Annotated in this window: 51 protein-coding genes and 7 tRNA genes (2 of these 58 only partly in view); 31 read left to right on the top strand and 27 right to left on the bottom strand. The window is 55.9% G+C overall.

Going from position 1 to position 56,709, the window contains the following annotated elements:
- The 8 genes from V8L70_RS02875 to V8L70_RS02840 form a co-directional block, all read left to right on the top strand.
- On the top strand, window positions 1-55 hold the end of the coding sequence (locus V8L70_RS02875; protein ID WP_133731170.1) for a hypothetical protein. The gene continues 149 nt to the left of window position 1, outside the view; the window shows 55 of its 204 coding nt (coding positions 150-204); its start codon lies off the left edge, out of view; it ends in the stop codon at window positions 53-55.
- 38 nt (window positions 56-93) lie between these two features.
- Window positions 94-297 (top strand): hypothetical protein, encoded by a 204-nt coding sequence (locus V8L70_RS02870; RefSeq protein WP_336268770.1) that lies wholly within the window; start codon window positions 94-96, stop codon window positions 295-297.
- Window positions 297-554 carry an ogr/Delta-like zinc finger family protein gene (locus tag V8L70_RS02865; RefSeq protein WP_336268769.1) on the top strand — a complete coding sequence of 86 codons (258 nt, stop codon included), beginning with the start codon at window positions 297-299 and terminating at the stop codon, window positions 552-554. Before V8L70_RS02870 ends, V8L70_RS02865 begins: the two co-directional genes overlap by 1 nt.
- 45 nt (window positions 555-599) lie before the next feature.
- On the top strand, window positions 600-3,266 hold the full coding sequence (locus V8L70_RS02860; protein ID WP_336268768.1) for a toprim domain-containing protein: 2,667 nt from the start codon (window positions 600-602) through the stop codon (window positions 3,264-3,266).
- Window positions 3,267-3,286: 20 nt separating this feature from the next.
- Window positions 3,287-3,682, top strand: a complete 396-nt coding sequence (locus V8L70_RS02855) for a DUF7673 family protein (protein ID WP_336268767.1) — start codon at window positions 3,287-3,289, stop codon at window positions 3,680-3,682.
- A 2-nt stretch (window positions 3,683-3,684) separates the two neighbouring features.
- On the top strand, window positions 3,685-3,900 hold the full coding sequence (locus V8L70_RS02850) for a TraR/DksA family transcriptional regulator (RefSeq protein ID WP_336268766.1): 216 nt from the start codon (window positions 3,685-3,687) through the stop codon (window positions 3,898-3,900).
- A complete protein-coding gene (locus tag V8L70_RS02845) occupies window positions 3,890-4,183 on the top strand; it encodes a hypothetical protein (protein ID WP_336268765.1) in 294 nt (97 codons plus the stop codon). The genes V8L70_RS02850 and V8L70_RS02845 overlap by 11 nt, the downstream gene beginning before the upstream one ends.
- Before the next feature lie 357 nt (window positions 4,184-4,540).
- Window positions 4,541-5,707 carry an Arm DNA-binding domain-containing protein gene (locus tag V8L70_RS02840; protein WP_336268764.1) on the top strand — a complete coding sequence of 389 codons (1,167 nt, stop codon included), beginning with the start codon at window positions 4,541-4,543 and terminating at the stop codon, window positions 5,705-5,707.
- Window positions 5,708-5,796: 89 nt separating this feature from the next.
- Here the strand turns inward: V8L70_RS02840 and V8L70_RS02835 are convergent.
- The 6 genes from V8L70_RS02835 to V8L70_RS02810 all read right to left on the bottom strand — a co-directional run bounded on the left by V8L70_RS02835 (window position 5,797) and on the right by V8L70_RS02810 (window position 9,759).
- Window positions 5,797-5,884: transfer RNA gene (locus V8L70_RS02835), tRNA-Ser, on the bottom strand.
- 106 nt (window positions 5,885-5,990) lie between these two features.
- Window positions 5,991-6,500, bottom strand: coding sequence for a YiiD C-terminal domain-containing protein (locus V8L70_RS02830; RefSeq protein WP_336268763.1), 510 nt, complete (start codon window positions 6,498-6,500; stop codon window positions 5,991-5,993).
- A 2-nt stretch (window positions 6,501-6,502) separates the two neighbouring features.
- Window positions 6,503-7,063 (bottom strand): nitroreductase family protein, encoded by a 561-nt coding sequence (locus V8L70_RS02825; protein WP_336268762.1) that lies wholly within the window; start codon window positions 7,061-7,063, stop codon window positions 6,503-6,505.
- An 88-nt stretch (window positions 7,064-7,151) separates the two neighbouring features.
- Window positions 7,152-7,985, bottom strand: coding sequence for an NADPH-dependent 7-cyano-7-deazaguanine reductase QueF (gene queF, locus V8L70_RS02820; RefSeq protein ID WP_336268761.1), 834 nt, complete (start codon window positions 7,983-7,985; stop codon window positions 7,152-7,154).
- 35 nt (window positions 7,986-8,020) lie between these two features.
- Window positions 8,021-8,794: an ABC transporter permease gene (locus V8L70_RS02815; RefSeq protein ID WP_290693196.1), complete on the bottom strand. Its 774-nt coding sequence runs from the start codon at window positions 8,792-8,794 to the stop codon at window positions 8,021-8,023.
- Window positions 8,791-9,759, bottom strand: a complete 969-nt coding sequence (locus V8L70_RS02810) for an ABC transporter ATP-binding protein (RefSeq protein ID WP_336268759.1) — start codon at window positions 9,757-9,759, stop codon at window positions 8,791-8,793. Before V8L70_RS02810 ends, V8L70_RS02815 begins: the two co-directional genes overlap by 4 nt.
- A 280-nt stretch (window positions 9,760-10,039) precedes the next feature.
- On the opposite strand from V8L70_RS02810, the gene V8L70_RS02805 reads away from it, so the two are divergent.
- Window positions 10,040-11,668, top strand: a complete 1,629-nt coding sequence (locus V8L70_RS02805) for a methyl-accepting chemotaxis protein (RefSeq protein ID WP_101146120.1) — start codon at window positions 10,040-10,042, stop codon at window positions 11,666-11,668.
- Window positions 11,669-11,841: 173 nt separating this feature from the next.
- Here V8L70_RS02805 and V8L70_RS02800 read toward each other — a convergent pair.
- The 6 genes from V8L70_RS02800 to V8L70_RS02775 all read right to left on the bottom strand — a co-directional run bounded on the left by V8L70_RS02800 (window position 11,842) and on the right by V8L70_RS02775 (window position 12,629).
- Window positions 11,842-11,916, bottom strand: a tRNA-Gly gene (locus tag V8L70_RS02800).
- 30 nt (window positions 11,917-11,946) lie between these two features.
- Window positions 11,947-12,022: transfer RNA gene (locus tag V8L70_RS02795), tRNA-Glu, on the bottom strand.
- Window positions 12,023-12,136: 114 nt separating this feature from the next.
- A tRNA-Gly gene (locus tag V8L70_RS02790) sits at window positions 12,137-12,211 on the bottom strand.
- Between the two features lie 42 nt (window positions 12,212-12,253).
- Window positions 12,254-12,329, bottom strand: a tRNA-Glu gene (locus V8L70_RS02785).
- Window positions 12,330-12,424: 95 nt separating this feature from the next.
- Window positions 12,425-12,499: transfer RNA gene (locus tag V8L70_RS02780), tRNA-Gly, on the bottom strand.
- A 54-nt stretch (window positions 12,500-12,553) separates the two neighbouring features.
- A tRNA-Glu gene (locus V8L70_RS02775) sits at window positions 12,554-12,629 on the bottom strand.
- Window positions 12,630-12,761: 132 nt separating this feature from the next.
- Between V8L70_RS02775 and V8L70_RS02770 the strand changes: the two genes are divergently transcribed.
- The 6 genes from V8L70_RS02770 to htpX all read left to right on the top strand — a co-directional run bounded on the left by V8L70_RS02770 (window position 12,762) and on the right by htpX (window position 19,216).
- The gene (locus V8L70_RS02770; protein ID WP_336268758.1) at window positions 12,762-13,622 is read left to right on the top strand and encodes a TRAP transporter large permease subunit; all 861 of its coding nucleotides are present in this window, start codon (window positions 12,762-12,764) and stop codon (window positions 13,620-13,622) included.
- Window positions 13,623-13,649: 27 nt separating this feature from the next.
- The gene (locus V8L70_RS02765; RefSeq protein WP_101146119.1) at window positions 13,650-15,236 is read left to right on the top strand and encodes a gamma-glutamyltransferase family protein; all 1,587 of its coding nucleotides are present in this window, start codon (window positions 13,650-13,652) and stop codon (window positions 15,234-15,236) included.
- Between the two features lie 127 nt (window positions 15,237-15,363).
- Entirely contained in the window at window positions 15,364-15,762 is a 399-nt protein-coding gene (gene msrB, locus V8L70_RS02760; protein WP_101146118.1) for a peptide-methionine (R)-S-oxide reductase MsrB, read from the top strand.
- Between the two features lie 97 nt (window positions 15,763-15,859).
- Complete coding sequence (gene ylqF, locus V8L70_RS02755; protein ID WP_101146117.1) at window positions 15,860-16,816, top strand: ribosome biogenesis GTPase YlqF; 957 nt, start codon at window positions 15,860-15,862, stop codon at window positions 16,814-16,816.
- A gap of 94 nt (window positions 16,817-16,910) precedes the next feature.
- Window positions 16,911-18,158: a pyridoxal phosphate-dependent aminotransferase gene (locus V8L70_RS02750; protein ID WP_008958415.1), complete on the top strand. Its 1,248-nt coding sequence runs from the start codon at window positions 16,911-16,913 to the stop codon at window positions 18,156-18,158.
- 152 nt (window positions 18,159-18,310) lie between these two features.
- The gene (htpX, locus tag V8L70_RS02745) at window positions 18,311-19,216 is read left to right on the top strand and encodes a protease HtpX (RefSeq protein WP_008958416.1); all 906 of its coding nucleotides are present in this window, start codon (window positions 18,311-18,313) and stop codon (window positions 19,214-19,216) included.
- Between the two features lie 256 nt (window positions 19,217-19,472).
- Here htpX and pdxB read toward each other — a convergent pair whose 3' ends face one another.
- Window positions 19,473-20,627, bottom strand: coding sequence for a 4-phosphoerythronate dehydrogenase PdxB (gene pdxB / locus V8L70_RS02740; protein WP_101146116.1), 1,155 nt, complete (start codon window positions 20,625-20,627; stop codon window positions 19,473-19,475).
- A gap of 113 nt (window positions 20,628-20,740) precedes the next feature.
- Between pdxB and V8L70_RS02735 the strand changes: the two genes are divergently transcribed.
- Window positions 20,741-21,022, top strand: a complete 282-nt coding sequence (locus V8L70_RS02735) for a hypothetical protein (RefSeq protein ID WP_101146115.1) — start codon at window positions 20,741-20,743, stop codon at window positions 21,020-21,022.
- Window positions 21,023-21,034: 12 nt separating this feature from the next.
- On the opposite strand, the gene V8L70_RS02730 is transcribed toward V8L70_RS02735, so the two are convergent.
- Window positions 21,035-21,370, bottom strand: a complete 336-nt coding sequence (locus V8L70_RS02730; protein WP_008958420.1) for a glutaredoxin family protein — start codon at window positions 21,368-21,370, stop codon at window positions 21,035-21,037.
- Window positions 21,371-21,399: 29 nt separating this feature from the next.
- Window positions 21,400-23,637 (bottom strand): bifunctional 23S rRNA (guanine(2069)-N(7))-methyltransferase RlmK/23S rRNA (guanine(2445)-N(2))-methyltransferase RlmL, encoded by a 2,238-nt coding sequence (gene rlmKL, locus V8L70_RS02725; RefSeq protein ID WP_101146114.1) that lies wholly within the window; start codon window positions 23,635-23,637, stop codon window positions 21,400-21,402.
- Window positions 23,638-23,988: 351 nt separating this feature from the next.
- Here rlmKL and rmf point away from each other — a divergent pair, with 351 nt between their 5' ends.
- Window positions 23,989-24,198, top strand: a complete 210-nt coding sequence (gene rmf / locus V8L70_RS02720; protein ID WP_007111057.1) for a ribosome modulation factor — start codon at window positions 23,989-23,991, stop codon at window positions 24,196-24,198.
- A gap of 125 nt (window positions 24,199-24,323) precedes the next feature.
- On the opposite strand, the gene V8L70_RS02715 is transcribed toward rmf, so the two are convergent.
- The 5 genes from V8L70_RS02715 to V8L70_RS02695 all read right to left on the bottom strand — a co-directional run bounded on the left by V8L70_RS02715 (window position 24,324) and on the right by V8L70_RS02695 (window position 33,196).
- Entirely contained in the window at window positions 24,324-25,340 is a 1,017-nt protein-coding gene (locus V8L70_RS02715) for a quinone-dependent dihydroorotate dehydrogenase (RefSeq protein WP_336268757.1), read from the bottom strand.
- Window positions 25,341-25,450: 110 nt separating this feature from the next.
- On the bottom strand, window positions 25,451-30,274 hold the full coding sequence (locus V8L70_RS02710) for an NAD-glutamate dehydrogenase (RefSeq protein WP_101146112.1): 4,824 nt from the start codon (window positions 30,272-30,274) through the stop codon (window positions 25,451-25,453).
- Between the two features lie 171 nt (window positions 30,275-30,445).
- The gene (gene trmA / locus V8L70_RS02705; protein ID WP_101146111.1) at window positions 30,446-31,567 is read right to left on the bottom strand and encodes a tRNA (uridine(54)-C5)-methyltransferase TrmA; all 1,122 of its coding nucleotides are present in this window, start codon (window positions 31,565-31,567) and stop codon (window positions 30,446-30,448) included.
- 135 nt (window positions 31,568-31,702) lie between these two features.
- Entirely contained in the window at window positions 31,703-32,500 is a 798-nt protein-coding gene (murI, locus tag V8L70_RS02700; protein WP_101146110.1) for a glutamate racemase, read from the bottom strand.
- Window positions 32,501-32,650: 150 nt separating this feature from the next.
- Window positions 32,651-33,196 carry a hemerythrin domain-containing protein gene (locus V8L70_RS02695; protein WP_101146109.1) on the bottom strand — a complete coding sequence of 182 codons (546 nt, stop codon included), beginning with the start codon at window positions 33,194-33,196 and terminating at the stop codon, window positions 32,651-32,653.
- Between the two features lie 238 nt (window positions 33,197-33,434).
- Between V8L70_RS02695 and V8L70_RS02690 the strand changes: the two genes are divergently transcribed.
- Window positions 33,435-34,769, top strand: a complete 1,335-nt coding sequence (locus tag V8L70_RS02690) for a replication-associated recombination protein A (RefSeq protein WP_101146108.1) — start codon at window positions 33,435-33,437, stop codon at window positions 34,767-34,769.
- A gap of 98 nt (window positions 34,770-34,867) precedes the next feature.
- Here V8L70_RS02690 and lolA read toward each other — a convergent pair whose 3' ends face one another.
- Window positions 34,868-35,533, bottom strand: a complete 666-nt coding sequence (gene lolA / locus V8L70_RS02685; protein ID WP_101146107.1) for an outer membrane lipoprotein periplasmic chaperone LolA — start codon at window positions 35,531-35,533, stop codon at window positions 34,868-34,870.
- Between the two features lie 170 nt (window positions 35,534-35,703).
- On the bottom strand, window positions 35,704-38,943 hold the full coding sequence (locus V8L70_RS02680) for a DNA translocase FtsK (RefSeq protein WP_101146106.1): 3,240 nt from the start codon (window positions 38,941-38,943) through the stop codon (window positions 35,704-35,706).
- A gap of 194 nt (window positions 38,944-39,137) precedes the next feature.
- Here V8L70_RS02680 and aat point away from each other — a divergent pair, with 194 nt between their 5' ends.
- The 3 genes from aat to infA all read left to right on the top strand — a co-directional run bounded on the left by aat (window position 39,138) and on the right by infA (window position 41,006).
- A complete protein-coding gene (aat, locus tag V8L70_RS02675; protein ID WP_101146105.1) occupies window positions 39,138-39,884 on the top strand; it encodes a leucyl/phenylalanyl-tRNA--protein transferase in 747 nt (248 codons plus the stop codon).
- Between the two features lie 37 nt (window positions 39,885-39,921).
- Window positions 39,922-40,656, top strand: coding sequence for an arginyltransferase (locus V8L70_RS02670; RefSeq protein ID WP_101146104.1), 735 nt, complete (start codon window positions 39,922-39,924; stop codon window positions 40,654-40,656).
- Between the two features lie 131 nt (window positions 40,657-40,787).
- Window positions 40,788-41,006, top strand: coding sequence for a translation initiation factor IF-1 (infA, locus tag V8L70_RS02665; RefSeq protein WP_007111068.1), 219 nt, complete (start codon window positions 40,788-40,790; stop codon window positions 41,004-41,006).
- Window positions 41,007-41,168: 162 nt separating this feature from the next.
- Here infA and clpA read toward each other — a convergent pair whose 3' ends face one another.
- From clpA to V8L70_RS02650, 3 genes are all read right to left on the bottom strand, one after another.
- The gene (gene clpA / locus V8L70_RS02660; RefSeq protein WP_101146103.1) at window positions 41,169-43,445 is read right to left on the bottom strand and encodes an ATP-dependent Clp protease ATP-binding subunit ClpA; all 2,277 of its coding nucleotides are present in this window, start codon (window positions 43,443-43,445) and stop codon (window positions 41,169-41,171) included.
- A 139-nt stretch (window positions 43,446-43,584) separates the two neighbouring features.
- Window positions 43,585-43,893 carry an ATP-dependent Clp protease adapter ClpS gene (clpS, locus tag V8L70_RS02655; protein WP_008958433.1) on the bottom strand — a complete coding sequence of 103 codons (309 nt, stop codon included), beginning with the start codon at window positions 43,891-43,893 and terminating at the stop codon, window positions 43,585-43,587.
- 286 nt (window positions 43,894-44,179) lie between these two features.
- The gene (locus V8L70_RS02650; protein WP_101146102.1) at window positions 44,180-46,414 is read right to left on the bottom strand and encodes an NADP-dependent isocitrate dehydrogenase; all 2,235 of its coding nucleotides are present in this window, start codon (window positions 46,412-46,414) and stop codon (window positions 44,180-44,182) included.
- 213 nt (window positions 46,415-46,627) lie between these two features.
- Here V8L70_RS02650 and V8L70_RS02645 point away from each other — a divergent pair, with 213 nt between their 5' ends.
- The 9 genes from V8L70_RS02645 (at window position 46,628) to V8L70_RS02605 (ending at window position 55,548) form a co-directional block, all read left to right on the top strand.
- Window positions 46,628-47,263: a pseudouridine synthase gene (locus V8L70_RS02645; RefSeq protein WP_101146101.1), complete on the top strand. Its 636-nt coding sequence runs from the start codon at window positions 46,628-46,630 to the stop codon at window positions 47,261-47,263.
- Window positions 47,260-47,700, top strand: a complete 441-nt coding sequence (locus V8L70_RS02640; protein ID WP_101146100.1) for an NUDIX domain-containing protein — start codon at window positions 47,260-47,262, stop codon at window positions 47,698-47,700. Before V8L70_RS02645 ends, V8L70_RS02640 begins: the two co-directional genes overlap by 4 nt.
- An 88-nt stretch (window positions 47,701-47,788) precedes the next feature.
- The gene (mnmA, locus tag V8L70_RS02635; RefSeq protein WP_431313178.1) at window positions 47,789-48,955 is read left to right on the top strand and encodes a tRNA 2-thiouridine(34) synthase MnmA; all 1,167 of its coding nucleotides are present in this window, start codon (window positions 47,789-47,791) and stop codon (window positions 48,953-48,955) included.
- Window positions 48,952-49,593: a high frequency lysogenization protein HflD gene (gene hflD / locus V8L70_RS02630; protein WP_008958438.1), complete on the top strand. Its 642-nt coding sequence runs from the start codon at window positions 48,952-48,954 to the stop codon at window positions 49,591-49,593. The genes mnmA and hflD overlap by 4 nt, the downstream gene beginning before the upstream one ends.
- A gap of 81 nt (window positions 49,594-49,674) precedes the next feature.
- Window positions 49,675-51,060 carry an adenylosuccinate lyase gene (gene purB / locus V8L70_RS02625; protein WP_101146098.1) on the top strand — a complete coding sequence of 462 codons (1,386 nt, stop codon included), beginning with the start codon at window positions 49,675-49,677 and terminating at the stop codon, window positions 51,058-51,060.
- 77 nt (window positions 51,061-51,137) lie between these two features.
- The gene (locus V8L70_RS02620; protein WP_101146097.1) at window positions 51,138-52,328 is read left to right on the top strand and encodes a cupin domain-containing protein; all 1,191 of its coding nucleotides are present in this window, start codon (window positions 51,138-51,140) and stop codon (window positions 52,326-52,328) included.
- On the top strand, window positions 52,328-52,753 hold the full coding sequence (locus tag V8L70_RS02615) for a GNAT family N-acetyltransferase (RefSeq protein WP_101146096.1): 426 nt from the start codon (window positions 52,328-52,330) through the stop codon (window positions 52,751-52,753). Before V8L70_RS02620 ends, V8L70_RS02615 begins: the two co-directional genes overlap by 1 nt.
- A gap of 421 nt (window positions 52,754-53,174) precedes the next feature.
- Window positions 53,175-54,773, top strand: coding sequence for an isocitrate lyase (locus tag V8L70_RS02610; RefSeq protein WP_101146095.1), 1,599 nt, complete (start codon window positions 53,175-53,177; stop codon window positions 54,771-54,773).
- A 304-nt stretch (window positions 54,774-55,077) separates the two neighbouring features.
- The gene (locus V8L70_RS02605; RefSeq protein WP_101146094.1) at window positions 55,078-55,548 is read left to right on the top strand and encodes an outer membrane lipoprotein; all 471 of its coding nucleotides are present in this window, start codon (window positions 55,078-55,080) and stop codon (window positions 55,546-55,548) included.
- 113 nt (window positions 55,549-55,661) lie between these two features.
- Here V8L70_RS02605 and V8L70_RS02600 read toward each other — a convergent pair whose 3' ends face one another.
- Window positions 55,662-55,943: a hypothetical protein gene (locus V8L70_RS02600; RefSeq protein ID WP_101146093.1), complete on the bottom strand. Its 282-nt coding sequence runs from the start codon at window positions 55,941-55,943 to the stop codon at window positions 55,662-55,664.
- Window positions 55,944-56,118: 175 nt separating this feature from the next.
- Between V8L70_RS02600 and V8L70_RS02595 the strand changes: the two genes are divergently transcribed.
- Window positions 56,119-56,601, top strand: a complete 483-nt coding sequence (locus V8L70_RS02595; protein WP_071695751.1) for an FKBP-type peptidyl-prolyl cis-trans isomerase — start codon at window positions 56,119-56,121, stop codon at window positions 56,599-56,601.
- 69 nt (window positions 56,602-56,670) lie between these two features.
- Here V8L70_RS02595 and nikR read toward each other — a convergent pair whose 3' ends face one another.
- Window positions 56,671-56,709 carry the final stretch of a nickel-responsive transcriptional regulator NikR gene (nikR, locus tag V8L70_RS02590; RefSeq protein WP_101146092.1) on the bottom strand. Its footprint extends 363 nt past the window's final position, so the window shows 39 of its 402 coding nt (coding positions 364-402); the start codon falls outside the window, past its right edge; it ends in the stop codon at window positions 56,671-56,673.

Below are 56,709 nucleotides of genomic sequence, written 5' to 3'. Positions count from 1 at the left end.
GACGCTAGGCGTTGCTGATCTCTCTGTTAGCACTATGCCCCAGCAGGCGTCGTAAACGCAGGCCCTTTTGAGGGCCTCAAGGAGCACTGAAGTATGGCTGACCAACCCGCCCGCAGCGATCTACGCCTTCCGCTGGATGACCAGCTGGAGGCGGTGCTGCAGCAGGTATGCGAACAGCAGGATTTGCAAAGCCTGGATGACGCCGCCGAGTGGCTACTCCGCAGGCGCTTACGCAAAGGCACCCAAGGACTCACCGGCCGTGGCCGCGCCCTTTACCCCATTGAGAGAAAACATTGATGACAGCTAGCAAACACCGCATTCCTTGCCCGCACTGCGACCAGAACCTGCGCATTCGTAAAAGCCAGGGGCTTACGCCGCTATACCGCGAGGCGATCGCGGAATGCCGCAATGACGACTGTGGGTTTCGGGCGAAGGCGCGCATAGAGCTGTGCAACACGTTAACGCCTAGCGATATGCCCAACCCGGCGATTGATCTGCCGTTTACGCCCACCTTGCTTAGCCAGGCGATCAAGCAGGCGCAACGGACATCGTAAACGCCTAATCGGCCCCGCTACTGACTGTGACATAAGGAGGCGAGCGTGAATATATCGCTGCGCCAGGACATTGTTGCGCGCTTAATCAGCGATTTTGAGGCGATTGAGCGCGGCCCCTACCTGCAACGGGTGCGCTGCCCCGAGTGCGGTAAGCGCGAGGCGTACATCAACGCCGATACGCCTTGGATGCTGAAGTGCGGGCGGGAAAACAACTGTGGCGCACAAATCCACGTCAAAGCGCTGTTCCCGGATCTATTTCGTTCCTGGAGCGAGCGCTACAGCACTAAGGTGGGCGAAAAGCCCACCTCTCAAACACCCGTGGCCGATGGCTACCTGCGCGATGGCCGCGGCTTCGAGCTTGCCCGTATTCAGGGCTGGTACACCCAAGAGAGCTACTGGAAGCCGGAGATCGGCGGTACCGCCACCGTCCGCTTCGCCCTGCCCGGCGGCGCTTACTGGGAGCGCCTGCTGGATAATCCGGAGCGCTTTGGTAAGCAGAAAGCCAATTTCGTTGGCCGCTATAAAGGCCAGTGGTGGTGCCCGCCTGCACTCACCGCAGCGGATCTGGTCGCCGCCGGTGAAGTGTGGATTGTAGAGGGCATCTTCGACGCGATCGCCCTCTACCACCACGGCATCGCCGCGGTTTCCGCCATGAGCTGCGGCAACTACCCGGATGAAGCCCTAAATGCCCTGGCGGATGCCGCCCATCAAGCCGGTACCAGCCGCCCCACCCTCGTGTGGGCGCTGGATAACAACCGTGCTGGCCACAACGCCATTCACAAGCATGTAAGGCGCGCCCGTGCGGCAGGCTGGGATTGTGACGCCGCACAGATCCCCAACGGTGACCACGACTGGAACGATGCCCACCAGCGCGGCGAACTGACCGAGAAGCACCAGGAAACCTACCGCTACCACGGCGACCTGCTATTGGCCCCCACGGCCATGGCGAAGGCGCTGCTGATCTACAAGCGCCGCGAACAGCGGGAGTTCTGGTTCGAGTTCAAACGCCAGCTGTGGTGGTGGAAGTTGGACATGGACGCCTTCGACCGCGCCCTGCGCGCCGATGGGCTGGACGGTGAAGACCAGCGTCAAATCGACCCCGCCCTGCGCGATGCCGCCCTGGAGCAATCCGGCAGCGTGAAACGGATCTGCACCTGTTACCCCACGGCGCTCTACTACCAGGCGAACGCGGTGACTGATGAGAGCTGGTACTACTACCGCGTGGAGTTTCCCGACGGCCGCCCGCCAATCAAGAACACCTTTAGCGGTGGCCAATTGGCCTCCGCCTCTGAGTACAAAAAGCGCCTGCTGGGCATTGCGCCAGGTGCCGTATGGACGGGCACTAGCCAGCAACTGGATAGCCTGCTGCAGGATCAGATCGGCAACATCAAAACCGTCGAGACGATCGACTTCATCGGCTACAGCAAGGAGCACGGCGCCTATGTGTTCGGCGATCTTGCCGTAGCCGGTGGCAAGGTGGTGCCGATTAACAGCGAGGACTTCTTCGAGCTTGGCCCCCGTCGCCAACTGAAAACCCTCAGCCAATCCGTGGCGCTACATATCAACCCCGACCGCAAGGCGTTCAACACCGAGTGGACACAGCAGCTGCTCGGCGCGTTTGGCACCCGCGGCGTGATCGCCCTGGGTTACTGGCTGGGCAGCCTGCTGGCCGAGCAGATCCGCGCCGAGATGGGCAGCTTCCCGTTTTTGGAGATCGTCGGTGAAGCCGGTGCGGGTAAATCCACGCTGATCGAGTTTCTGTGGAAGCTATGCGGACGCCGTGACTATGAAGGCTTCGACCCCAGCAAGGCCACCATGCCGGCACGCTCGCGCAACTTCGCCCAGGTAAGCAACCTGCCGGTGGTGCTGATTGAATCCGACCGCGAACAGGAAGGCGGTGCTAAACAGAAGCAGTTCGATTGGGATGAGCTCAAAACCGCCTTTAACGGCCGCTCGATCCGTGCCCGTGGCGTGAAGAACAGCGGCAACGACACCTACGAACCGCCCTTTCGCGGCAGCATCGTGATTAGCCAGAACGCCCCAGTGCAGGCAGGCGAAGCCATTCAAACCCGCATCTGCCACCTGCACTTCACCCGCGAAGGCCAGAACAAACAGACCAAGGTACTCGCCGAGGCGCTGGAACGTACCGAGATCGAGCATGTTAGCCAGTTCGCCCTGGCAGTGGCCCAACGTGAGGCCGCGCTACTGGCATTGATCACTAAGCGCGCCCGCCACTACGCCGACCAACTGGCAGATGACCCGGATATCAAGGTGCTGCGCATCGCCAAGTGCCACGGCCAACTGATGGCCCTGGTGGAGTGCCTGGGGCCGGAAGGCTTGGATCTCTTCGACCAGCAAACCCTGGATATCGCCCTGGGCCATATCAAGCAGATGGCCCGGGAGCGTCAGCAATCCATCAACGCCGACCACCCGCTGGTCGCTGAATTCTGGGAAGCCTTCGACTACATCGAGGGGCTACGCGACGAGCCCATGCTGAACCACTACGGCAAGGGCAGCGACATGATCGCGATCAACCTTAAAGACTTCGAGCGCACCTGCGCCGAATACAAGCTGCGCACCCCGGAGGTGCGTGAGCTGAAGCGTTACCTGAAGAGCAGCAAGACCCGCAAGTTTATCGATTCCAACCGCACCGTGAACTCCCGCGTCCGCCTCAACGGCGGCAGCGTGAAGTGCTGGGTGTTTCAAGCGTGATAACGCCAAAGGAGCCCGTAATGACCACTCAATCAAATATGCCCCGTGTTTCAGAACGCCTAAGCCAGCGCGACCACGAAGCCCTGGAAGCGCTGTTTGCCGAGGAAGACGAAACCGACCTTAAGCGTGAACAACTCGACGAAAAAGGCCCTGAAGCGTTGCTGCGCCTTGTAAAGGTCGCCGACGGATCGTCGGGCCAGAGCCAACATTGCCGCCGCGTACTTCTATCCGTTTACAACGGAGCCGCCTGGCCACTCGACCCCACCCGCTTACGCGTGATCGATCGCGAACTACAGGAGGCTGCACTCACGCTCATTGAGTGGAGCATTCACGCCTTCGATGAGCCCCACACCTATATCCGCAACGGCGACCACGTGATGCAGGGCTATGCCGCTATTGAACAAGAGGAGCAATAACCATGGCAGATAACGCCGACATCGCCGCCGAGCTGATGGAACGCCGTATGGAGGCCGCTTTGAGCAACCGGCTTTCTCTTTACATTCCCAATCCAGACCCAGAGTGCGAAGACTGCGGCCAAGAGATCCCCCAGGCACGCCGCGATGCCCTGCCGTGGGCCACTACATGCATCGAGTGTCAGGGGATTCGTGAACAACGGAGGCGGCATGTGCGCTGAACAACCCAAGGGCGGGAAGCTTGCTCGGCAAGCCGCCATGCTCTGCCAGGATAGCGCCTTTCGGCTCTACCTGGACCGCCGCCGGCGCGCCAAACACGGCATGACAGATTTCCAGTTACCCGACGGCACCCACAACACCGAAGACGCCCGCGACTGGCTCTGCGCTGCTTGCCAAATCCAAAGCCGGGCCGAACTAGATCACAACCCTCGTGCAGCGGGCATGTTTCATGTTATTCGTAAACGTTATCAACAATATCGCTTAAAGCAGAATAGAGATTTATGAGTAGCAACCCGATTGATCAGATCTTAGCAAAATCGTTACGAGGCCCTTTGACCAAAGAGGAGCAAGCCCGGTTATCAGCTAGTTTTAATGCATTAAGAAAGCAGGCGCCGACCCCTACTCGTACGGAGGCAAGCTTGATACGCGAGATAACTCATTTAAGGGAGGAGCTAGCTCGGTGCCGAGAACTCATCCGCAAATACGATATCAACGAAAATATGGACTGATAGTTTCGCATGTCGCCGCACCAAGCGGCGGCTTTTTGCCTTTATAAAAATAACGGTATAAGACAACCAAGCTTTTCAGACCCTTTCAAACTGGAATAAACTGTATATCTTTACAGTTTTAAAGGGATGCAACATGGCTGAGGGGGTCGAAATACGCGGCAATGCCGTGCGCGTTTATTTCCGCTGGGATGGTGAGCTTTGTCGGGAATCCCTACCCGGCCCAGCCACGGAAAAAAATATCGAACATGCCAAGCGCTTGGCCACCATCATTAACTACGAAATTGAAGCCGGTACGTTCGACTATGCCCGCCACTTTCCTGAATCCAGGCGCCTGGCAGAGAATCGCTTTGGTCACTACTTGGATATATGGCTGGCCATCAAGAAAAACGAACTCGCCTACTCCAGTTATCGCGGCATTCTCTCCAAAGCAGAGACCCACGTTCGACCCAAATGGGGCGAAGTGCAAGCCGATACAATCGACCACATAGAGCTGCAGAGCTGGATTCAAAATGAGCTTTCGGCAACGCTGGCCAACAAGACGATCAAAGAGATCGTCAGCATCATGCGGCAAACCTTCCGGCTTTATGCCACACGCAATAAGAAAGCTTTCGATCCCACCAGCGGCATTACCATCCGGCTGCCGGATGATGAAGATCCAGACCCGTTTACACGCAGTGAAATCAAGCTGATTCTGGAAACCCCGACTAATCGTGAGCAAGAGCTGAACCTGATCAAGTTTGCACTTTTCGATGGTCCACGCATTTCAGAAGCGCAGGCACTTGCCTGGGAAGACATACTGGATGTGGATAAGGGGATTATTCGCTATCGGAGGGCGGTAGTACGAGGGCGTTTTAAGGTGACTAAAACCAAGCGCTCTACTCGCGTACATCACTTGCTAAAACCAGCGCGTGAGGCACTGCAAGCGCAGTATGCTATTACCAGCAAGCTAGAGCCTCGCGTTTACGAGGTGGTCGATCGGGACAACCGCACCGTGCGGAAAGAGAAACTACGCCTGGTGTTTTTGAATTCCCGCAATAATGAGCCCTTCTACGAGAATGCTATCCGCGAGCGCTTCTGGAAAACCCACCTGAAACGCGCCGGCGTTCGCTACCGCGGCCCCAACCAGTGCCGGCACACTTTCATAAGCCAGCTGCTCTCTCTGGGTGTGGTGCCGCTGCACTGGATCTCCAACCACGTTGGCCACGCCACGATCACCATGATCCAGCGCCGCTACGGCAAGTGGATTCGCAGCGACGGCCCAGATATTCCAGCGCTCATCGAGAAGCAGTTAGACCTTTAGTATTCCCAGGACTGTTCCCAAAACCGCTCCCAAAGCCCAGAAACGAAAAAGGGAACCAAGCTAAATGCTTGATTCCCTTCAAAATTCTGTGGCGGAGGGGGAGGGATTCGAACCCTCGAAGCCTTGCGGCTTACACACTTTCCAGGCGTGCTCCTTCGACCACTCGGACACCCCTCCGCGTTTTGGCGCTGTAGAAAGGCTTTACCTTTCGCGACAGAACGGCGCACATACTATGGGCTAAGCCTCGAAATAGCAAGCCTTTTCAGGCCGATTACCGCTTCGGTTAGCGTGACGGCAACACCGCGTAATTGCCACTGGCTTCCAGACAGAGCGTCTCACCACAATAAAGCTGATGGGTTAACGCAATGCGTCCTTTCCCACGCTCCTCAAGCTGCTGGGCTAGTTGAGAAGAGCCTTCAGGTTCAGCAGGTGTGCATACCAAACGGTAATTATCGGTGACCGGTGCTAGAAAGCGTTGGGTGGCCTCGGCAACCACCACATCGCGGGCGATGCCCTGTTCGCGCAGCCATAAGGTGACCCAACACCAGCCTTGTAACGTGGTTTGCGCGGATAGCGCCCCACCAAACCCGGTGCCTTTGTCGTTAAGGCTAGGCTCCAGCGCTAACTGCCAGGTCAGCTGATCGCTTTGGCGCGACATTTCGCTAATGCCTAGCGAACTTACCATGGGAATGGCGTCACTCAGCCACTGCTGAAAGACTGCTAAGTCTTCCTGCTGGCCTTCCGGTAGCGGCAGACGTGGGTGCGGGATGCCTGGCTTACGGGGCAGATTCATAGCTAGTCCCAACGCTCCACAAAGTCAGCAACGTTATGTTGTGCCACGGGCTTATGCCGTCCGCCCAAGGTGCCCAAGTAGATAAAGGCGACGACTTCATCTTCTTCATCCAGGCTTAATCCTTTGCGTACCACCGGGTCAAACGCGTACTTGCCACTGCGCCACATGGCGCCAAGACCCAGCGCATGGGCGGCGAGCAGAATACCGTGGGCGGCGCAGCCAGCGGAAATTACTTGCTCCATTTTGGGCACTTTTTCGAGTCCAGGCGTGACCTTGGCAATCACGGCGATAATCATCGGCGCCCGCAGCGGCTTTTTGCGCGCTGAGTTGAGCGTATCGTCGTCGGCGCTAGGCTTTTCCTGGAACTCCGCCTCGGCAAATAGTTCGCCCAGGCGCTCACGCCCTTCCCCGCTGAACTCTATAAAGCGCCAGGGGCGCAGCTCTTTATGGTCAGGCGCCCGCAAAGCGGCTTGATAGATGTCGCTTAGCTGTTCGCTGCTAGGCGCTGGCTCAATCAGCTTGCCCATCGAGCTGCGTTCGTGAAGTAGCGTGAGTGCGTCCATTAATAACTCCAAATCCAATCGGTGGGCTACTGAGTACCGCCATTGATAGCATCGTCATTTATAACATTGTCACTTATAACATTGCCGTTTACTGCCTTGCTAGGCGCAGCGGCGTGGGCGGCGTTAGACCAGGCGTTGCGCGCCAGGGGCTAATGTCCAATCCACCGCGACGCACGTAACGCGCCAGCACCAGCAGTTGCGTTGGCTTTGCATGGGTCATTAGGTCGGTGAAGATGTGCTCAACGCAATGTTCGTGAAAATCCTGATGCTGACGAAACCCAATCAGGTAACGCAGTAACCCTTCGCGATCGATTTTGGGCCCTTGATAGCGAATCAACACGCTTCCCCAATCCGGCTGGCCAGTAACGGGGCAGTTAGATTTCAGCAGATGGGAATAGAGGGTCTCTTCGACGATCTCGTCCCCTACCGAGAGATGTGCGCTGCTTGGCGTATAATCGTTGATGGCAATATCCAAATCGTCCAAGCATTCACCCGGCAACTGCTGTGGTGAAAGCTCTGAGGCATCCACATCAAACAGCTCGACACTCACCTCAGCCCCCGCCGCCACGGCAAGGTCATTGGCCATCGTTTCCATGACTTCCTGACGGCTATAAAACCGGGATTGATTAAAGCTATTGAGGTAGAGCTTCCACGATTTGGATTCAATTAGGTTGGGCGAATGCGCAGGCAACCGAAAGCGCGCCACAGCCACAATCGGTTTGCCGCGGCTGTTGAGCCAGGAGACTTCAAAGGCGTGCCACTCATCTTCGCCCCCAAACGGTAAAACGCCCTTATCAATCCCCAGTGGCGCCCGGTTGGCCGCCCGGGGGATAGGGTAGAGAAGCCCCGCGTCGTACTGCTCAGGGTAAGCGGAGTCACGCCCCAGTGGGGCGTGTTCTAACGTGTCTGGACGATGCGCCATTAATAATTACTCTCTCTTACTGTGCGGTATAACCACTAGCTGCGAATACCTTTACCACGCTCTAGCATGGTTAACGCCACCACAAATAACACGATGATGAAGGCGAAAATAGCAGTCAGTGCCCAACCAACGGGGATATCCGAGACACCCAGAAAGCCGTAGCGGAAGACGTTAACCATGTACAGAATGGGGTTGAGCATGGAAACGCCCTGCCAGAAGTCTGGCAGCATCGAGATAGAGTAAAACACCCCACCCAGGTAAGTCAGCGGCGTGAGAATAAAGGTCGGCACGATAGAAATGTCATCGAACTTGTTCGCCAGCAAGGCGTTGATAAAGCCACCTATGGAGAACAGCGCCGAGGTGAGTACCACCACTAATACCGTGAGCAACGGATGCTCCATGGTCAAACGCGTAAAGAACAGCGAAACGACCGTCACAATCAGCCCAACGCCTAAACCTCGTGCCATGCCACCCAGGATAAAGCCAGCCAAAATCACCCAGTTGGGCATTGGCGAGACCATCATCTCTTCAATCGAACGCTGAAACTTGTTCGAGAAAAAGCTCGATGCCACGTTGGAGTAGCTGTTGGTAATCACCGACATCATGATCAGCCCCGGGACGATAAAGTCCATGTAGCTGAAGCCATCCATGTCGCCAATCCGCGAACCAATGAGATTACCGAAGATGATGAAGTACATGGCCATGGTGATCGAAGGCGGCAGCAGCGTTTGCGGCCAAATGCGCGTGAAGCGCTTGATCTCTTTGAGCACCAGCGTCCATAGTGCGATCAATGTTTGCGTAGCGTTCATACGCGTTCCTCCTTCTTCTCGACGCGCTGGTCTATCGCCCCTTGGCCGCTACCTTCTACCATCGACACAAACATCTCCTCCAGGCGATTGGCCCGGTTACGCATGGATACTACTTCGATACCCTGTTCGCTCAACGCTTTGAACACATCGTTCAAGCGCTGCCCACGATGAACCAGCAGAGAAAGCTGGGTGGGCTCTATCTGGTGCAATTCAAACCCTTCGATGTGGGGCACTTCTGCGATTGGCTCAGCCAAATCGATCAGGAAGGTCTCGGTATCAAGCTCGGCCAGTAGCTCCCGCACGCTGGTATTGCGCACAATGTCGCCATTATTGATGATCGCCACATTGCGACAGAGACTCTCGGCCTCTTCCAGGTAGTGCGTCGTCAGAATGATGGTGGTGCCTTCATCCTGGTTGATCCGCCGCATGTACTCCCACATGCTGCGCCGCAGTTCGATATCCACGCCTGCGGTTGGCTCATCGAGAATCAGCAGTTTGGGGCGATGCATCAGCGCCCGAGCGATCATCAGGCGGCGCTTCATACCACCGGAGAGCATGCGCGCGTTGCCGTTGCGCTTTTCCCATAGGCCAAGGTCGGTCAGCAGCTGTTTAGCGCGAGGCAAGGCTTCGCGACTGGTCATGCCGTAATAGCCCGCTTGGGCCAGCACGATATCGAGCACTTTTTCGAACTGGTTGAAGTTGAACTCTTGCGGCACGACACCCAGCTGGTACTTAGCTTTGGCGAAATCTTTATCGACATCAATGCCAAATATGGTGACCTTTCCCGCCGTCTTTTGCACCAGCGAGCAGACCACACCTAACGTGGTGGATTTACCGGCGCCATTGGGGCCCAACAAAGCAAAAAAATCGCCCTGTTGGACGTCGAGATCAATACCTTTGAGTGCCTGAAAGCCGTTGCCATACACTTTGGTAAGGCCACGGATCGACAATGCCGGTTCGGCCATAAACATGTCCTGTCAGCAAAATAAGAAGCACAAGTAAGTGCGTTAGAGGGAGAGATATCGGGGCAATCATATGTTTTTCAAGCCATCCCACTGCTCCACGTAGCCTGCTATTTGCTAGCGCGCTCTAGATTCAGGGGAATATGTACATTAAATGACACTTTGCCACGCTTTTGATGCAGAAGCACTAATATTAATACTTTAGTATTAGCGTCGTGCTATGTAGGGATGACTTCCGCTTGGCATACAAGGGAACCAAACACATAAGAGAGTTAAACACATAATGAGCGCCACCGTTTCTCACCACTCAAAGGCTTTAATCAGTTTTCCATCGACTGCTTCGCCTAAAGCCATGAAGGGCCTAGCCGCTCTACCCCTGCGACGTCAGCGCCTTATTGGAGTCATCGTACTCTGGTTAATTCTTGCCATCATGATTGTTGTTAATGCATGGCAAAGTCGTGCCTTGCTATATACCGAACGCGAGCAACGCATGGTCACTGCCGTGGATATAGCGGTTTCGACCATGGAACATTTTGACGTACTGGCCCAGCAGGGCGACATTACGCTAGACAAAGCTAAAACCCTCGCTTTTGAAACCATTCGCGACGTGCGATTCGGGGAAGAAGATAACTATCTATTCGCGTTTAGTGACGATCTGAAAATGCTTGCCCACCCTAAACGGGCTCGGGGAGAAGACCTAGCCCAGGTTACCGATCCTGAAGGCACGCGTATTTTCCAAGCCATTCTAGATAACACACGAGGCACGGGAGGCGGCTTTACTGAGTACTACTCTAATTTCGCAAGAGGAAGCGATGCACAACCGCTGGTACGCACCTACGCTGAAGTTTATGCGCCCTGGGATGTCTATATTGCCAGCGGTGTCTTCATGGGAGATGTGAACAGCGCAATCATGAGTCAACTTATCGAAAGTGTAGTAGTAGGTATACTTGCTGGCGTACTGGTCACCCTTGCGTTCTGGAGCATGATTTCATTCATTCTACGCCGCCTTGGCGGTGAGCCTAGTTACGCAGCGAGCGTCGTCGGCCGCATTGCTCAAGGCGACTTATCCGCGACCGTGGCACTCAAACAGAATGACTCCAGCAGCTTATTGCACGATATCCAAGAAATGCGTAATAAGCTGCACGATACAATGCAGGAGATACAAGCCACCAGCAGAGCCGTTGATCATAATGCAGGCGAGATTGCTTCGGGCAACCAAGAGCTCTCATCACGCACCGAGCAACAGGCCGCCGCGCTACAACAGACCTCTTCTAGCATGGAAGAAGTCACCGCCACGGTGCGCCAAAATGCCGACAGCGTAGAACAAGCCAAAGAGTTAGTACGCAGTGCAGGCGAAACATCTCAAGCAGGCCAACAAGCCATTGGCGAAGCTGCGACTTCGATGCAAGCCATTAACGCAGAAGCTGCCAAAATTACCGAGATCGTCACATTGATCGACGGCATTGCATTTCAAACTAATATTCTGGCGCTAAATGCTTCCGTGGAAGCCGCGCGGGCGGGTGAACATGGTAGAGGCTTTGCCGTAGTCGCCGGAGAAGTGCGCCAGCTGGCTAACCGTTCAGCAAGCGCAGCTCAGGAGATTAAAACGCTGATCGACACCTCGAACACACAGGTAAGCCAAGGTGCTTCGCTGGTGGGCACGGCGAAAGAGCGGATGCAAAAAATTGACCAGCAGATCCAACAGGTTAATGATTTATTTACCGATATTACTGCGGCTACCCATGAACAGACCCGAGGCATTGAACAAATTAACGTAGCGATCGCTCAATTAGATCAGGCAACCCAGGATAATGCTTCCATGGTTCAGCAAACGGCATCCTCAGCCAACGATCTTACCAAGCGCTCACAGACATTAAACGATGTCGTAAGCCACTTCACACTCGCCAACTAACTACTTAGGAACATTCTTCTGCGCCCAGCCCAATGTTGAACTTGGGCGTAGATCATTACCGATTTAAGAGCACAAAAAAGCTCGCCCAGGATAGGCGATCAACACTAACGCTTAACGCTAGAATGCATACAGAAGGAATAAAGGCGGGCAAAGAAGAAATATAAGAGTTTACATGGAGCGGGAAAGGAGATTCGAACTCCCGACCCTCGCCTTGGCAAGGCGATGCTCTACCACTGAGCTATTCCCGCAACGCAAACAAAACGACGTATAACGCTTGATGGCGTCCCATAGGGGGTTCGAACCCCTGTTACCGCCGTGAAAGGGCGGTGTCCTAGGCCACTAGACGAATGGGACTTATTGGAGCAGGAAAACAACTTAATCCGGCACCTAAAACTGGAGCGGGAAAGAAGATTCGACCGGGCTGGCGCTCCAGCTCCCGACCTCGCCTGACTAACCACACGCCTAAACTGGAGCGGGAAAGGAGATTCGAACTCCCGACCCTCGCCTTGGCAAGGCGATGCTCTACCACTGAGCTATTCCCGCTTATAGAACACTTGCTTAGCTTTTTACCTAACCTATCGGAAGTGGCGTCCCATAGGGGGTTCGAACCCCTGTTACCGCCGTGAAAGGGCGGTGTCCTAGACCACTAGACGAATGGGACACTATAATTACTTCAACTACTTTGGAGCGGGAAAGTAGATTCGACCGGGCTGGCGTTCCAGCTCCCGACCTCGCCTGACTTACCACACACCTAATTGGAGCGGGAAAGGAGATTCGAACTCCCGACCCTCGCCTTGGCAAGGCGATGCTCTACCACTGAGCTATTCCCGCATTCCGATAACCCTGACGACCGCTTACCCTAAAAACCAAATCTTTAAAAATAAGTGGCGTCCCATAGGGGGTTCGAACCCCTGTTACCGCCGTGAAAGGGCGGTGTCCTAGACCACTAGACGAATGGGACGTTGCTTGCCTCGTCGAGGTGGCGCGTATGTTACTCAGACCTTATTGAGCTGTCAAGCTCTCTACCCTTCACCAACCTAATTGGCCAGCTTTCAATTACCTACAAGCAAAGCATGGGGGTTACATCACAGCCATGCACGTTGAAAGTGCTCAGCGTGATAATTCGGCGTCGGCGCTGCTACGCCGAGGCTACTCTAAAACACTTGCGACCGGGATGATCTGCGCATCCGGCACCTTAGGTCAGATTATTCCGCCTAGCTTGGTGCTAATCCTATTGGCAGAAATTTTGAGTGAATCGGTCGGCACGATGTTCGCCGACGCCATGGTGCCGGGGCTAACGCTAGCGGCGATGTATATTTGGGCCCGCCGGCAGGCTTGGTGTTTGCGGTACTGGGCTCGATTATCGGCGGTATTGCCGCGCCTACCGAGGCTGCCGCGATGGGCGCTGGGGGCGCTGGTATTTGTCGCCTGCTTGGGGCAGTTAACCTTCACCCTACTCAAGGAGGTCGCCAAGGCCACGCTGGTGATTTCGGCGATGGTGTTCTTTATCTTGATCAGTGCGCAGGTATTCGGGCTGGCATTCCGTGGCCTGGGTGGCGAGCATCTTGTCGCCCGCATGTTTGACTGGGTGCCCGGTGGCGAACTAGGTGCGCTGCTGTTTATGCTGCTGCTGATGTTTGTGCTGGGTTTCTTCCTGGAGTGGATTGAGATCAGCTATATTGCCCTGCCGCTGTTTTTACCGTTTTTTGTCCAGATGGGCGTCGATATGGTGTGGCTGGGCGTTCTGGTGGGACTGGTGCTGCAAACCTCGTTTCTTACCCCACCCTTTGGCTGGTCGCTGTTTTTCCTCAAGGGCGTGGCCCCAAAAGAGGTCACCACGCTGGATATTTACAAAGGCGCCCTACCGTTTATCGGGCTGCAGTTTTTAGCCGTTGCGCTGGTGTTTATTTTTCCCAGCATCGCCACTTGGCTGCCGAACGCCATTGGCTGGTAACCATGATCAATAACAAAGGAATTTAAGATGCTTCACACCCAACGTAGTTACGGCGGCAGCTGCGTCGCCCCGCATCACCTGGCGGCCAGCGCCGGGCGAGATGTGTTGAAACAGGGCGGCAACGCGGTGGAAGCCATGGTGGCAGCCGCCGCGGCCATTGCGGTGGTTTATCCGCATATGAATGCCCTGGGTGGCGACGGTTTTTGGTTAATTCATGAGCCCGGCAAAGCCCCCGTTGCCATAGACGCCTGCGGCCCGGCAGCGGGCCTCGCCAATGCGGATTTCTACGCCGGTGAGACGCAGATTCCCGAGCGTGGCCCTAAAGCTGCTCTGACCATGGCGGGCACGATTGGCGGCTGGCATGAAGCGCTGAACGTAGCGTCGAGCTGGGGAAAGCAGCTGCCTCTGACCACGCTGTTGGCCGACGCCATTCATCATGCCGAAGCGGGTATTTCGGTCACCCAAAGCCAGGAAGCCCTCACTGCCAAACACGTTGAACGCCTGTCTCAAAGCCCTGGCTTTAGTGACTCCCTGCTGCTTAACGGCCAGGTGCCCCAGGAGGGTGAGCGCCTGCGCCAGCCACGCTTAGCGGCCACCCTCAAGCGATTAGCGGAAGCCGGATTAGATGATTTCTATCGCGGCGAACTGGCTGCTAGCATGGCGAAAGATTTGGAAGCAGTGGGCAGCCCCCTGCGCTTGGCTGACTTTCACGCCTACCGCGCCCAGCGCGTCACGCCGCTGGAAGTCACCCTCCAGGATGCCATGCTGTACAACCTGCCAGCGCCGACCCAAGGCATGGCGTCGTTAATGATTTTGGCCATTTACGAGCGCTTGAAAGCCGCCGAGCCCAACGGTTTTGATCACCTGCACGGGCTGATTGAAGCGACCAAGCGCGCCTTTATCCTACGTGACCAAAATGTGACTGACCCGGGCCGTGTCCCCACACCACTGCAGGCGTTACTCAGCGAGGCGAATATTGGTCGGGAAGCGGCTCAAATTGACCCACAACGCGCCCTGCCCTGGCCACACGAGCCAGCCCCTGGCGACACCATTTGGATGGGCACCGTCGATAGCGAAGGCCGTGCAGTAAGCTTTATCCAGAGTATCTATTGGGAGTTCGGCAGTGGCGTGGTGCTGCCGGAAAGCGGCGTGTTGTGGCAGAACCGCGGCATCAGCTTTTCGCTTAATCCCGACGACCTGCGCGGCTTAGCCCCTGGCCGCAAACCTTTCCATACGCTCAACCCGGCAATGGCCAAGTTTAACGATGGTCGTACCATGGTCTACGGCACCATGGGCGGTGAAGGCCAGCCGCAAACCCAGGCGGCGGTATTTTCCCGCTATGCGCTGCACGGCATGCCGCTTCAGCAGGCGATAACCGCGCCCCGCTGGCTGCTGGGTCGTACTTGGGGTGAAACCAGCACTAACTTAAAACTCGAAGCGCGTTTTGACGATGCCCTTGTAACCGCCCTAGCGACAGCCGGCCACGATGTGGAAGTGTTGCCTGAAGCCTTCAGCGACACCATGGGTCATGCGGGCGGTATCGTGCACCACCCGCATGGATTGATAGAGAGCGCTCACGATCCGCGCAGTAACGGCGGCGCGGCCAGCGTATAAACACATCTTGGGGAGTTTCATCCATGCTGAACTTGAGCAGGCGACTCGCTGTCACTCATGAGAGTGTTAAGCTAGCCTGCTTAATAAGCCTCTGAAGAGTGGCCAACCAGAGGGAGAGGAGAACCCCATGGCGAAAATAGAAAAATCCCCCGACGAGTGGCAAAAGCAGTTAACGCCAGAGCAGTACCGCGTGGCACGCGAGAAAGGCACTGAACGCCCTTTCACCGGGGATTATCAGGTGCGCGATGCTCAGGGTATTTACCACTGTGTGTGCTGTAATGCGCCACTGTTTGAGAACGAGCACAAGTTTGATGCTGGCTGCGGCTGGCCCAGCTTTGACCGGCCGCTGGGTAGCCGCTGCGTTGAAGAGCATACAGATACCACTCACGGCATGCAGCGCACCGAGGTCGTCTGTTCTCACTGTGATGCACACCTGGGCCACGTTTTCCCCGACGGGCCACCCGAGACCACCGGCTTGCGCTACTGCATCAACTCGGTGTCGTTAGAGTTTCACCCCGACGAGTAATCCTTGCTAAAAGGAAGCACAGCAAGGCGGGCGCCATCTGTTAGAATGGTCGCCCGCTTTTTTGTGCCTCTATTTTTTGTACTTTCAGGAGAGACCCATGCTCGGCTGGTTCCCCGGACATATGAACAAGGCCCGCCGCCAGATTAAGGAGGTGCTGCCTGAAATTGACGTAGTGATCGAGGTCCTCGACGCGCGTCTGCCCTACTCCAGCGCCAACCCGATGCTGGCCGAGCTAACCCGCCATAAGCCGGTGCTGAAAATTCTCTCCCGCGCCGATCTCGCCGACCCAGAGCGGACGGCCGAGTGGGTCGAATTTTTCGATGCCCAAGAGAACATGCGTGCCTTAGCCGTTACCACGACCAATACCCGTGAGCTGAAGAAAATCCCCAAGCTGTGTCATGAACTGGCCGGTGCCGTGCGCGCTGACCGCGATGTGCGCGTGATGGTGATGGGTATACCGAATGTCGGGAAATCCACGCTGATTAATGGCTTGGCTGGGCGCAAAATCGCCAAGACCGGTAACGAGCCTGCGGTCACCAAGCGTCAACAGAAGGTGCGTATCGATGGGCGTGTAGCCCTTACCGACACCCCAGGCGTGCTGTGGCCCAAAATCGAAGACCAGGCCAGTGCTTATCGTCTCGCTGCTACCGGCGCCATTCGCGATACCGCCATTGAGTACACCGATGTGGCGATTGTCACCAGCGCGGAGCTTGCCAAGCGCTACCCCGAAGCGCTCACCGAGCGCTATAAGCTCAAAGAGCTGCCGCCTTACACCGCGCCGGACCTCCCCCACGATATTGATGCGGACGGTCCGAAAAAGCCTGATTTTCTCGCTATTGCTGGCTTCGACGGTAACGCCATCTTAAAAGATATCGCTGCCCGCCGTGGCGGCCTGCGCCCCGGCGGCGCGGTTGATCTGCACCGCGGCGCCGAAGTACTGCTTCACGAACTTCGCGACGGCAAGCTGGGCAGGCTAACGCTTGAAACCCCGGCAGATATTCCGCCACCTCCGGTGCAAAACGACGAAGACAATCAAGGCCTTTCCGACGCATAATGAGCCGAGCACTGCTAAGTCACCCTTTGACCTAGTAAACACATAATGACGTTGGATACTTTTGGGCTTCTAGCTACTTTTGGACAAACACCTCATGGATACCCCGCAGTCGCACGAATCACAACCGCTAAAGAAATCTCATAAGCTGCACAATGTCTGCTATGACATTCGCGGCCCGGTACTCGACCACGCCAAGCGCTTGGAAGAGGAAGGCCAACGAATTCTCAAGCTGAATATCGGCAACCCCGCGCCCTTCGGCTTCGAGGCGCCGGAAGAGATTCTCCAGGATGTGATGCGTAACCTGCCCACTGCCCAGGGCTACTGCGACTCCAAGGGGCTCTACTCTGCGCGCAAAGCGATTATGCAGGAGTGCCAGCGCAAGCAGATTCCCGGCGTGGGGATTGAGGATATCTTCATCGGTAACGGCGTCTCTGAGCTGATCGTGATGGCCATGCAGGCGCTGCTCAATGACGGCGACGAAGTGCTGATTCCCGCACCAGACTACCCACTATGGACCGCGGCCGCTCACCTTTCCGGTGGCCATGCGGTGCACTACCTGTGCGACGAGCAGGCCGACTGGACGCCCGACATGGCGGATATTCGCGCCAAAATCACCAGCCACACGCGCGCCATTGTGCTGATCAACCCCAATAACCCGACCGGTGCAGTCTATCCGCCCGCAGTGGTCAAAGAGGTACTGGCGATAGCCAAACAGCACAATCTGGTGGTGTTCTCTGACGAGATCTACGACAAGATTCTGTACGACGGCGTCGAGCACACCGCCACGGGCGCGTTAGCGGACGATGACCAATTAGTCATCACCATGAACGGGCTCTCCAAAAGCTATCGCTGTGCGGGCTTTCGCTCGGGCTGGATGATTATCTCCGGCACCTTGGCCAAATTGAACGCTCAGGACTATATCCAGGGGCTGAATATGCTGGCTTCCATGCGTCTGTGCGCCAACGTGCCCGCCCAGCACGCGATTCAAACCGCGCTGGGGGGCTATCAGTCGATTAACGATTTAATCCTGCCTGGCGGGCGGCTGTTGGCCCAGCGTGACATCACGGTAGAAAAGCTGAACGCGATCCCCGGCGTCTCCTGCGTGAAGCCAAAAGGCGCGCTCTATGCGTTTCCGCGTCTGGACCCAAAAGTTTTCAACATCAAAGACGATCAGCAGATGGTGCTTGATTTGCTGCTGCAGGAAAAAATATTGCTGGTACAAGGGACCGCCTTTAACTGGCCAGAGCCGGATCATGTGCGCATTGTGACCCTGCCCTGGGCAGACCAACTCGGTGATGCATTGGACCGTTTTGCCAACTTCCTATCCCGCTACCGGCAGTGAGCCTAGCTAGGTGAATATGCCGATTAAAACAGCTATTTGACGCAGCGTGACTTGAAACTGCCACGAACAGTACGTATTTAAGCAACTATTCTGTGACCATTTCACTGGCTGTGTATGAACCGGTTTCTAAACGTTGAGGGAGAACCTGCACCATGATGCGAATTCTGCTGTTTTTAGCGACCAATATAGCGGTCTTGCTGGTCGCCAGTATCACCTTGCGCTTGCTCGGTGTAGAGGGCTACCTGCGCGGCCAGGGCATCAACTTCACCAGCCTGCTGATCTTCTGCTTTGTGTTCGGCATGGCGGGTTCCATCATCTCGCTCTTCATTTCCAAATGGATGGCCAAGCGCAGCACCGGCACGGTGATCATCGAAACGCCCTCCAACTCGACCGAACGGTGGTTGCTGGACACGGTCGCGGAGCTCTCCCGTGAAGCGGGTATTAAAACCCCGGAAGTGGGCATCTTTCCGGCACAGCAATCCAACGCCTTTGCTACGGGCTGGAACAAGGACGATGCACTGGTGGCCGTCTCGGCAGGCTTGATGAATCGCATGCGACCGGAAGAAGTGCGGGCGGTACTGGCTCACGAAATTGGCCACGTTGCCAATGGCGACATGGTGACACTGGCGCTGATTCAAGGCGTGGTGAACACCTTCGTGATGTTCTTTGCCCGGGTAGTGGCACACTTGGTCGATAACTTCCTGCGCAGCCGTAGCGATGGTGAAGGCGGGCTCGGTTTTATGGGTTACTTCGCAGTAGTCATGGTCGCTGAGATTGTGTTCGGCATTTTGGCCTCGGCCATCGTCGCTTGGTTCTCGCGCTATCGCGAATACCGCGCCGATGAAGCGGGCGCGCGCTTGGCAGGCACTAACGCTATGGTCAGCGCGCTGGCACGCTTGAAAACCGAAACGGAAATGCCCGATCAAATGCCTGACACGCTGCGCGCCATGGCCATCACCAAAGGCCAAACGCGCTCGCTGGTGGAAAAGCTATTTGCCAGCCACCCGCCGCTGGATGAGCGCATCCGTGCGCTGAAAGAAGCCGCTTATCGTCAGTAAGTCGCTTGGGGCCACCGCAGACCGGTGGCTCTTTCACGTCGTTGCGAACTCCGCTAAGTAGTCTGGAGTCGCTTTTTCTGTCATTGCGAGCGTAGCGAAGCAATCTCGGGGTCGCCTTTTCTGTCATTGCGAGCGCAGCGAAGCAATCTGGGGATGTGCCTCCGCGGGTACAGATTGCCGCGTCGCTTCGCTCCTCGCAATGACAATGCTGGAGCAACTCGTTATGACAAGAGACAAGCGTCTCCAATGACAATAGTCAGAAATCCTCACTATGACTGCAGGGAAACCCCGCCCCACGCAATAAGCCTTCCAGCGCTACCGCCTCCCCTGACAGCTGCACACTGAGCGTGGCGAATTCGCGCCGCAGCGGGTAGTTGGCGCGGCAGTCGTCAAAGCCTTTGTGCATGCAGTGATGCAGCGTTTGGCGCTGGAGAGCATCGTGGTCGCGGCGCACGTCGTACACCGCTCTCATGCAGAGCCTTAGCGCATCTTCTGGCGGTAGCGCGTGCTGCAAATGCAGCGATGCCAGTGCGGGCGGCGGGCAAATATCGGCGAACGTAAATTCACTGGGCTGGCCGCAGTGACGCGCTAGCGCCTGTTGAATCATCCACGTGCCGCGTAGCTTGCCATCCAAACTGTGCCCCGCTATATGCGGTGTTGCTATAGAAACCAGATCACGCAAGCCAGCATCAATATCCGGCTCCGCTTCCCACACATCCAACACCGCCTTAATGTCCCCTTTACCCGACAATCGGCTGCGCAGCGCCAAGCCATCCACACAGTCGCCCCGCCCAGCATTAAGCAGCACACTGCCCGGCGCTAACTCACCGATACGTTGAGCATTGAGTAGTTGATACGTCGCGTGTGGGCCTTCGCGGGTTAGTGGGGTATGCAGGCAGAGCACATCACAGCGCTCGATCAGGGCATCTAACGAGTGAAAGCCTGTCTGGCCCTCCTCGTCGGCTCTGGGCGGATCACAGGCCAGCGTTGCGACGCCCATGGCGGTTAGTCGCGCCTGCAGTCTGCTGCCGACATTGCCCACCCCCACAATCCCCACGGCTCGCTCGCCAAGAGCCCAGCCATCGCGCTCCGCCAGGGTCAGCAAGCTGCTCAATACATAATCAACCACCGCTTCGGCGTTGCAGCCTGGTGCACTGGCGAAGTCGATATTGCGCTGCGCCAGCGCCGCCTGGTCGATATGGTCGGTGCCAATGGTGCACGTACCCACAAAACGTACGGGGCTATCGGCAAGCAGCTTATCGTTGACCTGGGTAATGGAGCGCACGATGAGCGCGTCGGCATCCCGAAGGTGGGCGGCGTTTATCTCCCGCCCTGGCACGCGGGTGAGCGTACCGAAATGGCCGAAGCAGTGCTCGGCAGCGGGGATATTGGCGTCGATGACAAGTTTCATAGGCGTTTGGGTATCCGGGCTTTACAATACCGCCCGCGACGGCTTGATGGGCAGGCGAGTTTAAAGGCTATCTTTTAAAGGCTATCTTTTAAAAGCTAAGTAAGGAGAGTGTTGTGATCGTACGCTGGGAAACCAACCATGACTATGTGTTGGTTCATATTCACCAGGATATGTTTGGTGACTGGATTTTCAGCCGCGCCTGGGGGCAAATCGGCACTCAGTTTGGCGGTCTAAAGCATCAGCTAGCCGACACGCTGGAGCTGGCCCAGATGTGGCTTGAGGACGAAACCACCATCCAGTCCTCGCGGGGTTTTCGCAAGGTACTGGACGTGGCCGATCATACTCCCGAGGGCCAGGAGGCCATGCGCCAACTATCGCTACTGGATACACTTTAGGGCCGCTAGGGGTTAGCCCAGAAAGCGCCGCCCGTCACGCTCATGCGCCCCTTTGGGGGCGGAGGTATCGGGTGGTGCGGTAAACGCTTCCAGGGCCGCTTCATCCAGCCAGCCGCGTTCACGCAACCAATCGCTTAAGCGTTCTAGCTCAAAGCCACGATCCAACTCATTTCCATCGCTATCCACCAGCACCGGTATCCGCACGCCGTAGCGCTCGACAAGCGCATCGTCATCACTGATTTCGATATGGTGCAGCCACACCTTCTGATTGGCGAGTGTCGCCACCAGCCCTTCCAATTGAGTGCATAGGTGGCAACCCAGCGTGGTGTAAAGCGATAGATGAATCATGCAAAGACTCTTTTCATACGATGGCTCTCTTACGCCGCTTTGTGGCGCAGTATAAACACATGGTGAAGATTCGTACGCCGCTGGAAATCGGGGTCGAAGCTACGCCCGGTGATGTCCTCGACCGCATACTGCTGGTAAAGCGCTTCATCGAGTTTAAAACGCCGTTGATTATTCGAAAACACTAACGTGCCACCCGGTGCCAAGCGCGCCATGGCGAGTTCCACCAGTCGCGGATGGTCACGCTGCACATCAAGGGTATCGCGCATTTTCTTGGAGTTGGAAAAGGTCGGCGGATCCATAAAGATCAGGTCGAACTCGGCGTTGGCCGTTTCCAGCCAGCGGAAACAGTCGTCGCGAATCACACGATGCAGCCGTGTATCGAGTTTGTTCAGCGCAAAGTTGTCCTTGGCCCACTCCAGGTAGGTGTTGGACATATCCACGCTCACACTGTCACTGGCTCCACCCAAGGCCGCCTGTACGGTCGCGGTGGCGGTATAACAGAACAGATTTAAAAAGCGCTTACCGCTGGCCATTTCGCCCAGCATGCGCCGAACCGGCCGATGGTCAAGGAACAGCCCGGTATCCAGATAGTCACGCAGGTTGACCCATAGCCGTGCTGCGCCCTCCTGCACCTCAAAGCGTTCACCGCTGGCGGCCCGCTTCTGGTACTGGGCGCTGCCGGTTTGGCGTTCGCGGCGTTTGATATAGATTTTGCTGGCATCAACGTTAAGCGCCTCGGGCATGACTTCCAAGGCATCGTACAAGCGCTTTTGCGCCTGGGCTGGGTTGATCGAGCTAGGTGCCGCGTACTCTTGTACATGTACCCGATCACCGTAACGATCCACCGCCAGGGCGTATTCCGGCATATCGGCATCATAAACGCGATAGCTGGTTTCACCGCTCTGCTTCAGCCATTTCTTCAAGCGCTTCTGATTTTTAATCAGTCGATTGGCGAACATCTGCGCATTGTCTTGATTTTTGTGGGCGGCTTGCTCTTCGCTCACCTTATCACTAGGCGTCGCCACTGCACTACTCTCGCTCTGAACAGGCTTTGTATCGCTCGCGGCAGGCGCATGCTCAGTGCCACCAATCTCCATAAGCAGTAGCTTGGCATCTAGCGCGCCGTTTTTAAGCGCGTACTGCTTGTGCGCACGCATGCCCAGCCGGTGGCCTAGATCCGGGTTACCGGTAAATACCGCCAGGGTCCAGCCGGGGAATAGCGCTTTGGCTTTCTCACCAAGCTGGGCGTATAGACGCACCAGTTCTGGTAATTCACCCAACCGCTCGCCGTAAGGGGGATTGGTGATCAGCAGGCCGCTCTCAGCCGTCAGTGTTTCGGGTCGCGTCAACTGGACAAGGCTTTGACCATGCAGGCTTATCAAGGCTGGAATACCCGCGCGCATGGCATTGGATTTCGCTGCCGTCAGTGCTGCGGGGCTCTGATCAAAGCCGAGTAGCTGGGCTTTACAGCGCTTGCGACCAATCGACGCGCGCGCATCGGCTTCGCGCTTCTGTTCCTGCCAAGCGAGATCATCGTGGCCTGCCCAGCCGTGAAAACCGAACCGCTCACGATTCAGGTTAGGCGCTTGGTCAGCGGCCATCATGGCGGCTTCGATCAGCAGCGTGCCTGCACCGCACAGCGGATCAATCAACGGCTCTCCCGCTTTTAAGCGCTCGGGCCAGCCTGCGCGCACCAGCAGTGCCGCCGCCAGATTCTCTTTTAGCGGTGCATGGCCTACGTCACGGCGATAACCACGGCGGTGGAGACTCTCACCTGAGAGATCCAGCCCAATGGTTAAATTCATCCGGTGCAGGTGGGCATAGACGCGCAAATGTGGGGTTTTGGTATCCACATTGGGGCGTTCCTGCCCGGCCAGTTGAAGCGCATCGACAATGCCGTCTTTAACGGTTTGCGCGCCAAAGCGGGTGTGGCGAATGTGTTCGCTGCGGCCATGGAAATCGACGGCCAGCGTTTTGCCCGGTGCCAGGTGCTGTGGCCAGGCAATGCGGGCGACCACATCGCGCACTTGCTCGGCGGTATCGATCATCGATTCGCGTACCAGGGTCAAAATGACCCGGTTGGCTAACCGAGACCACAGGCAAACACGATAAGCGATCGCTTGGCTGGCAGTGAAATAGACGCCTGCCACGGTGGTTTTACCCGGCGTGGCGCCCAGTGCTATGAGTTCGTCGTGGAGCAGGCCTTCGATGCCTTTGGGGCAAGTGGCGAGCAAGTTCAGGGCAGCGGTTTGGTTCGACTCGGTCATGATAATAGCGGCGCGTAAAGGCGCGATATCCCTGTATATAGCAAATGAGTTTACGTTTTATGACAATTTGATAGTCGACAGATGACCCCATCATGGTCTAACAATAAGAGAGTAGCTACTGAAAAACGCATGCGTTGCTTGTCAGGGTCAGTCTAAGACTTGGCCTATGGCTTGTAAGTGTTCTTTGCTAGAGATGGCCGCTCGGCTCGTTCAGCCCGTGAGCGCCTGACGTCTAGGTTGAAGCGGCATCTCGCTCTTGAAGCAAGTTCTCGGAATAGCGGCTGTTATTGATAAATTTTGTTAATAACATCCTATTTCTTATCAAAGGCTTTCGTGAAAAGAGGTTAGCCAATGAAACGGCAAAAACGTGATCGCTTCCAGCGGGCTTATGTCCACGGCTACAAAGCGGGTGTATCGGGTCGTTCTCGTGACGACTGCCCGAGTCAAGATATTAATTTACGCGAATACTGGATGAGCGGTTGGCGTGAAGGTCGCGGCGACCAGTGGGACGGGATGACCGGCATTTCCGGTATCCACAAAAACCCCTTAGTCATGGCCTAACGTTTTTATTTTTCAAGATTCTAAAAGAAAGATTTTAAGCGAGAGGTTTTCAGTGAGCCCACTTTTTCAAGTGGGCTTTTTAGTGCGCATTGATATCCACACTGCTTTGCTAATCATCTGCACGCTCAACCGTTAGCTTTCAGTGCCCTTGCACACTCACCGACCAGTTTAGGCCCTTGATAGATCAACCCCGAGTAGAGTTGCAATAAATCTGCGCCCGCCGCGATTTTGGCCTGGGCTGCAGCGGCACTATCGATTCCACCGACACCGATGATAGGTAGCGATGGTAGATGCTCACGTAACTGGCGAATAACGCGATTTGATGTCTCGAAGACAGGTTTTCCAGAAAGCCCACCCGCCTCCTCCGCTTGTGAGTCACCCTCTACTCCCGCGCGGGAAACCGTCGTATTGGTAGCAATCACGCCATCAAGTGCATTGCGCTGAATGCTTTCTGCCATCAACGCCACTTCTTCCGCGCTCATATCCGGGGCGATCTTAATCAGTAATGGAGTTTTTCTGCCCGCTTGAGCATCAAGCTCGTTGGCGCGAGCGCGAATAGGCCCCAGCAACGCGTCCAGCTGTTCACCAAACTGTAAGGTACGCAGCCCAGGGGTATTCGGCGAGGAGACGTTAACGGCAATGTAATCCGCATAAGGGTGCACCGCATCTAGACATACCAGGTAGTCATCCAGTGCGTTCTCTACTGACGTCGTCAGGTTTTTACCAATATTGATGCCTACAATGCCACCGTAGTGACGCTGTTTAACCTGCTGGATCAGATGCGCAACCCCTTTGTTGTTAAAACCAAAGCGGTTGATGATCGCTTCATGCTGCGCTAAGCGAAACAGCCGAGGCTTAGGATTCCCTGGCTGCGGCTTAGGCGTCACTGTTCCGACCTCGACAAAGCCAAACCCCAGCGCGCCCAGCGCATCCAGGTGGTCGGCGTTCTTGTCCAACCCCGCGGCGAGACCTACTCGATTGGCAAAGCGCAGCCCCATCAGTTCGACGGGATCCTCGACCGGCTGGCCAAATAGCCGTGTAACGCCCCCTACCCGATGCAGTGCATCCAACGCACCCAGCGCCATACCGTGAGAGGTTTCTGGGTCAACGCGAAAGAACAGTGAGCGGGCGAGGTTGTACATAGCGGATCTCTTGAAGCGGGGACTGAAAACGGGCACTAGTATAACGCAATAAAGCGCGCCCTGGTGGAGAACCAGGACGCGCTTTTGCAGAGCGGAATCACTAGGTAAATTTAGGCTTCGCTATCGCTTTCAGCCAGATCTACCAGTTCGCGTACCGCCACGGCGAAGAGCGCAAAGCCCCCTTCACTGCCGCCACGCACCTCTTCAATCAAACGACACCAGCGGCGATGCAGATCGGCGTGCTGATCCAACCATTGTGCCACCCGCTCTTGGGTATCGCGGCTTCCCGCATCGAGCTTCAGCACGCTGGTGGTCAACGCCAACTGCTGGCGTTCGATGTCGTCGCGAAAGGTTTCCCGCGCTTGAGCCTGCCAAGCATCACGCACTTCCAGTTGGGTTACCTGTTGGATCATCCAGGGTAGTTCCAGACGGCTGCCAATTTCGTAGAGCACTTCCGCCACCCGCTGCGGTTTCTCATTGGTCAGGCGCGCGGCCTGGATAATACCCAGCCCCGCATAGAGGCTCGATGACGCCGCCACGGTAGAGGCGAGAGCATCCGGCACACCGGCCTCCAATAGCTCATCACGGCGAGTGTTCCAGGCGCTCAGTTCTTCGCCACTGAGCAGCTCACCAATGCCTTCCTGCAGCTGGGCCAGGCGGGGAGCAAAATACTCAATGGTATCCTGCGTAGAGAGCCCTAAATGCTGACGCACGAACCAGCGCGTGGCACGGCGGATCAAGCGCATCAGATCGAGCATCATCGAATACTGAATGCGGTTGGGCACTTGGTTATCGAGGGCTTCGATTTGCGCCCACAGCCCAGGCAGATTAAAGCTGTCACGGGCCACGATATAGGCGCGGGCGATATCGGCGCGCCCCGCGCCGGTGGAGTCCATCAGGCGGCGTACAAAGACGATACCCATATGATCGACCAGATCGTTAGCCACCTGGGTCGCGACGATTTCACGCTTCAGACGGTGTTCGTACATTTCATCTTTAAAGCGTTCCACCAGCACCGAGGGGAACAGGCGTTCCAGGTGGCGGTGAATATACTGATCGTCAGGTACGTCCGAGGTAATCAAGTCGCCTTTCAAGGTACTTTTGGCGTAGGAGATCAGAACCGACAGCTCAGGCAAGCGCATCCCTTGGTCATTACTGGCGCGCTCTTTTAGCACCTCATCGGTGGGCAGGAACTCCAGCTCACGATCAATCTGCCCGGTGGCTTCCAACTCGCTGATAAAGCGACGGTAGGGACCCATCGATTGGTCGGAGAGGATCGCCGATAGATCCAGCGCCTGGCTTTGGCGGTAATTATCCAGAATCACCAGCTCTGACACTTCATCGGTCATTTCCGCCAGCAGCTGATTACGCTGTTTATCGGTCATGTCACCGCGTTTGACGACTTCATCGATCAATATCTTGATATTGACCTCGTGGTCAGAGCAGTTCACCCCGCCCGCGTTGTCAATGAAGTCCGTATAGACGCGCACGCCTTTGGCGGCGGCTTCCATACGGCCACGCTGGGTCAAACCGAGGTTACCGCCCTCACCCACTACGCGGCAGTTCAGATCGTTGCCATTGATACGCAGGGTGTCATTGGCTTTGTCACCGACATCCGCATCGGTTTCATCGGAGCCTTTCACATAGGTACCGATACCGCCGTTCCAGATCAAATCCACTTTGGATTTGAGCATCGCGCGGATCAATTCGTTAGGCGACAGGCGTGACTCCTGAATGCCAAACACCTGCTGCATTTCCGGGGTGATGGTGATTGACTTAGCACTGCGACTAAAGATGCCGCCGCCTGCAGAGATCAATTCCTGGCTGTAGTCTTCCCAGCTGGAGCGTGGCAGTGCGAACAACCGATTGCGCTCGGCAAACGATGCTTCTGCATCCGGATTAGGATCAACAAAGATGTGCAGGTGGTTGAAGGCGCCGACTAGTTGGATCTTGTCGGAGAGCAGCATGCCGTTACCGAACACATCGCCGGCCATGTCACCAATCCCGACCACGCTGAACAGATCGCGCTGGGTATCCACATCCAGATTCTTGAAGTGGCGCTTAACCGATTCCCAAGCACCGCGGGCGGTGATGCCCATTTTCTTGTGGTCATAGCCGTTGGCACCGCCGGAGGCAAAAGCATCACCCAGCCAGTGGCCATACTCTAGGGAAATCTCGTTGGCGATGTCCGAGAAGGTCGCCGTGCCTTTGTCGGCAGCCACTACCAAATAGGCGTCATCTTCATCGTGGCGAACAACGTTTTCCGGCGGCACCACATCGCTACCCACCAAGTTGTCGGTAACATCCAGCAGCGCGCGGATAAAGATTTGGTAACAGGCGATACCCTCTTTCTGAACGACATCGCGGCTGGCGTTTTCCGGCATGCGCTTGCACACGAAACCGCCTTTTGCCCCCACCGGCACAATAACGGCATTTTTTACTTGTTGCGCTTTTACCAGGCCCAACACTTCGGTGCGGTAATCTTCAAAGCGATCCGACCAGCGCAGACCACCGCGAGCGACTTTGCCGCCACGCAGGTGAACACCTTCCACCCGCGGCGAGCAGACGAAAATCTCGAACATCGGGCGCGGCTTGGGCATGCCGGTCACTTTGGAGGGCTCGAGTTTGTAAGCGATATAGTCTTTAAAGCGCCCGCCCTCGACGAGCTGGTAATAGTTGGTACGCAGCGTAGCGAGAATCAGCTCCATAAAGCGGCGCAGCAGCTGGTCATCGTTAAGACTGGCCACGCCTTCAAGGCGCTCATTCAAGCTGGCGACACATTCATCAGTGGCATGATCCTGCTGCTCAGGATCAAATTGAAGACGGAATAGTTCGACCAGCTCGCGCGTGATGGCCGGGTAGTTGGCCAGCGTCGCGGCAATATAGTCCTGGGACATGCCAAAGCGTATCTGCTTCAAATAGCGCGCATAGCCACGCAGCATGGCGACTTCACGCCAGTCCAGCCCGGCGCCGATAATCAAGCGGTTGAAGGCATCGTTGTCGGCTTCGCCGGACCAGATACGCTTGAACGCCTCTGTAAACACGTCACGCATATCGCCCAGGCTGACATCCGCACCGCTGTGCTCTAGTTCAAAATCGTGAATCCAGTAGCGCTGTTCAGGGGCGTTGATATCGTAAGGGCGCTCGCCAATCACGCGCAGGCCGAGGTTTTCCATCATCGGCAGCACATCAGAGAGCGGAATTTGCGATTCGCGATGGAACAGCTTTAGGTTAACACCCCCGCCCTGCTCTTCCAGCGGGCGATAGAGCGACAGCGATAAATCGTCGCCGTTGTTCAGGGTCAAGAGATGCTGCACATCGAACACGGCGGTGCGTGCCGAGAAGTCTTCACGGTAGCTGGCTGAGAATGCTTCGCGGAAGTGATCCATGAGGCTGTTGGCACGCTCTTCGCCGAACCCTTCCACCATGGCGTTGTGTAGCTCGTCGCGCCAGCTACGCGCCAGCCGCGCCACTTTGCTCTCCAGGCGCTTGAGATCGTATTCACTGGGCGCATCGCCGTTGAAACGCAGAATCAACTGAATGCGCGCCAGTACCGACTCGGATAAGTAGGTATTGAAGTCGCCAAAGTGGGCATCCAGTTCATCGCATAATACGTTCTGAATTCGCTGACGCAGATCCGTCGAGAATACGTCACGCGGTACAAACACCAAGCAGGAGTAGAACTTGCCGCTGATATCGGCGCGGATAAACAGACGCACCTGGCGGCGCTCACGGATATTGAGAATGCCCAGGGAAGTACTGGCCAACGATTCGGTGTCGATTTGGAACAAGTCATCGCGGGGGTAGACTTCCAACACCTGGAGCAGCTGCTTGCCGTTATGGCCCTGGGGGTTGAACCCGGCAATATCCATCACCGCTTTTAGCTTACGGCGCAGCAGCGGAATATTACGCGGAGATTCGTTATACACCGTTGAGGTGAACAGACCAAAGAAGCGTCGTTCGCCGATCACATTGCCGTCGTCATCGTAGCGATCAACGGTGATGTAGTCTGGGTACGTAGGACGATGCACCCGTGAGTGGTGAGCACTCTTGGCAAACGAGAGCAGTTGCGGCACCAGCACATAGTCGTTGTGCTCGTCGACGCCCTCTTCGGTACGGATACGTTCGCAGTAGCGCGGTTGTTCCAGGCGGAAAACGCCCAGAACGCTATCTGCATCGCGCTTCAATTCGCCGCTTTCGAGCAAATACTCGTCGTAACCCAAGAAGGTGAAATTATCTTTCAGCAACCACTCTAGAAAGGCAATTGCCTCTTCGTGGTCATCGGGATCGATCTGCGGCGGGCAGCTCTTTTCCAGTTCTTGAATGGAGGCAGTGATTTGCGAACACATGGCGTCGTAATCACCCACGGCGGTGCGCACATCGCGCAGCACGTCGTTGAGGTTGCTTTCGATTTTTGCAAGCAACGCCTCATCGGTATGTCGGTCGACTTCAATAACAATCAAGGACTCACGTGCGTCAGGCGCGTTCTCATCGCGAGGTGAGGTTTGGGTCTGTAACTGATGGCGGTCATCTCGGGCGACGGCCAGTACCGCGTTTTGAATCGCGTGTACCGTCAAGCCGCGGCGGTTGAGCTCGATACGCACCGAGTCGACCAAAAACGGCATATCTTCATGCAACACGGCGACAAAGGTATGCGTTGACTGCCAGCCATGCTCTTCAAAATCCGGGTTAAAGACGCGCACTTTGGGGCTTTTAGGATCATGGTGCTGCAAAAACTGCCAAATCGAAAGCGTAGCCCCATACAGATCGTCCAGGCGACGATCGACAAGATCTTCCACCGGCACGGTGGCGTAAAAGTGTCGAGCAAAGGCGTCAATGGTCGCAGCTCGAGCAGGCTCCAAGCGCGCATATAATCGCTCTTGCAACTGCTTCAAAAGATCCTGACGACTCTCTTCAATCGCAACGTAGTGCATCCATCACCTCGACTGCCTGGGCCATTGATCGGCCAAAAAACGAAGGACAATAGGCCTTTAGGCCAACATAGCGTCTAGCTTACGCTACCTATCGTCGCGTCCCTAATCACATGACATGTTGTTCATGGCGCATACCGTTTACGCATTAGGGCGTTAGCACATTCAACCTAATTAACTATCTCGCCGCGTTAACAATACCCCGCACTCACAGTGATCGGTAAACGGGAACTGGTCAAATAGCGCAAAGCGCTCAATGCGATGGGTAGTGGTCAGTATGGTCAAGTTTTCAGCCAATGTGGCCGGGTTGCATGAAATATAGACGATCTGAGCGTACTCGCTGAGCTGTTCACAGCTCTGCTCATCTAGCCCAGCGCGGGGCGGGTCGACCAGTACGGTGGAAAAATCGTACTCCTCCAACCCCATTTCTGCCACGCGACGCCCGGCCTTTTCGCCCTTCAGCGCTTGTGAAAACTCTTCTGCTGACATGCGACCAATTTGCGCGTTGGTAACACCATTGGCTTCCAGATTGACGTTGGCACTGGCGACCGATGTGCGGGAAATTTCGGTGGCGAGGACGCGACGGAAATTCTCGGCGAGCGCAATGGTAAAATTGCCGTTTCCGCAATAAAGCTCGACCAAATCTTTCTTTGCATCGTCCTCTGGCTGGCCAACGGTGACTTCACGCGCCCAGCTGAGCATTTTTTGGCAGATATGCGCATTGGGCTGGGTGAAGCTGTTTTCGACCTGCTGATAGTGCAACGCGCGACCATCCACCTCTAGGCGCTCCCAGACGTGATCACGGGTCAGCACGATGCGCTGTTTGCGGGAGCGGCCAATGATCATGATGCCGAGTTCAGCTTCCAGCGCTCGTGCTTCGCGCTCCCATTCATCGCCTAAGGGCCGATGATAAATCAGCGTGACCAGCGCCTCGCCGGAGAGCGTGGTTAAAAACTCCACCTGAAACAGCTTGCGACGCAGCTCGTCAGACGCCAGACAGGCCTCACGCAGCTGTGGCATGAGCTGATTGATTCGCTCACTGGCGACAGCGTACTGATCTAAGCGAATGACGCGCTTATTTTTTGGATTCTCAGGATCGACTTCAAACATGGCATAGAAGAGATCGTTCTCTTCATGCCAAATGCGAAATTCACAGCGCTGGCGATAGTAGCCCGGCGGTGATTCAAACACTTCTAGTGCCGGTGGCTGGAAAGGCGCAAAGGTCGTCTCAAGATAGTCGCGCTTGGCGGCTAGCTGCTCGGCATAACGTTCAGGTTCTACGACGGGGATAGCCAAGGCTGCTCCTCTTGAATAAATTCAGAAATAGGGATTCAAAAATACGGTTTCAATAATTCGGTTTTGAAAATAGGGTTTTGAAAATTGCGCTTTGAAAATAGAGCTTCGAAAACAGTAGCGGGTAAACAGGATGCATTAACTCACGGACAATAGCTGCGGGGCGTTAAATCCATAGCGCGCTAAACCAGCGGTTAAGTTTACCGCGGGTGCCGTGGTCCAACAGCGGCCATCTTGGTGTTCACTGGCGAGCGCATCCACCACCTGAGCCACCCGCCGTGCGATCGCGTCACCAGAATCAATCCAATGCAAAGGCGCTGGAGCAAGCTCGCTTAACCACGGTTTAAGCAACGGAAAATGGGTACAGCCGAGAACCACGGTGTCCAACTTGGGAGACACGGTTGGCGCGGTGACGGCTTGCCATAACGGCGCCAATGCCGACTGCATACGCTCTACGTTGGGCGTGATGCCAGCCAAATAGGCCTCTGCCTCTACCACCAAGGCATCGGCCGCCACGCGGGTAATGACGCAGTCACTGGCAAAGCTATCAATCAAGCGCTGGGTATAGGGCCGCCCCACGGTGGCCTTGGTGGCCAATAAGCCGATGTGACGCGTTTGGCTCAGTGCGGCAGCAGGCTTGATAGCAGGCACGGTGCCTACCACGGGAATCATTAACTGCTGGCGTAGTTGCTCCAACGCCAGCGTACTGGCGGTGTTACAGGCAACCACCAGCACGCTAGGCTGGCAAGCAGCTACCGCGGCTTTACAGACCGACACGATGCGCTCGGTTAGGGCGGAATCTTCGCGCAGCCCATACGGCAGCCAGGCATTATCACAGGCGTAGCACATGGCTACATCGGGGTAGTGTTGGCGCAGCGAATGCGCTACCGACAGACCGCCGACACCGGAATCAAAAATTAATACGGGGCCCTTCATGATTCTCTTCGCATCACTATCCTGCTTCATTCCTCAGCGCCGAGCTGGTCGATGGTTGAACGGTTGCTCACTAAAAACGGGGCTGCCAGTTTAGCATGCCCCGCCTGTTAATTTGTTGCTCGTCGACCCAGGTTAATGCCGTATTGGTGGCTATACCGCAGGTACATCCGCCCCGCGCAGTTCTGCATAGAGTTCAGGGTAGGCTTGTTGCAGGCGTTCTAGCTCCTGTTCGGCGCCAGCAGGAAGCGCTGAACGCAACTCGTCCATATCTTCCTGGCTAAAGTGTTCGTCGATCAGGGGGAACAGGCCCTCGCGTTCGTGACGCAGGTAGGCCCTGTGCGCCTCTAGATAGTCTTTAAGGTCTTCGGCAAAACGATCCATTGGCATGACGTTGTCCATCAGGATCATGTCGATATCGCTGGATAGACGCTGCAAGCGGGGTTTTAACTCACGATACTCACTGGCCATCTTCTCGGTCAGTGCACCGTTGTCGGGCGCTTTAGCCTGTAGTCGCTCAACGCACACCCTTTCCAGCGGGGTAGCAAAACCATCCATGTAGGACAGGATGTAATCGACCACTTCACGCATTAGCTTGAAATTGGGCCGTTCTCCCTGGGCAAGCGTTTTTTGCTTCAGCTGCAGCACATGAAGCATACGGGCCATATTGGCATGATCTAGACGCAGTTGGTTTAGCATGGAGCCGTCTCCTTTATCGTGTCATGCCTGCCGTCACGCTAAGAGCTAACGGCACGCAATCATAGGGGCATAGCAACTAACTAACAGGGGTTATCATTAACAATGCCTCTATGGCGCTATCCTAGCAAGTGCATCTTTCTGTTAGGTTACGCCAAAGGTAGTTCGACAAGCCGCGCTTTACCACAGACACTTGTTGCTAATAAGTAGTTCTACGTGACGAATGACAACGGAAGTTTCCATGGATCTTTTTGATAGCGCCCACGCAGCACCTTCTGAAGACGCCCCACTCGCCTTTCGCATGCGCCCACGCCAGCTGGACGATTACGTAGGCCAGCAGGCGTTAGTGGGGCCAGACAAGCCGCTGCGCCGGATGGCGGAATCAGGCCTCGTGCGTTCGATGATTTTGTGGGGGCCGCCGGGCGTGGGTAAAACCACGCTAGCGGAGCTCTTGGCGCGGGCTTCCGACGCCCATTTAGAGCGCCTTAGCGCGGTGATGGCCGGGGTAAAAGAGATTCGCGCCGTGGTGGAGCGAGCCCAACAAATGTCATCGACGGTGATCCTTTTCCTGGATGAGATTCACCGCCTCAACAAGAGCCAGCAGGATGCCCTGCTTCCCCACGTGGAGTCGGGCCTGCTGACGCTAATTGGCGCCACCACCGAAAACCCCTCGTTCGAGGTCAATTCGGCGCTGCTCTCCCGCGCGCGAGTTTATGTGTTGAAATCACTGACCCAAGAAGAGCTCATCACGGTAATGCGCCAAGCGCTTAACGACGTGGAGCGCGGCCTCGGCAAACGCGATATTGTCGTCGATGATGAAGTGTTGAGCGCGCTAGCCCACGCCAGCGCCGGTGATGCCCGTCGGGCGCTGGGGCTTTTAGAAACGGCATGTGATTTCGCCACCCAGGAAGCGGGCCGCGAAGTGCTCCATAAGGACGTACTGGCGGATGTGATTGGCCACCAGGCCAGTGCCTTCGATAAGCAGGGCGACGCCTACTACGACCTGCTCTCGGCGATTCACAAATCCATTCGTTCATCACGCCCTAATGCCGCGCTGCTGTATATGGCGCGCTTCATGCAGGGTGGCGGCGACCCGCTGGACGTGGTGCGCAGACTGACGGCCATTGCCTCAGAGGATGTCGGCAATGCCGACCCGCGCGCCCTGCCGCTAGTTATTGCCGCCTGGGACGCCTACCTGCGCCTGGGAGATTACGAAGGCCAGCGGGCGATAGCCCATGCAGCCATTCACTTGGCGGTGGCGCCTAAAAGCAACCGCATTGATCGTGCCTGGAGTGAGGCCAAGCAGTATGTAAGCCAGCAACCTCAAGTGGAAGTGCCGACCTATCTGCGCAATGCACCCACCAAGCTGATGGAGCAACTGGGCCATGGTGAAGGATACCGCTATGCCCACAATGAACCCGATGGTTACCCGGCGGGTAGCGCCCACGATTGCTGGCCTGACGAGCTGCCTAAAGCCATTTTCTTTAAGCCGAGCCCTTTCGGTCAAGAGAAACGCTTTAGCGAAATCATGGCATGGCGGGAAAATCGTGACCAAGAAGCAGATCAGGCGCCCTAAGGCGCCTGACGGTTTACTCTCTGGCTTGTGCAGACAACGCTAGCTTGAAGCGCTTTCTTAAAGCTCCTTCTTTCTTAGAGCTCTTCTTAGAGCTCTTCTTAGAGCTCTTCGCGGATCACATCCGTGCCTTCGGGAATTTCGAAGTCAAACATATCCGAGGCGATCTCGCCATTGAGAGTGATATTGCTAAAGGTAATCGCGGTGCGCTGGCCGGTGCTGTCCATCATCCACAGCTCAGTTAGCGTGTCGGCATCGAATACCATACTTAACTCTTCGAACAGCGTATCGGCAGAGATAGGTACCAGGGTAAACACATCTTCCCCCCCGTCCTGCTCGTAAAAGACCTCATAGCTTTCGGTTAAATCGTCCACGCTTCCCGAGAGCAGCAGCGCGGGGGTATGGGTGACGCGATCATCCATTTCCTGAACGGTGACTTGTTCAAGATCAGGGTCATACATGTAGACATCGTCGCCATCGGAAACCACGGTTTGCGAGTACGGCGCTTCGACTTCCCAACGCAGCATACCCGGGCGTGACAACCACATTTCGCCGCGTGCGCTCTGTAGTCGCTCGCCGCTGCCATCGAGAATCTGCTGGTCAAAAGACGCCTGATAACGCTCGAGTGGATCCAGCCGCTCGGTCAAACGCTCGGCTGCATCATCCGCCCATGCGGGGGCACCGAAGGTTAGACCCAAGGCGCTTGCTGCCAATGCCAGGGGTGAAGCACCCAGCGATGAAGTTCGTTTTGATTGCGTATCGCGCATGTGATCTCCCTAGGCAACCGTTGCTAACGAATGATTGCTCAAAACGGTTGCTCAATAATCAAGCAGTGAGGTCGGCGTAACCGTCCATGTGTTGTAAGACGTGAAAAGCGCCGCAGGGTTTCACCAGCGGCGCTATTTTCACGCTTATTGCATAATTGTGGCTTTTTGACCTAGTGGCCCACCGGGGGCGGCGCCAGCACTTCGCGTGCGCCATTAGAGCCCATGGATGTCACCACACCGGCGCCTTCCATGGCTTCTACTAAGCGCGCCGCCCGGTTATAGCCAATTTTAAAGCGCCGCTGAACGGCAGAAATCGACGCTTTACGCGTTTCAGTGACAAACTGGACGGCCTCATCGTAAAGCGCGTCCTGCTCGGCATCGTCGCCATCGCCCCCTTCCGCTTCAAGACCGGTCAAGGCATCCGCGGAGACGCCCCCAGAAAGGATCTCCTCGATATATTCCGGGGCGCCACGGCGCTTCCAGTCATCGACCACCCGGTGTACTTCGTCATCATCCACAAAGGCACCGTGGATGCGGTTAGGCGGCCCGGAACCGGCGGGCAGATAGAGCATATCACCGTGCCCAAGCAGGCTTTCCGCGCCGCCCTGGTCAAGAATGGTGCGCGAATCGATGCGCGATGACACCTGGAAGGCCATTCGCGAAGGAATATTGGCCTTGATCAGACCCGTCACCACATCCACCGAGGGGCGCTGCGTCGCTAGAATCAGATGGATACCGGCGGCACGTGCTTTTTGCGCCAAACGGGCAATCAGCTCTTCGACCTTCTTACCGACGATCATGAACATGTCGGCAAATTCGTCGATCACCACAACGATGTAGGGCAGTTTTTTCAACACGGGGTGCGGTTGATGTACTTCCCAGGGTTGCGGCTCCCAAAGCGGGTCTGCCACTTGCGCACCGGCGCGTTCGGCTTCATCCAAACGGCCATTAAAACCTGCAATATTACGCACCCCCATGGCCGCCATTAGCTTATAGCGGCGCTCCATTTCAGCCACACACCAGCGCAGGCTGTTGGCCGCCTCTTTCATATCGGTGACCACCGGTGCCAGCAAATGGGGAATGCCGTCGTAGACCGACAGCTCCAGCATTTTAGGGTCGACCATGATCAGCTTCAGCTCGCTGGGCTTCGCCTTGAGCAGCATCGAGATCAGCATGGCGTTAACACCCACCGACTTACCCGAACCTGTCGTACCCGCGACCAATAGGTGCGGCATCTTGCCCAGGTTGGCCACCACCGGGCTACCGCCAATATCTTGCCCCAGCGCCATGGTCAGCGGCGAGGTTTCCTGCTGGTAACGGTCAGAGTCGATGACTTCGCGTAGCCGGATCATGGCGCGGTTGGGGTTAGGTATTTCAATGCCTACTGTTGGCCGGCCCGGAATCACCTCGACCACCCGCACGCTCTTGACCATCAAGGAGCGCGCCAAATCTTTGGCAAGGTTGCTGATTTTGGAGACCTTCACGCCCGCCGCGGGCTTGATCTCAAAGCGTGTAATTACCGGCCCAGGCCAGGTATCGACGACTTCCGCCTTAACGCCGTACTCGCGCAGCCGTACTTCGAGCAGCTCCGCCATATCGGCCAGTTGCTCTTCGGTATAGTTCGGCTGATGCGGCTCTGCCGGTGTCAGCAGTTGCAGGCTCGGCACCTCGCCTTCTGGCTCGTCCATGGTTTCAAAGGCAGGCCGTTGACTCTGTAAATGTTCCACGGTCCAAAGCGCTGGGCCTTCATCCGCTTCTGGCGCACTCTCATCGGGGGCGAAGGTAGGCTCACGACGCGCAGTTGGCGTAGGCGTCGTAGGTGATGACTGTCTAGATGATGAATAAGCAGCCCCTGGTACGGTTTCGGCTTGCGGCTCTGCCGGGTACAGCGCTTCGTCGTCCATCTCTTCGTCGTCCCAAACGGGCTCTGGCACGACCTCTGCCACACGCTCAGGTTTACGGGCAGGCTCGGGCTCAAAAACGTGCACGGGGGTCTGCTCCGTAACATCACTACGATGAGTGCTCGTTTCTGCTTTTGCTATTTCATCTGTGTGTGATGGTTCAGCAGAATGCGATGGCTCAGGAGTGTACGCTGGCTCAGCGGTGAGTGATGGCTCACTATGCTGTTTAACAGCGGTTTCATCGTTGACGAAATAGTGCTGGCTGGCGGGCTCGGTCGTCTCTTCCTGGCGCGACGCACGCAATGGGAAAGCACTGGCTTTTTCCTGGGGCGCATCATCAGGCTCAGACGCTACCGCCGACGTGCTTGGTTGTACGAACGCATTTTCCCGCGGCGCAGGCGGCGCTGCGCTTTCAGCCTTTTGTTCCGCTTGATGGGCTGGCGTCACTGGTGATTTGGTCGGCGCTTCTATCGAAGGCTCACCGTCAGGCGCGGGGCTTTTAGCAGGCACATGCTTATTGCTGGAAAACGCGGCCGCTTCCCAAGGAATGGAGGTGTCTGTCGTGTCACGGCTAGGTGCAGAAGCGGCGGCAGCGTCAGTGTCGCCGCTATCCAGCGGCATGGAGAAACCTGGCTCACGCCGTTCACGGCCAGCGGCACTTTTACCGACCGGCTCAGCCGTGGGCTTAACCTCAGCAGGCTGTTTATCTTTCAGTGTTGCGTTTGACTCGGCTGCCTGGTTGGGCTCTGCTTTAGACTTAGGCGTCGGTGCGGGTTTAGCCGCCGCGCGCTGCGCCGCACGCATACGGCGAGCTTGCCGTCGAGCTGATAGCCAACCACCCAAGCGGCAGATCCGCTTACCGAGTTCATCCGCCACCTGTAGCCACGACATACCGCTGAACAGCGGAAAGCCGCTTAAAATGAGCGCAGCCGCTATCAAACCAACCCCGCCACTGCCAACGAGCGGCCTCAATGCGCCGACCAAGCCCTCGCCCAAGATACCGCCAGAGGCGTAGGGCAGCATGCTATCTGGGTGGTAAAAATGCAGCGCCCCGAGCATGGTGGTGCCGAAAATCAGCAACACCAATCCACCTGCGTGTACGGCAATCGCCACCGGATCGAGTTCAAAACGCACCTGGCGAGAGCGAATCAACCACCAGGCGGCAAAACCAAACATGCCCGGCCACCATAAGGCACTGGCACCAAGCAATGAATAAAGAACATCGGCTAACCATGCCCCCACCTGCCCCATCCAGTTGCGCACATCCGTTTCGGCCCCCTGATAAGACCAGCCTGGGTCGGCGGGGTGGTAACTAAACAGTGCTAATAATAAAAATACACACAATGCGAGCAGTATCACCACGACACCTTCGCGCACAGAGCCTTGTAAGCGCAGGCCAAAACGGCGAGCCTTATCTTTTGCAGCGTTAACACGCGCAGAAGAAGCCGATGCTGGTGTTTGACGCGCGCTACGCTGCGTTCGCTTGTTAACTGCTTTATTCACTTTCAAGCGACTCTCCCTTTACACCTAAATGGCGTCTTTAATCCACTTGCGAGTTTGCATGATACCGAGCATCCTTCCGCCGTCACAGAGCCTCTTGCTAAGCATTCAGCAGAAGAACGTTGTAAAGAACACATGTCGTACAAGAATCTATGCCGTACACGAACGTTCGTCGTTCACGACCCTAGCAATAGGAGCACTTAATGCTGCCTTGGCTTTCCTCGCCATACCCTAATTTTCCCGCCATATCGACGGCCCTCGATTCACCCAACGGGCTGCTGGCGGCCGGTGGGCAGCTTTCACCCATTTGGCTAGTAGACGCTTACCGGCAGGGAATATTTCCATGGTTTAGCGATGACGACCCCATTTTGTGGTGGAGCCCAGACCCGCGCATGATACTCCTACCCGAGCAATTTAAGCAGCGCCGGAGCCTCACCAAACGGTTGCGCCATGGTGGCTTCCATATCACCCTGGATCAACACTTCGATCAGGTTATTCACGCCTGTGCCGCTCCGCGAGACGAATTAGGCGGCACCTGGATCACCAACGAGATGCGTGCCGCCTACGGTCAGCTACATGCCCTCGGCATTGCCCATAGTATTGAAGTCCACCAAGGCGGCCAGTTAGTGGGCGGCCTGTACGGCATTGCCATGGGGCCAATGTTTTTTGGCGAATCCATGTTTTCCCGCACACCTGATGCTTCTAAAGTCGCCCTCGCCCATCTAGCGAGAGCCATGCGCGAGCATGACGGTAAGCTGATCGACTGCCAAATGCACACGCCTCACTTGGCCAGCCTGGGCGCTATTACAGTCGCTCGCGAAGCATTCATCAACTATCTTAATAACTGGTTACCCAGTAAGGCGTTTACGTTACCCTCATCACCCGATGAGACGCCGATCGTTCCTCCATCGCCGTGGCTAAAAGCAATTGCCACCGAGGCTAACGTATAAGAGATGAACCCATTATGCTTCACCCAGGAGGCAAGCCGTGAGTAGTAACACTCCGCGTCGCCCGGTGCGGGATTTACGCTTCTTCCTTACCGTTCCTCATGCCTGCAGCTATCTGCCAGGCAAAGAAGCGACAACGCTATTTCTCGACCCGCAGGAGTCACCCGTGCCTGGGGTCTATGACTCACTGGCACTGCTTGGGTTTCGACGTAGCGGGCGCCATCTTTACCGCCCCCACTGCGAAGGCTGCAACGCCTGTCGGTCGGTACGCATTCCGGTTGAAACATTCGAGCCTAATCGCACACAGCGAAAAATTTGGCGGCGTAATGCAGATCTTACCATTCGCGTCATGCCCGCTTACTATGCTTCAAGCCACTATGACTTGTATGCGGATTATATTCGTCAACGTCACGCTGACGGCGATATGTTTCCACCCAGCCGGGAGCAGTACCGTACCTTCCTCACCCTTGATGAGCCCTACGCCCATCTCATGGAGATATATCTCCATGACGAGCTGATCGGTGTCACCGCCTTTGATCAACTGGAGCATGGCCTCTCGGCCATTTACACCTTTTTTGCCGTGAGCGAAGCGCTGGATAAGCGCTCATTAGGCACTTTTGCTATTCTTCAGCTGATTGAGCTCAGCCGAGAAAAAGCGCTCCCACACCTATATTTAGGGTATTGGATCGAAGAGTGCCGTAAGATGCGCTACAAACAGGCTTTTGCACCGCTGGAAATACTCGATGGGCGCCACTGGCGGCAGTTAATCCGCTAAACGAGTAAGCTTTTTTGCCTTGACGGCAGGCTTACGGCACAATATAGCGCTGTTTCTTGAGCGCCTGCCTAACGGCACTCAAATGCTGACTGATTGTAACACTACTAACTCATAAGTGAGGAAATGCCTATATGGCACGCGAAGATCATATTGAAATGGAAGGCGTTATCGTCGATACCCTTCCGAATACCATGTTTCGTGTTGAGCTGGAGAACGGCCACGTTGTAACCGCTCACATCTCTGGCAAGATGCGCAAAAACTACATCCGCATTCTGACCGGCGACAAGGTAAAAGTAGAGCTAACACCTTACGATCTTTCTAAAGGCCGTATCGTTTACCGTTCGCGCTAAGTCGTTACAGCGTTAACGCGTTCGGCTAGCCCCCTCCCGCCAGGCCGTTCAGTGTCAATGGCTGTTCATTAAAAACGACAACGCCCCGTCAATGACAGGGCGCTGCGTTTTAGGCATGACTAGTGCTTGAATGTCAAGCTGTAGCGCTGCTTAGCGCCCTTTTCAGGGCGCATCAGCCATTTCAGTCTCGGTGGAAAGGTGTAATTCGCCCTCCTCCAGGCTTACATGCACAATGCCACCCTGATCCGCCAGCTCGCCAAACAGAATCATCTCGGCTAATGGCTTCTTAAGCTTCTCTTGGATGAGACGCGCCATGGGGCGTGCGCCCATATCCGGATCATAGCCTTTGTCGGCCAGCCAATCCCTCGCCATGTCGTCTACATCCAGCTGCACACGCTTCTCATCCAACTGCGCCTGCAGTTCGATCAAGAACTTGTCGACCACGTTGCGGACAACGGAAACCGGCAGCGCGTGGAACTGTATAATGCCATCCAGGCGGTTGCGGAACTCAGGCGAGAATGTACGCCGGATGACTTCCATCGCATCGGTCGAGTGATCTTGGTGCTGGAAACCAATCGAACGGCGCGACGCCTGCTCAGCCCCGGCGTTGGACGTCATGATGACGATCACATGGCGGAAGTCGGCTTCGCGACCGTTGTTATCCGTCAAGCGGCCGTGATCCATCACCTGCAACAGCAGGTTAAAGACTTCCGGGTGCGCTTTCTCGATCTCATCCAGCAGCAACACGCAGTGAGGCTGTTTGGTAACCGCTTCGGTTAACAAGCCGCCCTGGTCATAGCCGACATAACCGGGAGGCGCACCGATAAGACGCGATACGGTGTGACGCTCCATGTACTCGGACATATCGAAGCGCACCAGCTCGATACCCATGATATGGGCGAGCTGCTTGGCTACTTCGGTTTTACCCACCCCAGTAGGACCAGCAAATAGGAAGCTACCCACCGGTTTGTCAGGCGATTTAAGCCCCGCACGGGACAGTTTGATGGCCGCAGAGAGGCTATCGATCGCTTCATCCTGCCCAAAGACCAGCATTTTCAGGTCACGATCAAGCTTTTCAAGCAGCTTGCGGTCGGAGCTTGAAACGCTCTTCGGCGGGATCCGTGCAATGGAGGCGACGACGGCTTCCACTTGCTCCACGTCGATGGTTTTAGCTCGAACTTCCGGTGGCAGTAGCCGCTGATGCGCCCCCGCCTCGTCAATGACATCAATCGCCTTGTCAGGCAGGAAGCGATCATTGATGTAGCGATCCGCCAGCCGCGCGGCACTTTCTAAGGCACCGTCGGTGTACTTGAGCTCATGGTGCTCTTCAAAGCGTGAACGCAGCCCCTTGAGGATCTTGATGGTGTCATCAACAGAGGGCGCCAGCACGTCGACTTTCTGGAAACGACGCGCCAAGGCACGATCTTTCTCAAAGATGCCCCGGAACTCTTGAAAAGTAGTGGAACCAATGCAGCGCAGCTCACCCGAAGAGAGCAGCGGCTTGAGCAGGTTTGATGCATCCATCACACCACCGGAGGCGGCGCCCGCACCGATGACGGTATGAATTTCATCAATGAAAAGCACGGCGTTAGGCTGTTTACGAAGCTCACCCAGCAAGCCCTTGAGGCGCTTTTCAAAATCCCCGCGGTATTTCGTACCGGCAAGCAGTGCACCCATATCCAGCGAGTAAACCACCGCATCGGCAATCACGTCGGGTACATCTTCTTCCACAATGCGCTTGGCCAAGCCTTCGGCAATCGCGGTTTTACCCACACCCGCCTCACCGACCAAGAGCGGATTGTTTTTGCGACGACGCGCCAGGATTTGTACGACGCGCTCCAACTCGTGATCACGACCGATCAACGGATCGATTTTGCCGAGCCGCGCCTGCTCATTCAGATTGGTGGCGTAGCCAGTAAGCGGGTGTGCAGCGCCTTCGCTACTGCCTTCTTCCGCATCTTCACTTTCTGATGAAGAGGGTGACGGGGACGGCCCGTGGCCAGCTACTTTAGAGATACCATGCGCAATATAATTCACCGCATCAACGCGGGCCACGCTTTGCTGCTTAAGGAAGTAAACCGCTTGGCTCTCCTGCTCGGAGAAAATAGCCACCAGCACGTTCGCGCCGGAAACTTCACTTTTACCAGATGACTGAACGTGGAAAACCGCACGCTGTAAAACGCGTTGAAAACCGAGCGTGGGCTGTGTTTCGCGATCACCCTGACCCTCTGGGATCAGCGGGGTGGTCGAGTTGATAAAATCCTGCAGATCGGACCGCAGCTTATCGAGGTTAGCCCCGCACGCCTTCAGTACGTCTACCGCTGAGGCATTATCCAGCAACGCTAGCAGCAGGTGCTCAACGGTCATGAACTCGTGGCGCTTGGAACGCGCGACGGTAAAGGCCGTGTTCAGGGTCATTTCAAGTTCTTTGCTCAGCATGGCAGTCCCCTTTTCGCTACTACCTAGGGCGTATCGCCACCTAGGGCTTGCGTCGGATCAGTTTAATCGACCGGCTCTCTCAACATCGGGTACAAATGGCACGGTTGCAAGCCTCTCCGCCAATTATTTCTCAACGCTTTTAATTGGCGGCCTCAATATCGCTTATCAACGGATGCTCGCACTCACGGGCGTACTCGTTTACCTGATAGCTTTTGGTTTCCGCTATATCACGGGTAAACACGCCGCAAGTGGCCTTACCCTGGGTATGAACCGCGAGCATCACCTGAACGGCGGTCTCGCTATCCATGTTGAAAAAGCCTTGCAGTACTTCAATGACGAATTCCATCGGCGTGTAGTCGTCGTTATGAAGCACCACCTTATAAAGTGGCGGTTGCGCCAGCGCTGGCTCTGCTGGCTGCACCGCTATATCGCCATCTTCATCGGGCATATTTGGGCGCGTCATTCCCGCATACACGGGAAGATCGACCAAGTATGAGCTCTCTAGGTTGGACATAAGCAGCACGATTATTTGTCTCAAGACTGACCGATAGAAGCATCGCTACGTTTTACTATAGCTAATTCACAGCAATGGCGAATTCACTAGTACATAAGACGCTAACGATCAGCAAGGGTTCATGGAAAAATTAAAATATCACAGGATGCATTAGCGAAGGCAATGCAAAACCCCCGCACGCCAAGCGGACGGGGGTTAGGCTTAATCGAAGACGGAGCGATTAGCCCTTGGCGACGATGGTCAACGTCTCATTGAGGGTTTGGCTGGGACGCATTACTTTGTCTGTCAGCGCGTGGTCAGGATGGTAGTAGCCACCAATATCGGTAGGCTGACCCTGCACACTATTGAGCTCATCGACAATCGTCGCTTCTTTGGCCGTCAGTGCTTCGGTTAAGCGACCGAACAGCTCTTTCATCTCGGTATCGTCATTCTGTTCAGCCAACGCTTCTGCCCAGTATAGCGCTAAATAGAAGTGACTACCGCGATTGTCGAGCTCACCCACTTTGCGCGAAGGCGATTTGTTGCTGTCCAGGAACTTACCGTTAGCCTGGTCGAGCGCTTTGGCTAACATTTTCGCACGTGCGTTATCGAAGGTACTGCCCAGGTGCTCAAGCGAGGCGGCCAAGGCCAGGAATTCACCCAGCGAATCCCAACGCAGGTGGTTCTCTTCCAACAGCTGTTGAACGTGCTTGGGTGCAGAGCCACCCGCGCCGGTCTCGAACAGGCCACCGCCGTTCATTAACGGTACGATCGACAGCATCTTGGCGCTGGTGCCCAGCTCCATGATCGGGAACAGGTCGGTCAGGTAATCGCGCAGTACGTTACCGGTGACGGAGATGGTGTCTTCACCTTTGCGAATCCGCTCAAGCGAGAAGCGCATCGCCTCTTCTGGCGCCATAATACGAATATCCAGGCCAGTGGTATCGTGCTCTTTCAGGTAGCTTTCTACTTTCTTGATCAACTGGGCATCGTGGGCGCGCTGGGCGTCCAGCCAGAAGATAGCGGGAGTGCTGCTTTCGCGGGCACGGTTCACCGCCAGCTTCACCCAGTCGCGAATCGGGGCATCTTTGGTCTGGCACATACGCCAGATGTCGCCCTGCTCAACGCGGTGCTCAAGCACTACTTTGCCGTCGGTGTCGGTGACGCGCACGGTGCCGTCGCTAGGAATCTGGAAGGTCTTGTCGTGAGAGCCGTACTCTTCGGCTTTCTGTGCCATTAAGCCAACGTTGGGTACGCTGCCCATGGTGGTCGGATCAAAAGCGCCGTGCTGCTTGCAGTCTTCGATCACGGTTTGGTAGATGCCGGCGTAGCAACGATCCGGAATCACCGCTTTGACGTCGTGCAGTTGGTCATCGGCGCCCCACATCTTGCCTGAGTCACGAATCATGGCCGGCATGGAAGCATCAATGATCACGTCGCTGGGCACGTGCAGGTTGGTGATACCTTTATGCGAGTTCACCATCGCCAGACGCGGGCGTTCGGCATACAGCGCCTGGATTTCACTTTCAATCTCGCTTTGACGCTGTTCAGGCAGCGACTTAATCGCCGAGTAGAGATCGCCAATACCGTTATTGGGATCAAAACCCGCCTGCTTGAGCTCATCCGCGTGCTTGCTCAGCACGTCCTGATAAAATTCGCTGACCACCATGCCGAACATAATCGGGTCAGAGACCTTCATCATGGTCGCTTTAAGATGTAGCGAGAACAGTACGTCTTTGGCTTTGGCGTCGGCCACTTCTTCCGCCACGAAACGACGTAGCGCATTACGGCTCATCACCGCACCATCAACGACTTCGTTTTCGAGGACTGACGTTTTCTGCTTGAGTACGTTAGTGCTTCCGTCGTTAGCGACCAGTTCAATTTTGAGGTCTGTGGCTTTTTCAATCAGCGCCGACTTCTCACTGTCGTAAAAATCGCCTTCACTCATGTGAGCCACGTGGGACTTGGAGTCACTGCTCCACTCGCCCATGCGGTGCGGGTATTTACGCGCGTAATTTTTGACTGACAGCGGTGCGCGGCGGTCAGAGTTACCTTCACGCAATACCGGGTTAACGGCACTGCCTTTGGTTTTGTCGTAGCGCGCTTGGATGTCTTTCTCTTCGTCAGACTGGGGGGCTTCCGGGTAATCAGGGAGCTTGTAGCCCTGCTGCTGCAGCTCTTTAATCACCGCCTTCAACTGCGGTAGCGAAGCACTGATATTGGGCAACTTGATGATATTAGCTTCTGGGGTCTTGGTCAGTTCGCCAAGCTCGGCCAGGTGATCGCCGATCTGTTGCTCTTCGCTCAGGTAATCAGGAAACTGAGAGATAATCCGAGCGGCCAGCGAAATATCGCGCGTCTCTACCTGAATACCTGCAGAATCGGTAAAGGCATCGATAATCGGCAACAGGGAGTACGTCGCGAGCGCGGGGGCTTCGTCGGTGAGCGTATAGATGATCTTCGGCGTTTTGGTCATTTTTGCGTTAACCTCTCTTGTCACTACGATTGCAAGAAATCTTAGGCGGAGCGCGAATTCACTAATGGCCGGGTCTCTAGCCTGTTTGTCACGATGACGCCCCCAGCGCGCCCCAGCAGCTAGGCCGGAGTATACCAGCGCTGCCCGCCGCGCGCATTGTCGACATGTTCCGTCCCGAGTGTGCAAAGGAAGTAAAAAGAGTAACGAGATGTCATGAGCCACCTCTATTTATTGCATAAGCCGTTTCAAGTATTAAGCCAGTTCAGCGACCGCGAAGGACGCCAAACACTGGCTCAATATATTGATGTCAAAGACATTTACCCCGCTGGGCGGCTTGACTACGACTCTGAAGGCCTGCTGCTGCTCAGCGACGACGGCGAGTTGATTCATCGCATCTCTCATCCACGCCACAAACAGCCCAAAACCTACTGGGCGCAGGTCGAAGGGCAAATAGATGACACGGCCCTCAAGGCGCTGCGTCAGGGCATTACCCTTAAAGATGGGCCGACCCAGCCAGCCAAAGCTCGCCGGATGGAACCTCCCACCACCGCCTTGCGCCAATCACCTATCGACCCCAAGCGCCACCCATCGACTAGCTGGCTGGAGCTAACCATTAGCGAAGGGCGTAATCGCCAAGTCCGCCGCATGACTGCTCACGTAGGCTTTCCCACGCTGCGCTTGATTCGCACCTCCATTGGGCCCTGGACATTGGAAGGATTAGCGCCAGGCGAGTGGCGTAAAGAGACCCTACACGCGCCCCGACCGGCGAAAACAGCTGCAAACAAGCGAACAGCCCAGAAACAAGACCAGCGAGCGCGACCCGCCGCTAAACGCAGGAAGCCATCATGAGCCTTATTCACAGCACGGCGGCCTGTGTTATACAGCGAGGCGAGCATTTCTTAATGGTGGAAGAGCAGCGCGGCGGGCCGCATAGCGTATTCAACCAGCCCGCCGGACATATCGAGCCCGGTGAGGGGCCCATCACAGCCATTCTGCGCGAGGTACAGGAAGAGACCGCCTGGCGCGTGTCGCTTACCGGTTATCTTGGGCTATATATTTTTCATACCGATGACGGGCGAACGTTTCATAGCCACGGTTTTATTGCCGCGCCTCTGCATCAGCTCGACCTCGCCCTGGACCCTGACATTACCGCCACCCATTGGCTAACGCTGGAACAAATACGCGCCTTGGAACAGCAGTCACGCCTTCGCAGCCCACTGGTACTCAAACGTATTGAAGATGCACTCAGCGGGCCGTGTTACCCGCTGGCGGTGATTCGCGAGTGAAGCACTCGAAGCAGTCACTCCCCATCGTGTATAATCCTCGCCCAATTGCGCATTGCATATTTGCACCCTACTTCAACTGAGGATGCCCATGTCATCCACTGACCCAACTACACCAAGCTCATCCACTACTGTGTCATCCGCCACAGCCGTTAATGGAAAAGTGATTGTCGGTATGTCCGGCGGCGTTGACTCGTCCGTTTCTGCCCTTCTTCTCATGCAGCAAGGCTATGAGGTAGAAGGCCTGTTTATGAAGAACTGGGATGAAGACGACGGCACTGAATACTGCACGGCCAAAGAGGATCTCGCCGACGCCGAGGCTGTCTGCGAAAAGCTGGGTATTAAGCTGCATACCGCTAATTTTGCCGCCGAGTACTGGGATAACGTATTTGAGCACTTTTTAGCCGAATACAAAGCGGGCCGCACGCCCAACCCGGATATTCTGTGTAACCGGGAAATCAAGTTTAAGGTGTTTCTTGAGTACGCCGAAATGCTCGGGGCCGACAAAATCGCTACCGGCCACTATGTTCGCCAAGGCGTTCGTGAAGGCAGACCGCGCCTATTGAAAGGGCTCGACGGTAATAAAGACCAAAGCTATTTCCTGCATGCGGTGCCGGAAGCCGCCATTGCCCGCACCCTGTTCCCCGTGGGCGAACTGGAAAAGCCCGCCGTGCGTGCGCTGGCAGAAGAGCATGGACTGATTACCGCCAAGAAAAAAGATTCTACCGGTATCTGCTTTATCGGCGAGCGGCGCTTTCGCGACTTCCTTCAGCAGTATCTACCCGCCCAGCCTGGCACCATTGAAACGCCGGATGGCGATGTCATCGGCAAACATATGGGGCTGATGTACTACACCCTTGGCCAGCGCCAGGGGCTAGGCATTGGTGGGCTTGCCAACTACTCAGAAGAGCCCTGGTACGTGGCGGCGAAAGACTTGGATCGCAACGTACTGATCGCGGTGCAGGGTAAGCACGATCAACTGCTTTACTCCGACACCTTGGCCACCGAGTCGATGGACTGGGTGGCAGGCGAGCCGCCGGTTCAGCAGGGCCGCTTTACCGCCAAAACGCGTTACCGGCAAAGTGACTGCGGCTGTGAAATACGCGTACTGCCCGACGGCGGCGTAGAGGTCACCTTCGATGATCCGCAGTGGGCGGTCACGCCTGGCCAGTCGCTGGTGCTTTACGATGGCGACATTTGCTTGGGCGGCGGCGTTATTCGTGCCACCTGGAAGAAAGCCGCGGAGGCTGCTGCATGAACCCCACTACGCCGATTCATCGCGCGCCTGATTCCCCCGCAGCTCGCCAAGCGCTGGCGCTGGCCGGTGTGTTTCAAGCCGCCAGTCTGGTGGACGAACTCGCCCGCACCGGTCAGGTAGACCCGCGCGCCTGGGAAACGTTGATTGAAGCCACCGTGGATACCAATCCGGCAAGCTTCGAAGCCATCTATGGCGGCCACCCCAACAACTTGCGCCGCGGCCTGGACACGCTGGAAGCTCTGGTAGGTCGCAAGCAGGCGAACCCGGTGGTACTGCGTTACGGTTTTTCACTGCTCATGCTGATGAATAAGCTGCGCACCAATACCGGCATGATGGACTCCCTGGGCCAAAAGCTTACCCGTATCCAGGGTCAGGCCGAGCACTTCGGTCCCACCCATGAAAACGTGGTCGCCAGCCTAGGGGAGGCGTACCAAGAGACGATCTCCACCTTTAAAACCCGCATTGTGGTGCAAGGCGACCCATCCCTGCTGCAAAGCCGCATGATGCCTGAACGCGTTCGCGCCTGCTTAATGGCCGGCATTCGCTTTGGACTACTGTGGCACCAGCAAGGCGGTCGGCGCTGGAAGCTCGTGTTTCAGCGCAAAGCGCTACGCCGTGCACTGGACAGCCTCAACTAGTCCGCCGATCTATTTGACCGACTTGTTCTCGATTAATCTGCTCTCGACTAATTTTTTTTCGAACTTCCTGGAAACCATGCCATGCAACTCTCAGCTTTGACCGCCCTCTCCCCCGTTGACGGCCGCTACGCCTCTAAAGCCGCCGCCCTGCGCGAACACTTCAGCGAATTCGGCCTGATCCGCGCCCGTGTGATTGTGGAAGTTCGCTGGTTGCAGCGCTTGGCCGAGCACACGAAAATCGTTGAAGTGCCGCCCCTCTCCGCTGAAGCGACGGCGTTTCTTGAGCAGTTGATTCGTGAGTTTTCGATTGCCGATGCCGAGCGGATCAAAGAGATTGAGCGCACCACCAATCACGACGTCAAAGCGGTTGAGTACTTCCTGAAAGAGAAGATCGCCGGTCAGGCCGAGCTCCACGCAGTCACCGAGTTCATTCACTTTGCCTGCACCAGCGAAGATATCAACAACCTCTCTTACGGTGTGATGCTCAGCGACGGCTTAAAAGCCATGCTGCCCACCATGCACGAAGTGGCTGACGAAATCGCCAAGCTGGCAATTGCCCATGCCGCCCAGCCAATGCTGTCGCGTACTCATGGTCAAACCGCCACCCCGACCACGTTAGGCAAAGAGATGGCCAACGTCGCCTACCGCCTTAAGCGCCAGCTTAAGCAAATTGAAGCGGTGGAAGTGCTTGGCAAAATCAATGGCGCCGTGGGCAACTACAATGCCCACCTGACGACTTACCCAGAGATCGACTGGGAAGCCAATGCGCGCACCTTCGTGGAAGGTTTGGGGCTAACGTTCAACCCCTACACCACTCAGATTGAGCCCCACGACTATATCGCCGAACTGTTTGATGCCATTTGCCGCTTCAATACGATCCTGATCGACTTCGATCGCGACGTATGGGGTTACATCTCACTGGGCTACTTTAAGCAGCGCACGGTCGAGGGCGAAATTGGCTCATCCACCATGCCGCATAAAGTTAACCCGATCGATTTTGAGAACTCCGAGGGCAACCTGGGCCTAGCCAATGCGGTGCTTAGCCACCTAGCGCAAAAGCTGCCGATCTCCCGCTGGCAGCGCGACCTGACTGACTCCACCGTGTTACGTAACCTTGGCGTAGGCTTGGCGTATGGGCTGATTGCTTACCACGCCAGCCTAAAAGGCATCAGCAAGCTTGAAGCCAACCCTGAGCGTTTAGACGCTGATCTGGATAACAGTTGGGAAGTGCTTGCCGAGCCCATCCAAACGGTAATGCGCCGCTACGGCATTGAGAAGCCCTACGAAAAACTCAAGCAGCTGACCCGTGGCAAACGTATTGACCAAGCAGGCTTTGCGGCGTTTATTGATACCCTTGAACTACCCAGCGACGTCAAAACCGAATTGAAGGCGCTTTCACCGGCCAACTATATTGGTAATGCCCAGGCACAAGCCGAAGCACTGACACATCAGCTAAACTCGCTGTAACCCATTTGCTGTAACCCATTTGTTGTGACCAACTTGCTGTGACCAACGTTGCTGCGACCACTACACCAGGACACGCCATGAACCATCACGATAAGCCGCTAACACTGCTGGGCGATCTTACCGCCGCAGACTTTCTGGCCAATTATTGGCAGCAAAAGCCGCTGCTGATTCGTGGCGCAATGCCCGATTTCATTAGCCCGATTGAAGCCGATGAGCTGGCGGGACTCGCCTGCGAGCCTGGCGTAGAGGCACGCCTGGTAGAAGAAGAAGGCCCCGATGGGCCTTGGCAGGTCTCCCACGGCCCCTTTGACGAAGCCACCTTTGAACGGCTGCCAGAGAACAACTGGAGCCTTCTCGTGCAGGCCGTTGACCATTACGTGCCTGCGGTCGCCGCGCTAATGGACGAGTTTGACTTCCTGCCACGCTGGCGGCTCGATGACGTGATGATCAGCTACGCGCCTCCTGGCGGCAATGTGGGCGCGCATATCGATCAATACGATGTCTTTTTACTCCAAGCCAGCGGCCACCGCCGCTGGCAGCTGGGCGGCAAGCTCACGGAAGATGCGCCGATCATCCAAGGCATTGATCTTCGCATTTTGAAAGAATTCACCGTAGAACCAGATTCGGATTGGGTGCTTGACCCCGGCGACATGCTCTATCTACCCCCTGGCTGGGCACATCACGGTGTGAGCCAAAGCGATGATTGCATGACGATCTCGATTGGCTTCCGCGCGCCCTCCGCCGATGAGGCAATTACCTCCTATGCGGATTATTTGGGCGAGCAGCTTCCTGCCTCACAGCGTTATAGTGATGCGGGCATGGCGCCTGCCGAGCAGGTCGGTGAGCTGGACGACGCCGCCGTTGAACGTATGCGCCAGTTGATCATGTCAACGCTCGACAACCCCACTCAGATTGCCCAGTGGTTTGGCCGGGTAATGACCCAGCCCAAGTATGTGGATCAAGTAGTGCCGCTTGAAACGCCGCTAACCGAAGCGGCGCTTGTTGCTCAACTACAAGAGGGCGAGCCGCTCTACCATATGCCCGGCTCACGCTTTGCCTGGCGCCGCGATGCCAGCGGTACCACGCTATTTGTGGATGGTGACGGCCACGCCTGTTCAACTGAATTAGCCAAACGCCTAGCCGATACCACCCCACTCTACGCCGAAGACCTTGAGCTTGACGGTGCCGCAGCGCTTATTACCCAGTTGGTCAACACCGGCAGCTTGGGCTTTATGAGCGATGAGGGTGAGGACGACGAGGCGTATTAATGGCCATTACCCACATTAGTACTGGTGACTGGGAGACACTTGGCCCGGCAGCTAGCGAGATCCGCCGCAAGGTGTTTATCGATGAGCAGAACGTGCCTCAGGAAGAGGAGTGGGATGGACTGGACCCCGCGTGCCAGCACTTTCTCGCTATGCTTGACGGCCAGCCAGTGGGCACCGCACGCTTGCTACCCGATGCGCACATTGGCCGTGTCGCGGTACTCGCTAATGCCCGCGGCACCGGCATTGGCGTACTGCTGATGCAGGCTGCGATTGAGGCGGCACGTCATGCGGGCCACCTCCAGGTGGTCCTCAGCGCTCAGGTCCATGCTCTAGCGTTTTATGAGCGGCTGGGCTTCGTCGCTCATGGCGATGAATTTCTGGATGCGGGCATTCCCCATCGAGAAATGACACTTTCGCTTGATTAATAAGCTCTCTTGATTGATCTCTAGCACTGCCTCGGCAGTGCTTTTTTGTGCGCTCTTGCCGCCATCTTGACGAAAAACGACTACACAAACCCTCCCTTCCTCTACCCCGTTGTCGTCGGGCTACAACCCCCTGTGCCCCGAAGTGTCAATTGTTGAGTGAGCCATCCTCGTGGATAGTTATTGCATTGCAGCGTTAAGCCGATTTGATCAAGCCATCAAGCCCGCGCTCAACGCTGTAGCTGAAGTCTCTAGCGCTGCTGCTTCTAGCTTTCAAGACGTTTGCATGAGAGACGATTGGCTGAGAGACGATTGACCTAGAGACACAATCACGAAATTCAATAATGCTAAATACAACTTCGCAGGTGCAGCATAAGCAAAAGCTGATTTGCGAAACACTATCCAGCCCGAAGAGGATAAGCTCATGACAGGACTGCTCGACGATATCAAAGCAATGGCCCAGTTACGCGAAGCGCAAGGCGGCAAATGGGACGCCATCAAACCGGAATACGCCGCCCGTATGCGTGCACAAAACCGCTTCCACACAGGCCTGGACATCGCTCGATACACCGCCAAAATCATGCGCGAGGATATGGCTGCCTATGACGCTGATACCTCAAAGTACACCCAGTCGTTGGGTTGCTGGCACGGCTTTATTGGTCAGCAGAAGCTGATCTCGATCAAAAAGCACTTTGGCACCACCAAGCGTAGCTACCTCTACCTTTCCGGCTGGATGGTTGCCGCGCTGCGCTCTGAGTTTGGCCCGCTTCCCGACCAGTCAATGCACGAAAAGACCTCTGTCGCGAATCTCATCGAAGAGCTCTACACCTTCCTGAAACAAGCCGATGCGTGGGAGCTTAACCACCTGTTCCGCGCCCTGGATGAAGCCAAAGAGGCTGGTGACAGCGGCAAAGAACAGGAACTAATCAGCAAAATCGATAACTACGAAACCCATATCGTTCCGATCATTGCGGATATCGACGCGGGCTTTGGTAATGCAGAAGCCACCTACCTGCTCGCCAAGAAGTTTATTCAAGCGGGCGCCTGCTGCATTCAGCTGGAAAACCAGGTTTCCGATGAGAAGCAGTGCGGTCACCAGGACGGTAAAGTCACCGTGCCCCACGAAGACTTCCTGGCTAAAATTAACGCCGTGCGTTACGCCTTCCTCGAACTCGGTATTGAAGATGGCGTGATCGTGGCACGTACCGACTCACTCGGCGCAGGCTTGACGCAAAAAATTGCCGTCACCAATGAGCCAGGCGATCTCGGCGATCAGTACAACAGCTTCCTCGACGGGGATGTGATCGAAAACGCCGCCGACATCAATAACGGCGACGTTGTCATCAAGCAAAACGGTAAGCTGGTTAAGCCCAAGCGCCTCGCCTCTGGCCTTTACCAGTTCAAGGCAGGCACTGGCGAAGACCGCGTCATTCTGGACTGCATCACCAGCCTGCAAAACGGCGCCGACCTGCTTTGGATCGAAACCGAAAAGCCCCACGTGGGCCAGATCGCCAGCATGGTAAACCGGATTCGCGATGTCGTGCCGGATGCCAAACTGGTCTACAACAACTCGCCGTCGTTCAACTGGACGCTCAACTTCCGTCAGCAAGTGTTCGATGCGTGGCAGGAAGAAGGTAAGGATGTTTCTGCCTACCAGCGTGACAAGTTAATGAGCGCCGAGTACGACGACACCGAACTGGGTCAGCTGGCCGATGAGTGGACACGTAATTTCCAGCGTGACTCGTCTCGCGAAGCAGGCATCTTCCACCACTTAATTACGCTGCCGACTTACCACACGGCCGCCCTCTCCACCGACAACCTGGCGAAAGGCTACTTTGGCGATGAAGGTATGCTGGCTTACGTGAAAGGCGTACAGCGCCAGGAAATTCGTCAGGGCATCGCCACGGTTCGCCACCAGGATATGGCAGGCTCCAATATCGGTGATGATCATAAAGAATTCTTCCACGGTGATGCCGCGCTCAAAGCCGGTGGCAAAGACAACACCATGAATCAATTTGGGTAATAATCACCACGTTACTTTTTGATCCCTGCACAGGAGGCCTAACGGCCTCCTGTTTTGGTTCATTCTGGGTATTTGCACACTGTTTTCTTAATACGCTGTTACACTTTCCGCTATGATCGCCGTTATGATGTTTCGTGACTACTGTGCTGTCAGCTTTGACCTTTTCCATCGATTGCTGGTCAAAACGGTTTACATCAGCTACCTTTAACGAACACCGTTTTATAACTACGATTGCTCTTCACTTTGCCGTTTAAAGATGGCGGTGTAGGCGACAGTTAATTCAATTGACACTCTGGAGGTTTTAATGAAACGTCTTCTTCTACCGGCTGTAGCTTTAAGTATTCTCACGTTGGCTGGATGTGCCAACACCTCGGGATACTCGGGTGATGTTTATCGCGGCAACCAAGCAAAAACCGGCCAAAGCGTTACCTACGGCACTATCGTGGCGGTTCGCCCTGTACAGATTCAAGCCGACAGCCGCGCTGGAGGCCTTTTAGGCAGCGGTGGTGGCGCCATTATCGGCGGCCTTCTGGGCAACCAAGTGGGCGGTGGTTCAGGCCGTCAATTGGCAACCGTGGCAGGCGCACTCGGCGGTGCCGTCGCGGGTACGGCAGCTGAAGACGCGACTAACCGCGTTGACGCCCTTGAAATGGAAATTCGTCGTGACGACGGTACCGATATTGTTGTCGTTCAGCGTGCAGACCGCCAGTTCCAAGCTGGTCAGCGTGTACGCTTAATCGGTAGCGGCGCTAGCATGAGCGTTGCGCCTTATTAATTGACTGCTGTTGATCAATAGTAGTTGGTTATCAAAAAAGCCCGGCCACCTAATAAGATGGCCGGGCTTTTTTATGGCAACGTTATGGCAACTGCCTTTTTCTGGCAGCTAACTTAATGATGGGTCTTGTTACTTGCCCAGTTAGCCAGTGCCATAATGGCCCAGCCAATCAAGGCTAGCAGAATGACCACTAACAGCATATCTACTGGTTGGATCAGCGTAGTGGCACCCAGCACTGCCAGCGAAATCACCCATAAATAGCGATTGTTACCATGGCTCTTCAACACACGGGGCAACATCTTATCCAGCCCTTGGCTAACGCCCTTGTTCCAGCGGTCATTGACAAAATAAGCAATCAGGCAAAAGGCGACAAGCCAAATAATCAAGATCGTCATTGCATGCTCCAAAAGTGATAGGGCAAAGAAAAAAGCGATGGCCGTAGGGTATCCCTGGTCACCCTGACGCGCAATACCGCCGAAAGTGGTGGGCAGGAAAAAGCGCTCTACCCCCTGACAAGTCAGCCTACACGCGTTACCATATTGGAACATGCACTCACCGAAAGGTTATTCCATGCAAATTGCGCAAAACTCGGTTGTCGCGTTCCACTACACCCTGACTAACGATGCAGGTGAAGTGCTAGACAGTTCTGAAGGCCGTGAGCCGCTTACCTACCTCCATGGCGCCGGTAACATTATTCCGGGCCTTGAGAAAGAGCTGGAAGGTCGTGCTGCTGGCGAAAAGCTGAACGTTAGCGTTTCTCCTGAAGAAGGTTACGGCGAGCTGCAAGAGCAGCTAATGCAGGAAGTACCGCGCGATGCGTTTCAGGGCGTTGAAAGCATTGAGCCGGGCATGCAGTTCCAAGCCCAGACTCAAGGTGGCCCGTTGATGGTTACTGTTAAGAAAGTTGAAGGTGATACGGTCGTTGTTGATGGCAACCACCCGCTGGCCGGCCAGCAGCTCAACTTTGACGTTGAGATTGCTGAAGTACGCGAAGCCAGCGCTGAAGAAGTCGAGCACGGCCACGTGCACGGCGAAGGCGGCGTTGAGCACTAAGACGCTCCCGCTACCGATAAGAAAAGGTGACCTCCGGGTCACCTTTTTTTTGGCTACCGGGAAGCGGGCTTATTCATCGGGTATCAGCACTAGCTGGCCGTGGCGCAC

Origin of the sequence: Vreelandella arctica (genome assembly GCF_037070215.1) — a bacterium.
Classification (GTDB): Bacteria; Pseudomonadota; Gammaproteobacteria; order Pseudomonadales; family Halomonadaceae; genus Vreelandella; species Vreelandella arctica.
Note: the sequence above shows the minus strand (reverse complement) of the source record. Positions and strands in the feature narration are given on the sequence as shown.

Excerpts from the sequence above, each read along its gene's own strand:
- V8L70_RS02805 (WP_101146120.1), top strand. The coding sequence starts at position 10,040 with ATGAGCGCCACCGTTTCTCACCACTCAAAGGCTTTAATCAGTTTTCCA.
- V8L70_RS02830 (WP_336268763.1), bottom strand. The coding sequence starts at position 6,500 with ATGAATCTGCCCCGTAAGCCAGGCATCCCGCACCCACGTCTGCCGCTA.
- V8L70_RS02730 (WP_008958420.1), bottom strand. The coding sequence starts at position 21,370 with ATGATTCATCTATCGCTTTACACCACGCTGGGTTGCCACCTATGCACT.
- clpA (WP_101146103.1), bottom strand. The coding sequence starts at position 43,445 with ATGCTGAGCAAAGAACTTGAAATGACCCTGAACACGGCCTTTACCGTC.
- rlmKL (WP_101146114.1), bottom strand. The coding sequence starts at position 23,637 with ATGACCGAGTCGAACCAAACCGCTGCCCTGAACTTGCTCGCCACTTGC.
- purB (WP_101146098.1), top strand. The coding sequence starts at position 49,675 with ATGCAACTCTCAGCTTTGACCGCCCTCTCCCCCGTTGACGGCCGCTAC.
- V8L70_RS02650 (WP_101146102.1), bottom strand. The coding sequence starts at position 46,414 with ATGACCAAAACGCCGAAGATCATCTATACGCTCACCGACGAAGCCCCC.
- aat (WP_101146105.1), top strand. The coding sequence starts at position 39,138 with ATGCTGCCTTGGCTTTCCTCGCCATACCCTAATTTTCCCGCCATATCG.
- V8L70_RS02640 (WP_101146100.1), top strand. The coding sequence starts at position 47,260 with ATGAGCCTTATTCACAGCACGGCGGCCTGTGTTATACAGCGAGGCGAG.
- V8L70_RS02600 (WP_101146093.1), bottom strand. The coding sequence starts at position 55,943 with ATGACGATCTTGATTATTTGGCTTGTCGCCTTTTGCCTGATTGCTTAT.
- V8L70_RS02870 (WP_336268770.1), top strand. The coding sequence starts at position 94 with ATGGCTGACCAACCCGCCCGCAGCGATCTACGCCTTCCGCTGGATGAC.
- V8L70_RS02810 (WP_336268759.1), bottom strand. The coding sequence starts at position 9,759 with ATGGCCGAACCGGCATTGTCGATCCGTGGCCTTACCAAAGTGTATGGC.
- V8L70_RS02605 (WP_101146094.1), top strand. The coding sequence starts at position 55,078 with ATGAAACGTCTTCTTCTACCGGCTGTAGCTTTAAGTATTCTCACGTTG.
- V8L70_RS02620 (WP_101146097.1), top strand. The coding sequence starts at position 51,138 with ATGAACCATCACGATAAGCCGCTAACACTGCTGGGCGATCTTACCGCC.
- queF (WP_336268761.1), bottom strand. The coding sequence starts at position 7,985 with ATGGCGCATCGTCCAGACACGTTAGAACACGCCCCACTGGGGCGTGAC.
- V8L70_RS02710 (WP_101146112.1), bottom strand. The coding sequence starts at position 30,274 with ATGCACTACGTTGCGATTGAAGAGAGTCGTCAGGATCTTTTGAAGCAG.
- V8L70_RS02615 (WP_101146096.1), top strand. The coding sequence starts at position 52,328 with ATGGCCATTACCCACATTAGTACTGGTGACTGGGAGACACTTGGCCCG.
- V8L70_RS02825 (WP_336268762.1), bottom strand. The coding sequence starts at position 7,063 with ATGGACGCACTCACGCTACTTCACGAACGCAGCTCGATGGGCAAGCTG.
- V8L70_RS02645 (WP_101146101.1), top strand. The coding sequence starts at position 46,628 with ATGAGCCACCTCTATTTATTGCATAAGCCGTTTCAAGTATTAAGCCAG.
- infA (WP_007111068.1), top strand. The coding sequence starts at position 40,788 with ATGGCACGCGAAGATCATATTGAAATGGAAGGCGTTATCGTCGATACC.
- V8L70_RS02815 (WP_290693196.1), bottom strand. The coding sequence starts at position 8,794 with ATGAACGCTACGCAAACATTGATCGCACTATGGACGCTGGTGCTCAAA.
- V8L70_RS02695 (WP_101146109.1), bottom strand. The coding sequence starts at position 33,196 with ATGCTAAACCAACTGCGTCTAGATCATGCCAATATGGCCCGTATGCTT.
- V8L70_RS02610 (WP_101146095.1), top strand. The coding sequence starts at position 53,175 with ATGACAGGACTGCTCGACGATATCAAAGCAATGGCCCAGTTACGCGAA.
- V8L70_RS02855 (WP_336268767.1), top strand. The coding sequence starts at position 3,287 with ATGACCACTCAATCAAATATGCCCCGTGTTTCAGAACGCCTAAGCCAG.
- htpX (WP_008958416.1), top strand. The coding sequence starts at position 18,311 with ATGATGCGAATTCTGCTGTTTTTAGCGACCAATATAGCGGTCTTGCTG.
- V8L70_RS02770 (WP_336268758.1), top strand. The coding sequence starts at position 12,762 with ATGCACGTTGAAAGTGCTCAGCGTGATAATTCGGCGTCGGCGCTGCTA.
- lolA (WP_101146107.1), bottom strand. The coding sequence starts at position 35,533 with ATGCGCGATACGCAATCAAAACGAACTTCATCGCTGGGTGCTTCACCC.
- V8L70_RS02690 (WP_101146108.1), top strand. The coding sequence starts at position 33,435 with ATGGATCTTTTTGATAGCGCCCACGCAGCACCTTCTGAAGACGCCCCA.
- mnmA (WP_431313178.1), top strand. The coding sequence starts at position 47,789 with ATGTCATCCACTGACCCAACTACACCAAGCTCATCCACTACTGTGTCA.
- V8L70_RS02595 (WP_071695751.1), top strand. The coding sequence starts at position 56,119 with ATGCAAATTGCGCAAAACTCGGTTGTCGCGTTCCACTACACCCTGACT.
- ylqF (WP_101146117.1), top strand. The coding sequence starts at position 15,860 with ATGCTCGGCTGGTTCCCCGGACATATGAACAAGGCCCGCCGCCAGATT.
- pdxB (WP_101146116.1), bottom strand. The coding sequence starts at position 20,627 with ATGAAACTTGTCATCGACGCCAATATCCCCGCTGCCGAGCACTGCTTC.
- rmf (WP_007111057.1), top strand. The coding sequence starts at position 23,989 with ATGAAACGGCAAAAACGTGATCGCTTCCAGCGGGCTTATGTCCACGGC.
- V8L70_RS02865 (WP_336268769.1), top strand. The coding sequence starts at position 297 with ATGACAGCTAGCAAACACCGCATTCCTTGCCCGCACTGCGACCAGAAC.
- V8L70_RS02715 (WP_336268757.1), bottom strand. The coding sequence starts at position 25,340 with ATGTACAACCTCGCCCGCTCACTGTTCTTTCGCGTTGACCCAGAAACC.
- murI (WP_101146110.1), bottom strand. The coding sequence starts at position 32,500 with ATGAAGGGCCCCGTATTAATTTTTGATTCCGGTGTCGGCGGTCTGTCG.
- msrB (WP_101146118.1), top strand. The coding sequence starts at position 15,364 with ATGGCGAAAATAGAAAAATCCCCCGACGAGTGGCAAAAGCAGTTAACG.
- V8L70_RS02850 (WP_336268766.1), top strand. The coding sequence starts at position 3,685 with ATGGCAGATAACGCCGACATCGCCGCCGAGCTGATGGAACGCCGTATG.
- V8L70_RS02765 (WP_101146119.1), top strand. The coding sequence starts at position 13,650 with ATGCTTCACACCCAACGTAGTTACGGCGGCAGCTGCGTCGCCCCGCAT.
- clpS (WP_008958433.1), bottom strand. The coding sequence starts at position 43,893 with ATGCCCGATGAAGATGGCGATATAGCGGTGCAGCCAGCAGAGCCAGCG.
- V8L70_RS02750 (WP_008958415.1), top strand. The coding sequence starts at position 16,911 with ATGGATACCCCGCAGTCGCACGAATCACAACCGCTAAAGAAATCTCAT.
- hflD (WP_008958438.1), top strand. The coding sequence starts at position 48,952 with ATGAACCCCACTACGCCGATTCATCGCGCGCCTGATTCCCCCGCAGCT.
- V8L70_RS02845 (WP_336268765.1), top strand. The coding sequence starts at position 3,890 with ATGTGCGCTGAACAACCCAAGGGCGGGAAGCTTGCTCGGCAAGCCGCC.
- V8L70_RS02840 (WP_336268764.1), top strand. The coding sequence starts at position 4,541 with ATGGCTGAGGGGGTCGAAATACGCGGCAATGCCGTGCGCGTTTATTTC.